The organism is Corynebacterium sp. MSK006 (genome assembly GCF_030232385.1).
In the GTDB taxonomy this organism is placed as follows: Bacteria; Actinomycetota; Actinomycetes; order Mycobacteriales; family Mycobacteriaceae; genus Corynebacterium; species Corynebacterium frankenforstense_A.
This window is the reverse complement of record NZ_JASPJZ010000011.1, coordinates 1-57671: the sequence shown is the minus strand read 5'-3', so window position 1 is coordinate 57671 and position 57671 is coordinate 1. Positions and strand designations below refer to the sequence as shown.

The window sequence follows — 57671 nt, the reverse complement described above, 5'->3', positions numbered from 1 at the left end:
TCGCAGTGCTTCGCGATCAGGTCGAGCACGGCCTGCTCCGCCTGCTCCATGGTCACCTCCGAGGCGCGGATCTCCTCGGTCAGGCCGTTGGTGGCGTGCATGTTCTGGACGAAGTCGTCCATCTCCGCCAGCTGCTCGTCGGTGGCGTGGACGACCAGGTCCACGCCCTCGCCGAGGATGTTGAGGTGGGCGTCGGTGACCAGCGCGGCGATCTCGACGATGGTGTGCCGGTGGGTGTCCAGGCCGGTCATCTCGAGGTCGATCCAGACCAGCCGGTCGTCCTTGGGGGCAACGGTGTGATTTTCGGTCGCTTGAGCGGACATGCCCCAACTGTAGAACAAGGCGACGGTGCGGTCGGCGCGACGTCGTCAAGCGGTGGTCCGGCAGTGGTCGAGCGGTGGTCACGCAGTGGTCCGGCAGCGGTCCAGCCCCATGGATGGGGTTGCACCCTGAAAGGGGGTACTACATGTTGTGTGTGACGTAAATCTGAGCGGCGAAAAGACGGATGCGGAGCCAGGGGTGGCGGTCGCCGATAGGCGCGACCTTTCACAGAAATGAAATGCTTCAAGATCATTCTTACGATGGAGTTCGCTGCTCAAGGTCACAACGACGTAATTACAGCGGTCAGAGCGAAAGGACGGTATCGGATCTCCATGACGAAGGCGACGGTCATCAAGCGGGACGGGCGACACGTGGCGTTCTTCCCCGCCAGGATCCTCAACGACCTGCGCTCCGCCGAGCGCGTCTACGGCGTGCGCCCCGCGCGCCCGGCCGGGGAGATCGTCGCCGAGGTCGCCGCCCGCGTCGAGGCCGCCGCCGCTGATGCTGCTGACGCAGACGCCGCCGGCGCCGACGCTTCCAGCGCCGACGCCGCCGTTACCACCGCCCGCATCCGCGAGTTCCTCGGAGAGGCCCTGGCGGACTCGCCGGAGGTCCGCGACGCGCTGCGCGAGCAGGGCGACCGCAAGGAGGCCCAACTGGCCACCGCCACGGACCTCACCTCCGCCATCGACCGGGTGGTCAGCAAGGACGCCAACGTCATGGCGGAGAACGGCAACAAGGACTCGCGCACCTTCACCACCCAGCGCGAGATCCTCGCCGGCGCCGTCACCCGCGCCGAGGGCCTGCGCATCTACCCGGAGGACATCCGGCGCGCCCACATCAAGGGCCTGATCCACCTGCACGACCTCGACCGCTCGCCCTTCGGTGCGCTGCCGAACTGCTCGCTGCCGGACTTCGGCTACCTGCTCTCCCACGGCTTCACGCTCGGCAACGCGCGCATCGAGCCGCCGCGCTCCATCGGCGTGGCCGCCACCCTGCTCGTCCAGCTGCTCGGCGCGATCTCCGGCGAGCAGTACGGCGGCATCTCCATCCACGAGATCGACCGCCTGCTCGAGCCCTACGCGGAGCTGACCCTGCAGAAGGACCGCGACCTCTACGCCGAGATCATCGAGGACGAAGACGAGGTCGAGCGCCTGGCGCGCAAGAAGGCGCGCAAGGACATCTACGACGCGATGCAGGCCTTCGAGTACCAGGTCAACACGCTGACCACCTCGGCGGCGCAGACCCCGTTCACCTCGGTCTCCTTCGGCATGGCCACCTCCTGGTGCGCCCGCGAGATCCAGAAGGCGATGCTCGCCGTGCGGGGGAAGGGCATGAGCGGGGAGACCGCGATCTTCCCGAAGCTGCTCTACTTCGTCGACGAGGGCGTCAACCACTCGCCGGGCGACCCGAACTACGACGTCAAGTGCGCCGCGATGCGCTGCTCGACCAAGCGCATCTACCCGGACCTGATCTCCGTGCCGCGCATCCGCGAGGAGAAGAACGGCCTGCTGGTCACCCCGATGGGCTGCCGCTCTTTCCTGCACTACTGGGAGGACGAGGACGGAAAGCCCCGCATCGTCGGGCGCAACAACCTCGGCGTGGTCTCGCTGAACCTGCCGCACCTGGCCATCCAGGCCGAGGGCGACCGCGACGTCTTCTTCGACTCCCTCGACGAGGCCGTGGACCTGGCCGTGCGCGCGCTGCGCCTGCGCGAGGAGATCGTGCTCGGCGCCGAGCTGGAGAACGCCCCGGTGATGTACACCCAGGGCGGGCTGGGCGATCCGACCGGGATCACCTCGGTGCGCGACTGGTACACGGGCCGCAACGAGAAGCGCTCGTCGATCTCGCTGGGCTACATCGGCATCCACAACGCGATGGTGGCGCTCACCGGCGAGGAGCACTGGCAGGAGGACACCGACCTGCGCGCGCTGGGCCTGCACATCATGGAGCACATCAACGCCCGCGTCGACGCCGTCCAGGACCTCTTCCACGCCAAGCTGACGGTCTACTCGACGCCCTCGGAGTCGCTGTGCGACCGCTTCGCCGCGATCGACCGCGACCGCTTCGGCGAGATCCCCGGGGTCAACGACCGCGAGTACTACGAGAACTCCTTTCATTTCCCGAGCTACCAGGACACCGACCCGGTCTCGAAGATCCACTTCGAGGCGCCCTACATGCACCTGACCCCGGGCGGGTTCATGTACTACGTCGAGGCGCCGAACCTGCAGTCCAACTCCGCGGCCTTCGAGGCGCTGTGGGACGAGGCCTTCGACAACGTCGGCTACTTCGGGGTCAACTCCCCGGTCGACTACTGCTTCCTGTGCGGTTTCGAGGGCGAGTTCCGCTGCGACGAGGAGGGCTACTACTGCCCGACCTGCGGCAACCGCGACGAGACCCAGGCCAGTGTGACCCGCCGGCTGTGCGGCTACCTGGGCTCGCCGATGAAGCGCCCCGTCGTCGCCGGCAAGCAGAACGAGATCAACTCCCGCGTCAAGCACATGTGAGTGAAGGAGGACCATGACCACCGGCGTGCGCACCACGATTGACGACGCCGCGCCTGCCGCCACCGGGCGCACCGACGCACCGTGCGCGGGTGCCGGGCGCGCCGGCGCAGCGGGCGCCGGCGCCGGGCTGGCCGGCTACTACGACGCGCCGCACACCTCCGCCGAGCGCCTCGAGCGCATCGCGCGGATGGACCGGCGCTCGCGCACCTGGGCCGACGCCCCGGTGCTCCGCGTCGCGGACTACAAGCCCTTCCAGGTCCTCGACGGCGAGGGGTTGCGCTGCTCGCTCTACGTCTCCTTCTGCGCGTTCAACTGCCTGGGCTGCTACAACAAGGCCGCCCAGAAGCGGAACTACGGCGTCGAGTACACCGCCGAGCTCGAGGAGCGCATCCTGCGGGATCTGGCGGGGCGCCACGTGGCGGGGCTGACCCTGTGCGGCGGGGAGCCGATGCTCAACGCGACGAACCTTTTGCCGCTGGTGCGGCGGGTGCGCGCGGAGCTGCCGGAGAAGACCGTGTGGTCCTACACCGGCTACCGGTGGGAGACCCTCGAGCTGATCGGCGGGGACCGCTGGGAGCTGGTCAAGAACCTCGACGTGCTCATCGAGGGCCAGTTCATCGCCGAGGAACGCGACGAGTCGAACCTCAAGCCCTTCTGCGGCAGCTCGAATCAGCGGCTGATCGACGTGCAGGCCTCGCTGGCCGCGGGCCGGGTCGTCGAGTACGAGGTCACCGCGCGCTTCTGAGTCGGGGCCGGTGCCGGGCCCTCGCGTGGTGCGCTGCGCCGCTCGCGCGCCGGGCCTGTGCGCCTAGCCGGCGAGGACGCTGAAGGTCCCGTCGGCGTGCTTGGCCACGGTGTCGCCGCCGCGGGCGATCGAGCCGTCGGGCAACTCGAGCTCGGTCAGGTCGAGGGTCTCGAACTCGGGGGCGACGAACTCGCCGCCGTCGAGCCAGGCCTGGAAGGCGCTGCGGGCGGTACCGGAGCCGCTGAAGATGTGCTGTTCCACGATGTCGGCGTCTCCTTCGTCCGCGCCGGTCTGGTCGTTGTCGGAGCTGCCCGTCTCCTTGCCGGAGGATGCGACGATGCCCCAGTTGAAGCCGGGGTCGACCGGGGCGGAGGAGAGGTCCGCGCTGGCGGAGAGCGGCGAGCCGCCCAGCAGCAGGGCGCTCAAAAACGTGGCGATCGAGGTGTCCATGGCGCCGAGGTTACGCGCCGGCGCGCGCCACGTGAACCGTTGCCAGGGGATTCCCCGGCACCTCCGCCGTCGCGCCCAGCAAGGCCCACCGCACCCAGCAAGGCCTCGTATAGCAAGGGCGCTTCTCGACCCAGCAAGGCGTGTCCCTGCTGTGCAGGAGCTTGCTGGGCCGACGCTCGGCGGGCGGCCCCGGCGCAGGACAACCCCCGCCCCGGTGACGGTGAGCACACTCGGTTGCCTTTTGCGTCGCGGCGTGGTCATGATGGAAGGCGTCATAGGATTGTGACCCCGGCACAGACTTCCGGGGGCAAGACCTGGCACGCAGATGACGTCTCGTCGTCTGCGGGCCAGGTCTTTTTTGTTGCCCGGACACCTCGGCGCCGGGCACGGAAACCGGGTGAACACCCGGGGAAAGGCAGAGACAATGGCAACGGCAACGGACTTCGCGCCCCTGGCCGGCGCGGTGGTCAAGGGCCTGGGCGGGCCGGACAACATCCGCTCGTTCACCCACTGCGCCACCCGGCTGCGTTTCAAGGTCAAGGACGCCTCCCTGGTCGACTCGGCCGCGGTCGAGGGCACCGAGGGCGTGCTCGCGCTCATGGCGGCCGGCGGCCAGCAGCAGGTCGTCATCGGCAACGACGTCCCCTTCGCCTACGCGGCGGTCCAGGACGTCGCCGGCATGCGTGCCAAGGGCACCAAGGACTCCGAGGACTCGGACGAGACCGACGCCGTCGACGACGACACCTCCGGCGAGAGCAAGAATCTCTTCAACCGCTTCATCGATCTGATCTCGGCGCTGTTCACCCCGATTGTGATGGTGCTGGCGGGCATCGCCATCGGCAAGGCCTTCCTCCAGATGGGCCTGCAGTTCGGCTGGCTCGCCGAGAACTCCGGCACCGCGGTCGTCTTCAACGCGACCTTCGACGGCGTCTTCTACTTCCTGCCGCTCTTCCTGGCGGTCACCGCGGCCAAGCGCTTCCGCATGAACACTTTCGTGGCGCTGGCCGTGGTCACCCCGTTGGTCCACCCGGGCATCGTCGAGCTGGCCGCCACCGAGGGCGCCACCGCCTTCGGGCTCAGCTTCCCGTCGATGAGCTACTCCTCGTCGGTCATCCCCGCCATCGTCGCGGTGTGGGTGGCCAGCTACGTCGAGCACTGGTTCAACAAGATCCTGCCGGGCGCCGTGCGCAGCTTCCTGACCCCGCTGCTCGTCGTGGTCGTCATGGTGCCGCTGACGCTGTTCACCATCGGCCCGGCGACCACCTGGATCTCCACCCAGATCGCCTCCGGTGTCACCTCTCTCTACAACGCCGTGCCCTGGCTGGCGGGCGCTATCCTGGGCGGCTTCTGGCAGGTCTTCGTCATGTTCGGCCTGCACTGGGGCTTTGTGCCGGTGTTCATCAACGACCTCGGCGTCAACGGCTACGAGCCGCTGCTCGCGCCCATCCTGGCCGCCGTCATGGCGCAGGCCGCCGCCACCGCGGCCGTCGCGATCTGGTCGCGCAGCGCCGCGCGCAAGAAGGTCGCCGGCCCGGCCGCCTTCTCCGGAATCGTCGCAGGTGTCACCGAGCCCGCCATCTACGGTGTGAACCTCCCGCTGAAGATGCCGTTCTACATGGGCATCGCCGGCGGCATCGTCGGCGGCCTGATCGCCGGCCTCTCCGACACCGCCGCGAACTCCTTCATCTTCCCGGCACTGCTGGCCCTGCCCGCCTACACCGAGGTCGGCAACTTCGTCCTGCTGCTCATCGGCACCGCCGTGGCCATGGTCATCGCCTTCGTCGGCACCGCGGTCACCCTGCGCCGCGCCGAGGCCGAGGTCGAGGTCCCCGCTGGTGCGCATCCCGAGATTGACGACGCCGCGCCCGCCCCCGTCGCCGCCGAAGGCGACGCCGGGCGTGCTACCCCGGTGTCTGTGCCGACGGCACAGGCCACGGACCACCCTGTGGTGGTCGCGCCGGTCAGCGGCACCGTGGTGCCCCTCGAGCAGGTCGACGACAAGGTCTTCGCCTCCGGATCCATGGGGGCGGGCACCGCGATCGAGCCGAGCGACGGGCGGATCGTCGCCCCGGTCTCCGGTGAGCTCATCGCCGTGCAGAAGTCCGGCCACGCCTACGGCCTGCGCAGCGACGACGGCGTCGAGGTGCTCGTGCACGTCGGCATCGACACGGTCATGATGAAGGGCGAGGGCTTCACCGTGGACGTCACCCGCGGCCAGCACGTCGCCGCCGGCGAGCAGCTGGGCACCGTCGACCTCGCCGAGGTCGCGGCCAACAACCACCCGGCCACCACGATCGTTGTGGTCACCAACTCCCGGAAGCTCGGCGCGGTGATCCCCACCGCCACGGGTGAAGTGGCCGCCGGCGCCGCTGTGCTGGACGTCGAGAAGTAACACACAACCCAACCACACGAGAGGAAAGAGACCATGAGCAACTTCCCCGAGGGCTTCCTGTGGGGCGGCGCGACCGCCGCCAACCAGATCGAGGGCGCGTACGACGAGGGCGGCAAGGGCCTGTCCATCCAGGACGTCATGCCGCACGGCGGCACCGCGCCGTCTACCGAGGGGCCGACCGAGGACAACCTGAAGCTTGAGGCCATCGACTTCTACCACCGCTACGCCGAGGACATCGCCCTGTTCGCGGAGATGGGCTTCAGCGTCTTCCGCTTTTCCATCGCCTGGTCGCGCATCTTCCCGCGCGGTGACGAGGAGGAGCCCAACGAGGAGGGCCTGAAGTTCTACGACCGCGTCATCGACGAGTGCGAGAAGCACGGCATCGAGCCGCTGATCACGCTCAGCCACTACGAGACCCCGCTCGCGCTCGCCCGGGAGTACGGCGGCTGGCGCAACCGCAAGCTCGTCGACTTCTTCGCCCGCTACGCGCACACCGTGCTCGAGCGCTACGGGGCCCGGGTGAAGTACTGGCTGACCTTCAACGAGATCAACGCCATCCTGCACCTGCCGTTCATGGCCGGCGGCATCGAGCTTGATCGCGAGAACCTGGCCGACCAGGAGCTCTACCAGGCCATCCACCACGAGCTGGTCGCCTCCGCGCTGGCCACCACGATCGCCCACGAGGTCAACCCGGAGATCAAGGTCGGCTGCATGGCCATCGCCGTGCCGCGCTACCCGCTGACCCCGGACCCGCGCGACGTGCGCCAGGCGCAGTGGGAGTCCCAGCAGGACATGCTCTTCGCCGACGTGCACTGCCGCGGCGAGTACCCGGCCTCGGCGAAGCGCTACTTCCGCGAGAACGGCATCGAGATCGAGTTCGCCGAGGGCGACGCCGAGCTGCTCAAGGAGCACACCGTCGACTTCGTCTCCTTCTCCTATTACATGTCCGCCTGCTCGACCGCCGACCCGGACAAGCAGGTCCGCGGCGAGGGCAACATCATGGGCGGCGTGCCCAACCCGACGCTTCAGGCCTCCGAGTGGGGCTGGCAGATCGACCCGGTGGGCCTGCGCGTGGTCATGAACGACTTCTGGGACCGCTGGAACAAGCCGCTCTTCGTCGTCGAGAACGGTCTGGGTGCGCGCGACGTGCTCATCGACGGGCCCGACGGCCCGACCGTCGAGGACGACTACCGCATCGAGTACATGAACGATCACCTCGTGCAGGTCGGCGAGGCCATCGCCGACGGCGTGGAGTGCTGGGGCTACACCTCCTGGGGCTGCATCGACCTGGTCAGCGCGTCCAAGGCGGAGCTGTCCAAGCGCTACGGCTTCATCTACGTCGACCGCAACGACGACGGCACCGGCACACTCGACCGCTACAGGAAGAAGTCCTTCGACTGGTACGCCGAGGTCATCCGCACCAACGGCGACAGCCTGAAGGCCTGACCGGCGGTACGGCCTCCCGGCACGGCGGCCAGCGGGCCGGCCGCCGGGAGGTCGCCGCGTACCGCGTGCCGGACGCGCGGCACAACGGCGATGACAGAGACGACGACCAAGACGATGACGAGGATGAAGGGAGGCCGGCGGTGAAGGTACTGCGCGTGCTCAACAACAACGTGGTGCTCGCCGCGCGTGCCGACGGCGGCCCGGTGGTGCTCACCGGCAAGGGGCTGGGCTTCAACACCCGCCCCGGAGACGAGGTCGACCCGCGGGCCGTGCGCCGCACCTTCGTCCCCGACGAGGGCCGCGACGCCGACAACGTCGCGCGCATGGTCGCCGACGTGCCCGCCGACTTCGTCGACCTGGCCGCCGACCTGCTCGCCGGGCACGACGTGCCCGCCTCGACCGTCATCGCGCTGGCCGACCACCTCAACGTCGCCGTGCGTCGCAACGCCGCCGACCCCTCGGCGGCCGCGCAGCCGAACCCCTTGGCCGCGGAGGTCTCCCACCTCTACCCGCAGGAGCTGGCCACCGCCCGCGAACTGCTGGCCCGGGCCAACGGGTGGATCACGCAGCGCGGCGAGCGCCCGTTGCCGGCGGCCGAGGAGACCGCGATCGCCCTGCACCTGGTCGGCACCGAATTCCAGGGCGGAAACCTCGCGGCGACCTACCAGATGACGGGCGTGTTCTCCCAGCTCTTCGACGTCATCGACGCCGCCTACGGCACCCGCATCGACCGCGACGGGCTGAGTGCGGCCCGCTTCATCACCCACATGCGCTACTTCTTCGTGCGCGTGGACAAGGGCGAGCAGCTCGACGAGGGCATGGGCGTGCTCGGCGACTCACTGGCCGAGACCCACCTGAAGGCGATCAGCTGCGCCGACCGCCTCGCCGCGGTGCTCGAGCTGCGCCTGAACACGCAACTGACCGCGGACGAGCGCGCCTACCTGGCACTGCACGTCGTGCGCCTGACCGCGAAGTAGCGGCAGGCGCGGCGTCGTAAATCTCAGCCCATCTTGGCGTAGAACCAGCCCATCACCGGCGAGAGCAGCCCGCTCGGCGCGTAGGCCGAGATGGCGTTCATCGCCTTCGACAGGGGGCCGGGCACCACGCGGCGACGGTTCTTGGCCAGCGCCTCGAGGGTCTCGTCGGCGCAGGACTCGTAGGTCGTCCACAAAAAGTCGGGCACGACCTTGTCCACGATGGACTGCTCGGACTCGGGGATCTCCGCCTCGCGCACCGGGCCCGGGGCCAGCAGTGTGCAGTGCACGCCGGTGCCCTTGAGCTCGTAGTGCAGCGCCTCGGTGAAGGCGTTGACGCCGGCCTTGGTGAACACGTAGGTCGCGTTGTTGGGGATCGGCACGTTGCCGGCCGCCGAGCCGACGTTGCAGATGGCGCCCTCGCCGCGGGCGACCATGCCCGGCAGCGCGGCGCGGGTGAGGCGGAAGACGGCGGTGGCGTTCAGGTTGAACTGGTTGGTCTCGTAGTCCCAGTCCTGGTCGAGGAAGGGCCCGAAGCTGGCGATGCCGGCCGAGTTGACCAGGATGTTGATCTCCCGGTTCTCGATCTCCTCGACAAGTTTCGTGACCTCCTCGGCCTTGGCGAGGTCGGCCGGGCGGACCTCGACGGTGACCCCGTGGGCCTCCTCGAGCTCCGCGGCGATCTTCTCGAGGACCTCGCGGCGGCGGGCGACGAGGATGAGGTTGTGGCCGTAGCGGGCCAGCTTGCGGGCGATCGCCTCGCCGATGCCCTGACTGGCACCGGTGACCAGCGCGGCGGCGGAGGTCGAGGGGTAGGGCAGGGTCATCGGGCACCGTTCCTTCATCGGGGATCGTGTCGAAATCGTGACACGGCGTGCGTGTTCAACGATGCTACCCGCGCGCGGCGCGGGGCTACACTGGCTGCCGCCAATAGCCCTCGACCCACAGAAAGCGGTATCCACCGATGACGAAGTCCGTGCGCACCCGTGTGCTCGCCGCGCTGCTGCCGGCTGCCCTGGCCACCGCCGTGCTTTCCGACGCCCCCGCGGGCGCCGACGAGCGCGCCGCGCTCGCCGCCCCCGGCGCCCCCATGCGCAGCGACGTGCAGCTGACCGACATACCCCTGCCGGAGTACCTGAACCGCCAGGTCTGTAGCCAGGGCGTCATCGGCACGGTGGTGCTGCCGGACGGCACGCAGCAGCGCGTGCTGGTCACCGCGGGGCACTGCCTGGCGCCGATGGAGGGCCAGCCGGAGTTCGGCGACCGGGTCTTCGCGCCGACGCGCAGCGGTGGCGACACCGTCATCGGCTACCGCGACCAGGCCCACGCCCCGGCGACCAACGAGGCGAACCTCGCGCAGGCCGAGGGGGACCTCGCCGAGACGCTGCGCCTGTCCGTCGACTCGCCCGACTGGGGCACCGCGGTGCTCAACGAGGGCGTGGTCGACAGCCGCATGGCCGACTCCGTGGACAAGGCGGGCACCGCGCACGGCACGCCGGTGCGCCTGACCGCGATCCGCGACTACCCGGACCTGGCCCCGGGCCAGTACGACTTCTCCGTGGCCGGCCAGCCGATCTGCAAGGACGGCACCACCACCGGCCGCAGCTGCGGCACCCTGCTGGTGCGCTCCCAGAACGGGCTGTGGGCCTGGGACCTGGGTTACGTGCAGGGCGACTCCGGCGGCGTGAACTTCGACCCGAACACCGGCGAGGTGCTCGGCGTGAGCTCCATGGTCTTCGGGCCGATCACCCGCGCCCAGCCGGCGGACGTGGCCGTCGAGCAGGCCTACGGCATCCCCGACGGCCAGGTCAACGAGCGCTTCTCGCTGACCGACTCGGAGGCCAAGCACTCCGACGACCTGCGCACCTTCGGCGAGGACGAGGCCGTCGCGCTCGACTGGGCCCAGGAGAACGGGGCCATGCCGGACTTCGTCGCCGAGCACCAGCGCAACGTCGCGGCCGCCGAGGCCGACGCCGCGGAGTACTCGCAGCGCATCGGGGCCGACGCCCAGGGTGCCGTCGACGCGCTGGGCGCGGGCCAGGACCCGGCGAGCGCCTTCGCCCCGCTGGGCCAGACCCTCGACGAGGCCGGGCAGTCGGCCTCCCACCACGCCGAGGTGCTGCCGGAGAGCGCCGTGCTCTCCATACTCTCCCAGTAGGGGAGAGGCAGGGGCCGGCCGATCCGGATCGGCCGATCGAGGCCGGCAGATCCGGGTCGGCCGCAGCGGGTCTGACCGGGGACGGTCAGACCCGCTGCTCGCGGGCCCAGTCGCCGATGACCCCGGGCACCGTCGGGGTCGGCTCGCCGAGGAGCTTGCGCCGGTTCTCGTCGAGCTCGACGGCGGTGGTGACCGCCTTGACCGACCTGGAGCTCCCGCCGGACTGACCGGCGCCGTTCGCCCCCATCATCGGCGCGACCGGCATCCCGCCGCGCATGCCGGTACCGGCCTGGCCGCCGCCCGTGCCCGCACCGGCGGCCGGGACGCCGGCGCCGGAGACACCGGGTGTTCCCGCCCCGGGCGCGCCGGGCATCACACCGCCGAAGCCAGCGCGCCCGCCGGGGGAGTGGGCCCCGGCAAGGCCCGCCGAGCCGCCGGCCGAACCACCGAAGGCCCCTGCCCCGCCGGCGCGGACCGCGCCGAGAGCCGGGGCTCCCTCGCCACCTGGCAGCCCGCCGCCGATGCCGCGCGGCATGTTCGCGGAACCACCCGGGCGCGGCGAGGTCGGGGTGGTCGTCCGCGCGGCCCCGGAGTTGCCGGGAGCCCCGAATGCCCCTGGGGCGAGCATCCCCGACTGGGAGGCGGCACCGGATGCCGGGGACACCGGGCCGAGAGCCCCCGCGCGACCGGCGCCGCCACCTGCTCCGACGCCGCCGTTGATTCCGTTGGCCCCACCCAGGGCCCCGCCCCTGCTGAGTACCGGGGCGGCGCTGGCACCGGACGTCCCGCCGAGGCCGGGGATCGGACCGTTGGCGCCGCCCAGGGTCGGGGCGGCAGCGGCGGGGGAGCCGAGCGGGTGGCTCGCCGGGGTCGTCAGCGCCGGCGGCCCGGCCATGCCGGAAGGCCCGGCGTAGTGGCTGGCCTGAGGGGCGCCCCCGCCGAGGACGGTGGCAGCCTGGGTGACCAGGTGGTTGCCCGCGCCACGCCAGGCGCCGGCGGCCTCATCGATGGGGGCGTTCGTCGTCGCGTACTGCGGGTTGTCGCTGACCTGGCCCCCGCCCTGGGCGGTGGCGGGGTCCATGAGCATGCTCACCGCCGGGATGGCCGGGGCCAGCGACGCCTGGAACTTCGGGACGAAGGTGGTCAGGAAGGCCTGCTCGGCGGCGATGCGCTCGGCCGGCGGCATAGCCGTGACCGCCGCCCGGGCCGCCTGGACCTCGGCGTTACCGGCGGCGTGGGCGGCGTGCAGGGCCTGGGTGTGCTGGGCCATGACCGTCGCGTTGGCGGAGAAGTGCCCGGCGCGGGCGGCCATCTCGGTGATGCGGCCGGCGGCGCTGTCGAAGACCGCGCCGGTGTTGGCCCCGGTGACGTCGGCGGCGACGCCGTTGAGCTCGTCGGCGACCGCCGCCAGCGCGCGTGCCATGGTGTTCCAGGAGTCGGTCGCCTGGACGGTCAGGTGCGTGCCGGTGGCGGCGAACTCCCCGGCGAGCTGGTCGAGGCTCAGCGTCGGGGCGACGACCGGGTGGGCGGGGTTGAGCGCGCCGTAGTTGGCTGCGGGCTCGTTCGGGAGCTGCGTCGGGCTCAGCGGCTCTTGGCCGGCCTCATAGAAGTTGTTGAGCAGGCCCATGGAGTTGGCGAGGTCGCGGTTGGTGAGGATGGTGTCGGTCCAGGCGAGGGCCTCCTGTGCCCAGTTGAGTTGCTCGGCGAATTGGTTCAGGACGGTGGCGGCGGATCCCGCGCCGCCGTAGAAGGCTGTGCCGTGGGCGGCACCGAGCTGGTCAAGCCCGGAGACCGCGGAATATGCGCCGCTGATGGTGGCTGCTTCCGCGGCGTAAATCGCTTTTGTCGCGTTGCTCAGAATGTCGGTGATCTGACCGATGCTCTTTTGAAGTGCTGCGTGGTCGAGGTGCAGTGTCATCAGTTCCCCCCGATGATCTTGGTGATGAGTTCCTGTTTCTCACGGGCCTGGGCGCACGTGACCGACGGATCGGTGTGCCTCGAATTCGGCCAGGCAGTGACGGTCCAGCGGCCCCGGTCGGTCATTACCCCACTGGCGCAGCCGCTGCTGACATCTTCAGTGCTGATGAGATGGACGTCGAAGCCGCCGTCGTGGGTGTCCTCGAGGACCACATGCCCACGTTCCGTCATCATCTCGGGCGTTGACCGCGAGCTGGTGATGAAGAAGTCGCGCGCGGCGGCAGGGTCTTTGTCCTCGTTGATCGGATCAGCCGAACAGCTCGCGACGTAGCCGGCGAGCCTGTCCATGTCGGGCTCGATCTTGAGCTCAATGCCTGCCTGCCGGTAGATCTCCGGGGAGATCTCCGTGCAGGGATTGAACTGCTCGTCCGGGTGCGTGGCCATGTCGATCTGCCCGGGCTCGAAAGGCAGCTTCGATGAGGGGACGCCGAACAACGTCGGCCCGTCGTGCGCGCTGTCGGCGGTTTCCGTCCCGGCGCTGCCCGCACCACCGCTGCCCTTGATCGCGGCGGCGGTGTCGAGCACCGGGCCCGCGGAACCCGCGCAGCCCACGGTGAGCAGACCCGCGACGGTGACTGTCGCGAGCGTCGTCAATCGTCGGGTCGGTGGTGGTCGCATCGGCATTGCCCCCTCGCTGTCGAAGCCTCTCAACCGGTCGTGATGCGGGGATCTCTCTTCCCCTCGTCCCCCTTAGACCGGTCCGGGGCGCCTCCGGTTCCCTTTCCGGGGCGACCCGTGGGGGCCATTGTGCGCGACGCGAAATCATCCCGCATCTCGGGCGGGGAAACTCCCCGCTCCGGGGCCGGCGGCCTGGGCCGGCGGCCGGGCCCACTCGCCCAGCAGGGGCAGTCCGTCCGGACGCCGGCCGAGATGCGGCCCTGCCGCGACAGGGGCATCAGCGAAGCGCGCGAAAAAGTGTGGGCAAAATGTGGGCACGACGTCGGCACGGCGCACCCCAGGCATGCAAAAAGCGCCGGCCGCGCACTCAAAAAGGTGTGTTGACCAGTGCTTTCAGTGGTGCCCCCAGCAGGACTCGAACCCGCGACCAGCCGGGTAGAAACCGGATGCTCTAATCCACTGAGCTATGGGGGCGCGGCGGGGACGGTGAGTCGGACGCAGCGCGTCGCAGCGCGGCGTCGGCAAGCGTCCCCACGTGCAGTGACTCTAGCGCACGGCCCCCTGCGCCCCAAGAGGTGGCCGGGCGGCGGGGAAGTAGGGTGGTGGCTATGTCTGACACGCTCGTTCGGGACGGTGAGGCCCCGGCCGGCCCGGCCTGGCGCCCCTCCGTCCGGTCGACCTGGCCGCTCTACCTCGCCTTCATCGTCTTCGCCGGCGTGGTCGGCGCGGCGATCTCCTGGGGGCTGCTCGCCGACTCCCTGGCGGCACTCGGCATCCCGGACCCCGGCCGGCTGACCACCGTCGGCCTGCCCTTCCTGCGCGCGGCCTCCTGGATCGTCTCCGCGCTCGCCGTCGGCTCGTACCTGGCCGCCGCCTTCCTGATCAACCCGGACGTGCCGGAGAACGACAACTCCCGCATTCTCGAGGCCCGCCTGACCGTCGACGGGCACATCGCCGCGCGCACCGGCGCGCTCTCCTCGCTGGCGCTGGGTGTGATCTCCCTGGTCATGGTGCCGCTGACGCTCTCCGACGTCTCCGGCACCCCGTTTTCCCAGGTCCTCCAGCCGGCCGCCTGGGCCACCGCGCTCGAGCAGGTCTCCGCCGCGCAGGCCTGGGCGTGGACCGCGGGGCTGGCCTTCCTCGTTGGTGTGCCCGCCCTCTTCGCCCGCCGCTGGTCCAGCCAGCCGCTCGCCCTGGTCTTCGCGGTGCTCGCCGTGGTGCCCAACGGGCTCGACGGCCACTCCGCGGCCGGCGGCAACCACGACTACGGCACCAACTCGTATCTGTGGCACCTGATCTTCCTGGTGCTCTGGATCGGCGGCCTGATGGCGCTGATCGCCCACTGCCGCCGCCTCGGCCCGGACACGGAGACCGCCGTGGCGCGCTACTCGAAGCTCGCGCTGTTCTCGATCATCGTCATGACCGTCTCGGGTATGGTCAACGCCGCGGTGCGCATCGACTTCTCCGACTGGCTGACCACCACCTACGGCCTGATCATCACCGCCAAGGCCGTCGGCGTGGTCGTACTCGCCTTCCTCGGCTTCGTCCACCGCCAGGTCACCATGCCCAAGCTCGCCGGACCTGACCCGGACCAGCGCGCCTTCCGCCGTGTGGCCGTCGTCGAGGTGGCCGTCATGGCCGCCGTGACCGGCGTGGCCATCTCCATGGGCCGCACCCCGCCGCCGCCCCCGCGCGACCCGAACCTCTCGCCGATGGCCGTCAAGATCGGCTTCGACCTGCACGAGGCGCCCACCTTCTGGAACGTGTGGACGATGTGGCGCTTCGACATGCTCTTCGGCACCATCGGCCTGGTGCTCGCCGCCGCCTACATCTACGGCGTGGTGCGCGTGCACCGCCGCGGCGGTGACTGGCCCGCCGTGCGCACCTTCTGGTTCCTGCTCGGCTGCCTCTCCCTGACCGTGATGATGAGCTCGGGCATGGGCATGAACATGATGGCGCTGTTCTCCGTGCACATGATCGTGCACATGGGCCTGGCTATGGTCGTGCCGGTCTTCCTGGTCCTCGGCGCGCCGTTCACCCTGGTCATGCAGGCTGCCGAGCCGGGCGCGCCGGGCCGGCCCGGACCGCGCGAATGGGCCTTCGCCCTGTGCCACAGCCGCACGCTGGGCTGGATCACCAACCCGGCGGTCAACACGCTGCAGTTCCTCTTCTTCTTCTACATCATCTACATCACCCCGCTCTTCGACGTGATGGTCGCCGAGCACGGCGGGCACGTGATCATGAACGTGCTCTTTTTGACCTCCGGCTTCCTCTACTTCTGGGAGATGATCGGCTCGGACCCGATCCCGAAGCGCGGCAGCGTGCTGCTGCGCCTGGGCTGGCTGATGCTCTCGATGCCGGTGCACCTCTACTTCGGCGTCTACCTCATGCAGCTCAACGAGGTGCTCGCCGAGGACTTCTACGCCGGCCTGCTGCTGCCCTGGGCGCCGGACCTGCTCGCCGACCAGAAGGTCGGCGGCGGCATCGCCTGGGCCTCGGGCTCCTTCCCGCTGGTCGTCGTCTTCGGCGCGCTGTTCTACCAGTGGCTGCGCGACGACAAGGCCGAGGAGAAGGCCTACGAGGCGCGCGCCGAGGCCACCGACGACGCCGAGCACTCCGCCTACAACCAGTGGCTGGCCAGCCTCAACGACGACACCGAGCCTGCGACAGAGATTGACGACGCCCCGTCCGCCCCCGCCGGCGGTACCCTTTCCGGAGCTGCGTCGGCGCCTGCGCCGCAGGCGCAGGACGGCGCAACCACGGACACGGCGGTGACGGAGACCGCGACGGCGGGCGACGGGACGTCGGCAAGCGAGGCCGACGACGCGGAGGCCGAGGACGCCCGCCCGCGCCGCCGCGACGCGCGCCCCGAGCACCCGGGCGTGCCCTGGCCGATGTCGGACTCCGCCTACTACACCGAGGAGTTCGGCGAGGCCCGCGAGCGCGGGGAGCGCAAGCGCAAGAGGCGCGGCGGGCGCAAGCGGCGCTGAGGCCGGCCTGTGGATGACGTCGGGTTGTCCACAGGCGCGCGCCGGGGCGCTGCGGGCGGTCGCGGTCACAGGGCAGCATCGGGGGCGAGCCCCCGGGGGGAGATTCCGCGGGAGTGTCCGGGGGCGCACCGATCACCCTCGCGCTCCCGCGGGAAAGGACCGTCATGGCCATCAACCACCCGGTCACCCTGACCGGCAACCTCACCCGTAAGCCCTGGCTGCGGCGCACCCAGACCGGCGCGCTCGTGGTCAAGATGCGCATCGCCGCCGACCGCTCCCTGCGTGACGAGAAGTCCAAGACCGGCTGGAGCAGCGTCGACGAGCTCTTCATCGACGTCGAGGCCTGGGGCGACCTGGCCTACAACTGCCGGGTGAGCCTGGACAAGGGCTCGCCGATCGTGGCCACCGGCTACCTCGTCACCGAGGAGTGGGAGGGCAAGCAGGGCGCCACCGAGGAGGATCGGCGCCGCTCGCGCGTGCTGCTGAAGGCCCGCGCCGTCGCCCACGACCTCAACCGCCACTTCGCGCGCGTCAACCGCTGCGTCAACGTGGTGGAGCGCTGGGCCAACGAGCGCGACCCGCAGAACCAGGCTCTGTTCGCCCAGAACGTCGACGAGGACCTCTACAAGCCCCAGAACGTCGAGTTCGGGCAGGCCCCGGACGGGGACTCCGAGCCGGCGACCTTCGACACCGCCCCGGGCGGGGAGGAGGTCCCCTTCGCCACCGCCGACGTCGCCTGAGCCCCGCTCGGTGCGGCCTGGCCCGGCGCCGCGCTGCTGGTAGGGTTACCCTCTAGTGTCTGACGCGAATAACCACGACAGAGGGGAAACATGGGCGAGTTCATCTACACGATGAAGAACGTGCGCAAGGCCATCGGTGACAAGGTCATTCTCGACGACGTCACCATGGCCTTCTACCCGGGCGCCAAGATCGGCGTCGTCGGCCCGAACGGCGCCGGCAAGTCCTCCATCCTGAAGATCATGGCCGGGCTCGACCAGCCCTCCAACGGCGAGGCCTTCCTGGACCCCGGCGCCACCGTCGGCATCCTGCTGCAGGAGCCGCCGCTGGACGACTCGAAGACCGTCCGCGAGAACGTCGAGGACGGCCTCGGCGACGTCTTCGAGAAGAAGCGCCGCTTCGAGGAGATCGCCGAGGAGATGGCGACCAACTACAGCGACGAGCTGATGGAGGAGATGGGCAAGCTCCAGGAGGCGCTCGACGCCGCCGACGCCTGGGAGGTCGACTCTAAGATCGAGCAGGCCATGGAGGCCCTGCGCTGCCCGCCGTCCGACGATCCGGTCACCCACCTCTCCGGTGGTGAGCGCCGCCGCGTGGCCCTGGCCAAGCTGCTGCTCTCCGAGCCGGACCTGCTGCTGCTCGACGAGCCGACCAACCACCTCGACGCCGAGAGCGTGCAGTGGCTGGAGAAGCACCTGCAGGACTACCCGGGCGCCGTGCTGGCCGTGACCCACGACCGCTACTTCCTCGACCACGTCGCGGAGTGGATCTGCGAGGTCGACCGCGGCAAGCTCTACCCCTACGAGGGCAACTACTCGACCTACCTGGACACCAAGCAGAAGCGCCTCGAGGTCGCCGGCAAGAAGGACGCCAAGCTGCGCAAGCGCCTCAAGGAGGAGCTGGCCTGGGTCCGCTCCGGCGCGAAGGCCCGGCAGGCCAAGAACAAGGCCCGCCTGGAACGCTACGAGGAGATGGCCGCCGAGGCCGAGAAGTACAAGAAGCTGGACTTCGAGGAGATCCAGATCCCGACCCCGCCGCGCCTGGGCAACAAGGTCGTCGAGGTCAAGAACATGTCGAAGGGCTTCGACGGGCGCACCCTGATCAAGGACCTCTCCTTCACGCTGCCGCGCAACGGCATCGTCGGCGTGATCGGCCCGAACGGCGTGGGCAAGACCACCCTGTTCAAGACGATCGTGGGCATCGAGGAGCCGGACGAGGGCTCCGTCGAGGTCGGCGACACCGTCAAGCTGAGCTACGTCGACCAGAACCGCGAGAACATCGACCCCGAGGCCACGGTCTGGGAGGTCGTCTCCGGCGGCCTGGACTACATCCACGTCGGCCAGAACGAGATGCCGTCCCGCGCCTACCTGTCGGCCTTCGGGTTCAAGGGCCCGGACCAGCAGAAGCCGTCGAAGGTGCTCTCCGGCGGTGAGCGCAACCGCCTGAACCTGGCGCTGACGCTCAAGGAGGGCGGCAACCTACTGCTGCTCGATGAGCCGACCAACGACCTGGACGTCGAGACCCTCGGCTCCCTGGAGAACGCCCTCGAGAAGTTCCCGGGCTGCGCCGTGGTCATCTCCCACGACCGCTGGTTCCTGGACCGCACCTGCACCCACATCCTCGCCTGGGAGGGCAACATCGAGGAGGGCAAGTGGTTCTGGTTCGAGGGTAACTTCGGCGACTACGAGAAGAACAAGGTCGAGCGCCTCGGCGAGGAGGCCGCCCGCCCGTCGCGCGTGACCCACCGCAAGCTGACGCGCTAGGCGTCGGCGGGTCTCTGCCCGCCCGGCCGGCCGGCCGGCACCGCACTTACGCAGGCACCGCATCACAAGGCACGAATCAGAGAGGGAAGCGAGAACAATGGCATCCATCCACGAGGGCTCCGTCCACCGGACCTACGTGCCGCTGCGGTGGAACGACTTCGACCGCTACGGGCACCTCAACAACGCCCAGTACATCGAGCTGGCCCAGGAGGCCAGGGTGAAGTTCGCGCTCACGGAGTTCCCGCGCGCCGGGCTGAAGACCCCGATGTTCTTCCTGCGCAACCTCGAGGTCGACTTCATGAAGCCGATCCTGCCGAACAAGGAGGACCGCGTCCTCATCGAGACCACGGTCGAGGCGATCGGCACGACCTCCATGACCACCCGCCAGGAGGTCAAGGACCCCGAGGGCCGCGTGGCCGCCGTGGTGCGCTGCGTGTCGGTGGCCATGGACCGCGAGTCCGTCCGCCCGCGCGCGATCAGCTCCGCGGAGATCGGCGTGCTGACCCAGTACGCGGAGTCCTCCGAGGACAGGGGCCCGGCCGGCGAACTCGAGGGCCCCGACCACGGTGACCGGGAGGACGGCGCCCGTTGACCGGTGCGAACGGCGGCTGGACCGAGGAGTTCCTCGAGATCTCCGACGGTGCGTCCGGCCTGCAGGCGCTCGTCTCCCGCGCTGTGGGACTCGACGCCACGGCGCTGGCGCGCCTGCAGCAGCGCGGTGAGTTCGTCGAGGTCTTCGTGACCACGCCCTTCGACGTGGTCGCCTCCCGCCGCGTGCGCGGCACCGCCTCGCGCGACGGGGCGGTCGTCTCCGCGCGCCGGCTGCTCGACGAGCTGGTCGTCTACAACTCCGCGGAGCCGAGCTCGCGCCACCTGGCGCTGGGCTCGCCGCGTGACCCCTCGTGGCCCGGGGCGCTGCCGCCGGCGCAGGGCTTCAGGGAGATCGACCGGGTGCCCGTCGACGTGGTGCGCACCCTGGCCGACAAGGGTCAGTCGCTGGCCCGGCAGTTCTCCGGCCCGCTGGGCCCGCCGCGCAGCCTGCTCGACCAGACGGTCCTGGAGGTCAGCTCGGACCCGGAGGGCCGCGAGTCCGCGACGGCCACCGGCGCCTCGGGGGCCGGGGGAGCGGGCACCGCGGCCGGTGACTCCGCCCCGGCCGAGGGCGTGGAGACGGTGGAGATCCCCATGCGGATGATCTTCACCTGCACCTCGCTGGGGCTGATCCCCGGCTTCGCCGCGAGCACGGATATCCCCCGCCACCTGCGGGTGGCCAAGCTGGGCCGGTGGGTGCGCCTGGACGCGCCCTTCGGCACCGTCTACCGCTCCACCAGGCTCTCGCTCTTCTGAGCCGCGGCGCGGCGGAACCGCACCAGCCGCGCACCCGCACACGGAAAACCGCCGCACCCGGAAGGGGTGCGGCGGTGTGGAACCGACGGGACGTCGGAAATAGACGGAGGTCTGAGGGGCCTAGGCCTCGTCCCCCTCCATCGAGGGGTGCTGGATGCCGATGCCGTGCGGGTAGGGCACCTCGATGCCCTCCTCGTGCATCCGCGCCAGGATGTGGCCTTGGACGTGACGCTGCACGTCCCACTGGTCGCCGGGCATCGTGGTCACGGAGATGCGGTAGGAGATGTGGTCGATCTCGAAGGCGGAGACACCCTGCATCTTCGGCTTGTCCAGGATCTTGGAGGCCACCTCCGGTGCCTCGCAGGCCTCCTCGGCCGCGGCGGTGATGACCTTGCGCGCCTCGTCCGGGTCGTTGGAGAGGCTGACCGGGATCTGCAGGCGGGCGATGGCGTACTCGTCGGCGAAGTTGCCCACGCGCAGGATCTCGCCGTTGCGCACGTACCACAGCGTGCCGTCCATGTCGCGGATCGTGGTCAGGCGCAGCGAGATGTCCTCGACGTCGCCGATGATGCCGTCGCCGACGTCGATGACGTCACCCACGCCGTACTGGTCCTCGAGCAACATGAAGATGCCTGCGAGGAAGTCCTTGACCACGGACTGCGCGCCGAAGCCGAGGGCGACGCCGGCGACACCGGCGGAGGCGATCAGCGGGGCGATGTTGACGCCCAGCTTGTCCAGGATCGCCAGCGCGGCCCACACCCAGATGATGATGCCGACCGCGGACTTGCCCACCTGGGCCAGCGTGCGGACGCGCGACTTGCGGCGCCGCTCCTTGGCCCGCTCGGCCAGCGTCTGCTCCTGCTGCTGCTCGGCGTCGCGCTGCCGGCCGATGGGCAGCAGGTGCGACTTCTTGCGCGGCTTGCGTTCGATGTTGCTTTCGGCCAGGCGGTCGATGAGGCGGCGCAGCGCCCAGTGCGCCACGATCGCGACGACGAGGGTGATGCCGAGGCTGATCGGCACGTCGATGAGCCACTGCTGGACGAGATCGTTCTCCCACCAGGAGGTCACGGTGGTGGCCGCGGAATCGGTCATCCCGGAGACACCTTCGGGTGAATTAGCTGCGAGTAATGCGAGGTCATCGGGGTTCATTGGCCCCAACGTAGTGGCGGAAACGGCCCGATGCGACCGCTGGGGCGGCGCTGGGGGTGGGCACGGCGCGCAGCCCCTGGGTGTGCGGGTCGGGGGGAGCAGGGGGAGTGGACCGGACCGTGTGACAAACCTGTACCGCTTGGTCTATTGTTGCGGGAAACCCCCGGACCGCCTTTCCCGACGCGAAGGAGAACCCCACGTGAGCGCCCCGTACCCCGGCTTCTTCACCGACGCGATCCACGCCGGTTACCACCCGGACTCGCACACCGGCGCGGTCAACGTGCCCGTCTACACCTCGACCACCTTCGCCCAGGACGACATCGCTACGCTTCGCGGCGGCTACGAGTACGGCCGCTGCGGCAACCCCACCACCGCAGCGCTGGAGAAGGTCGTGGCCACCCTCGAGGGCGGCGAAGAGGCCTCGGGGCGCGCCTTCGCCTCCGGCATGGCCGCCACCGACACCGTGCTGCGCGCGCTGACCCGTCCGGGCGCCCACATCATCCTCGGCGGTGACGTCTACGGCGGCACCTACCGTCTCATCGAGACCGTCTTCAAGCCCTGGGGCGTCAACTACTCCGTGGTCGACACCACCGACGCCGGCCAGGTCCGCGGCGCCCTGCGCGACGAGACCGCCGTGGTCTGGCTCGAGACGCCGACCAACCCGATGCTCGGGGTGACCGACATCGCCGCCGTCGCCGGGGTGCTCGACGGGCACCCCGCCCGCCTGGTGGTGGACAACACCTTCGCCACTCCCTACCTGCAGCGCCCGCTGAGCCTGGGTGCCGACGTGGTGGTCCACTCGACCACGAAGTACCTCGGCGGCCACTCCGACGTCATCGGCGGGCTCGTGGTCACCCCGCACCCCGAGATCGACGAGCTGGTGCTGAAGTTCCAGGGCGACATCGGTGCCATCCCCGGCCCCTTCGACTCCTACCTGGCCTACCGCGGCATCAAGACCCTCGGTGTGCGCATGGACCGCCACTGCGCCAACGCGCAGGCACTCGCCGAGTTCCTCCGGTCCCGCGACGAGGTCGCCGAGGTGCGCTACCCGGGCCTTCCCTCGCACCCGGGCCACGAGGTCGCCGCGCGCCAGATGTCCGGCTTCGGTGGCATGGTCTCGGTGCGCCTGGCCGGCGGCGAGGAGGCCGCCAAGCAGTTCTGCCGCAACACCGAGCTGATCTGTCTGGCCGAGTCCCTCGGCGGCGTGGAGAGCCTGCTCGAGCACCCCGCCACCATGACGCACCTCTCGGCCGAGGGGTCCGCGACCGCCCCGCCGCGCGACCTGGTGCGCATCTCCGTCGGTCTCGAGGACCGCGACCAGCTGCTCGCCGACGCCGCCCAGGCGCTCGACCGGCTCTAACCCCCCGCCCGCGCCCCGGGCCCCGCGCTACCCTGGCCGCATGAACACCACCGACACCACCGACACCACCGCGGACACCGCGAACCCCGCGGCCGCCACCACCGCCGCCGCAGATCCGGAGCGCCCCCGCAAGGTCGCCGTCGTCACCGGAGCGACCGGCGGGATGGGCGTCGAGATCGTCGCGGACCTCCTGCGCGACCACGACGTGTGGGCCATCGGCCGTGATGCGGCAGGCCTCGACCGCCTCGGCGCCCTGGCCCACGTCACGGCCGTGCAGGCCGACCTGGTCACCGAGCTGCTCGACGAGCCCACCGGCGCGCTCGACGAGGTGCTGGGCCTGGAGCGTGTCGACATCCTCGTCCACGCCGCGGCCGTCGCCCGGCGGCGCACCGTCGAGGCCGCCTCAGCGGAGGAGTGGCGCACGCATCTCGACCTCAACGTCGTCGTGCCCGCGCAGCTGACCCGCCGCCTGCTGCCGGCGCTGCGTCAGGCCGGCGGCGACGTCGTCTTTATCAACTCCGGGGCCGGCGACGGCGCCTTCCCCGGCAACATCGTCTACGCCGCCTCCAAGCACGCCCTGCGCGCGCTGGCCGACGGCCTGCGCAAGGAGGAGGCCCCGGCCGGGGTGCGCGTGAGCACCGTCGCCCCGGGCCCCACCGACACCCCGATGCTCGAGACGCTGGTCGCCCAGGAGGGCGGCACCTACACCGTCGAGCACTACATCGACCCCGACGAGGTCGCCCGCGCGGTGCGCACGGCCGTCGACGCCGGGCCGTCGACCCAGATCACAGAGATCGCGGTACGTCCACGAGTCGAGTTGACGGACCGCTGAGGAAGACCTCGACGGCGTGGCGCGCCGCCTTGTCGGTCTCCTGCAGCATCAGCGGGTCGGTGCCGGGCATCGGCGAGATCGTCGTGTCCGCCATCTGCCCGTAGGTCGGGATACCCAGCAGCATCAGCCGTGCGTCCGGCGTGCCGTCGGGGTGGACCAGCGCGCGAGTCTCCGGGTCGACCTCGGGCGAGCCGGTGGGCACGGCCTGCCCGTCGGAGGTGTGGTTGTCGAAGGCGCGCCAGCGGCCGGCCGCCTCGATCGAGCGCGACAGCTTGTCGGTCGCGCGCTGGATGACCGGCTTGTGCATCCAGGCGTCGACCAACGTCGTCGCGCGCACGGGCGTGCCCGTGGTGGGGGAGACCACGGTGAAGTGCGCGTCGCTTGACGACGCCGCGCCTGCCGCGGCGTGTGCGCCCTGACTCACCGTCACCGTCGGCTCGGCGCCGAGCAGGGTGACCAAGCCGGCGTCGATGAGGGCGAGCAGCTCGCGGGTGCGGAAGAGCGGCGGGCCGGAGCCGACCATCTGGCCGAGGGCCATGAACGCCGAGAGCGTGGTGCGCCGCGACTCGGCGGTGTAGACGCCCTGGTCGCCGAGGATGGCCGACGGCTTGCGCGAGGCGCTGATCGACCACAGGCCCGCCTTGAGCGGGGAGTCCCAGGCGTCGACGGCCTCAGCGATGTCGCGCGCGAGGAAGCCGGCGATGGTCTCGGTGACCTCCTCCGGGGTGCCGGAGACGCCGGCGAGCGGCTCGAACCAGGCGGAGAGCCGGAAGAGGTCTTTTTCTGCGACGTGGCCGGCCAGGGTGTCCTCGAGCCGGTCGACGGGGGTGGCGTCGATGAGCCCGATCAGCGAGTCGAGACCGGTGTCGATCGCCCCGGGGCGCGTGGCGGCCAGCGTGCGATAGTAGGCGGCGTGGGCGTCGCGCACGATCGCCGGCCACACCTCGGCGGTGAAGTCGACGCTGTCGCGGCCGCTCAGCTCGTTGATGACGGCGCGCAGCCGCTCCAGGGAGGCCTTCGGCGGCAGCGAGCCGTAGTCGGACTTGGGCACGTAGGGGTAGCCGCGCCGCGAGGAGACCCACAGGTGCGGCTCGCGCCCGGACGGCTCGTAGCGCAGCCCCGAGCGCGCCGAGTCGTCCTCGAGGAAGCGTCCGCCGCGGCCGATGGTCAGCAGCGCCATCGCGTCGAAGAAGCCCATGCCCAGCCCGCGCACGATCACGTCGCCGCACTCCGGCACCGCGTCGAGGTTCTGGTCGATGGGGTTGTCCGGGCGCACCCAGGTCAGCCCCGGGTGCTCGGCGACGGCCGCGGCCAGCGCCTCCTCCTCGGCGGTGGGGCCGGGCTGGACCCAGCCCGGGGCGATGACGGTGGCGTCGGCGCGGATGAGCTCGCCGTTGTCCAGGCGCAGCCAGTCGATGCCGTTGTCCTCGTCGGCGATGACCTCGACCACCCGGCCCGGGTGGCGCCAGACGGAGACCTCGGGCGGCAGCAGCATCTCGGCGACCTCGGCGAACCAGGTGATGTAGAGCCCGTAGAGCGCGCGGGTGGGGTGGGACTGCTCGACGGTCGCGTCGATCTCCTCGCGGAACTCCGCCAGCTGCGTCGGCCGCACGGGGTTGAGGCGGAAGAGCCGCTGCTTCTCGGCGGAGATGCCCTCGGTCTCGCCGCGGACCAGGCGGATCCACTCGAAGAGGGTGGGGCCCTCCTGGACGGGGTTGCCCACCGAGGAGCCGGGCTCGGTGAACAGCGTGACCGCCCCGGCCAGCGTGTTCATGCACAGCGTCTGGCCCTGGTCGGGGTTCCAGATCCGCCCGCCGTAGAAGACGACGTCGTCGATGAGGTGGATGAACGTGAAGTTCTTCGGCGGGTTCGCGGCGATGCGTTCGATGACGGAGATGCCGCGCGGACCGGCGCCGATGATGGCGATGCCGGGGGCGGCGGCGTCGTCGGCTGCGTGTTCCTTGGTCATGTCTTCAGACTCTAGTACACCTCCAGTAGACCGATTTGTATGCCCCTGACGAACTGATCTGTACGTAACAGTGATACGGTCGGCGTCGTGAAACTTGATACACCCCGCCCGACCCGCAGGAGGCGGCGCCCTGTGCGCGCCGCCGTGGCCGCCGTCCTGGTCGCCGTCACCGCCCTGAGCGCCTGCGCGCGCCCGGCGGGGCCGGCCGGCGCGGCGGAGAACTCCCTGACCTACCTCGAGCCGCAGTTCTTCAACACCCTCTACCCGCCGGCCGCCGGCTACTACGCCAACGGCGCGGTGGTCAACAACATCACCGACCGGCTGCTCTACCAGGACCCGGAGACCCTCGAGCTCTCCCCGTGGATCGCCACCGAGTTGCCCGAGGTCAACGCCGACGCCACCGAGTACACCTTCACCATCCGCACGGACGTGACCTACTCCGACGGCTCGCCGCTGACCGCCGAGAACGTGGTCAAGAACTTCGACCTCTACGCCCTCGGCGACAAGACGCGCTCGCTGACCAGCTCCGAGCAGATCTCCAACTACTCCCACGGCGAGGTGCTCGCCGAGGACCGCGTGCGCTTCCACTTCGACGCGCCCGCCCCCGGCTTCGCCCAGGCGACCAGCTCCTTCAACGCCGGGCTGCTCTCGGACGCCACCCTGGACAAGGGCAACGAGGGCTTCTCGCCCGGCTCGGCGACCGGCGTCTCCGGCTCCGGGCCCTTCGTGATCACCGCCGAGCAGCTCGGCACCGAGCTCGTGCTCACCGCCCGCGAGGACTACGACTGGGCCCCGCCGGCGCTCGAGCACCAGGGGCGCGCCGGGCTCGACGAGGTCCGCTACGTGCTCGCCGGCGAGGAGTCCGTGCGCGTCGGCGCGCTGACCGCCGGCCAGGCCGACCTGGTCCGCGAGGTCGCCGCCCCCGAGGAGCGACACCTCGAGGACCGCGGCATCGGCATCGTCTCCCACGGCACCAACGGGATGAACAACCAGCTGGCCTTCCGCTTCCGCCACCCGCTGCTGCAGGACAGGCGGGTGCGCCAGGCGATCATCGCCGGCATCGACCGCGAGGAGATCATGCGCACGCTCTTCTCCGCGTCCTACCCGATGGCCGACGCCCCGATGGCGCGCACCGCGCTCGGCCACAAGGCCCAGCCCGACGAGGCCTACGCCTTCGACCCGGAGCGCTCACGCGAGCTCTTCGCCGAGGCCGGCTGGACGCCGGGCGAGGACGGCATCCTGGTCAAGGACGGGAGGCGCATGGAGCTGACGGTCAACGAGGCGATCGCCCAGCCGCGCTCGCGCGAGGTGGTCACCAAGCTGCAGGAGCAGCTGCGCCGCGTCGGAATCAAGATCAACCTCAACCCCGGCGACAACGCCACCCAGAAGGCCGACCTGCTCGACCAGGACAAGATCCAGATCGCGCACACCATGGTCGGCCGCGCCGACTATGACGTCATCCGCTCGCTCTACCACTCCGAGACCCGCAACCAGATGCTCAACGGCGACTCCGCCGACGGCAGCGTAGGCGACGAGCACCTCGAGGAGCTGCTCGACGCCGTCGCCTCCGACCCGGACGCCGCCGACCGCGAGCGCCTGGCCGGCGAAGCGCAGGACTGGGTCACCGAGAACGCCTACGTGCTGCCGCTGTTCGAGGAGCCCGTCGTCTACGGCGTCCAGCCCTGGGTCAAGGGCTTCCAGCCAGAGTCCATCGGGCGCCCCAGCTTCTACACCGTCACCCTCGACACCGAGGCCCGGGAGGCAGACAAGTGACCGCCCGCTACATCGCACGCCGCATCGGCCAGGCCGTGCTCGTGCTCTTCATCACCTTCACCGTCGCCTTCTTCCTGCTCTCGGCGCTGCCCTCCGACGGCGTGCTCGCCCGCTACGCCGGCCCCGAGCTCGGCCTGTCGCTGCAGGAGATCGAGGCCATCCGCGACGAGCTCGGCGCCGACGACCCCCTGATCGTGCAGTACCTGCGCTCGCTCGGCGGCTTCCTCACCGGCAACTTCGGCTACTCGGTGCAGACCGGATCCTCGGTGGCCGGCATGATCGCCGAGGCCCTGCCCGGCACCCTGGCCCTGGCCGCGGCCGCCTTCGTGCTTGCCGTGGTCATCGCCCTGGTCATCGCGGCACTCGCCGCCATCGAGCGCGCCGAGTGGCTCACCGGTGCGGTGCGCGCGCTGCCGGCGCTGATGGTCTCCTTCCCGAGCTTCTGGATCGGCATCATCCTCATCCAGGTCATCTCCTTCCAGCTCGGCTGGGTGCCCGTCATCGGCGCCAGCAGCGTGCAGGATCTCATCCTGCCGGCGGTCACCCTGGCCGTCCCCGTGGCCGCCCCGCTGGCCCAGGTGCTCGTGCGCGCGGTCGACGAGGTCCGCGCCGAGCCCTTCGTCCAGGCCACCCGCGCCCGCGGCGCCTCGCCGTCCTGGCTGTTCTGGCGCACCGTCATGCGCGCGGCCCTGCTGCCCGCGGTGACGATGGCCGGCCTCGTCTTCGGCGAGCTCGTCGGCGGCGCCGTGGTCACCGAGGCCGTCTTCGGCCGCCACGGCCTGGGCCGGATGACCGTCGACGCCGTCGCCTACCGTGACACCCCCGTCCTCCTGGCCGTCGTGGTCATCTCCGCGGCCGCCTACGTGACCATCAACCTCCTCGTGGACCTGGCCTACCCGGTCCTCGACCCCCGCCTGCGCAGGAAGGCGAACTGACGTGACGCACCTGAACCTCACCAAACGCACCCGCCACGCCGACGCCGCAGGCGGCGGCGCAACCGCCGACCGGGACGCAACCGCCCGGCGCACCCGCTCGGCGTCGGCAAGCGTCTGGCGCCGCCCGGCCACGATCGCCGCACTGATCGTGCTGGCCGTCGCCGTCGTCGCCGCGCTCTTCCCGGCGCTGCTGGCCACCGACGACCCGGTCTCCGGCACCGCCACCCCGCTCGCGCCGCCCTCGGCCGAGAACTGGCTGGGCACTGACGCCGTGGGCCGCGACCTCTACTCGCGCATCGTCTTCGGCGCGCGCCACTCGCTGTCCGGCGCGGTGATCGCCGTGGCGCTCGGCCTGGTCGTCGGCACGCTTGTCGGCCTGCTGGCCGGCACCCGCGGCGGCTGGGTCGACGCGGTGCTCATGCGCGGCGTCGACGTGCTGCTGTCCGTGCCGTCGCTCCTGGTCAGCCTCTCGGTGATCATCATCCGGGGCTTCGGCACCGTCAACTCCGCCATCGCCGTCGGTGTCTCCTCGGTGGCCACCTTCGCCCGCCTGGCGCGCTCCCAGGTGCTCAAGGTCGCCGCCACCGACTACGTCGAGGCCGCATTCGGCTCCGGCGGCACCCGCACCCAGGTGCTCGTGCGCCACGTGCTGCCCAACTCGCTGGCCCCGGTCGTCGCGCTGGCCGCCGTGCAGTTCGGCTCGGCGATCCTGCAGCTGGCCACCCTCGGCTTCCTCGGCTACGGCGCCCCGCCGCCCACCCCGGAGTGGGGCCTGATCATCGCCGAGGCTCGCGACTACATCGCCACCTCCTGGTGGCTGACCCTGATGCCCGGACTGGCCATCGTCGCCGTCGTCCTGGCCGCCAACCAGCTCTCCCGCGCGCTGAGGAAGGTGCTCTGATGACCGGAACAGGAACCACCGGAACCACCGGAACCCCCGCCCCGGGAACGCCCGCCCCGGCCGCGGACACCCCGCTGCTCGAGGTCCGCGACCTCGCCGTCAGCTACGCCGGCACCCGCGGGCCCGTGCACGCCGTGCGCGGCGTCGACCTCGAGGTCCACCCCGGCGAGATCACCGCCATCGTCGGCGAGTCCGGCTCCGGCAAGTCCACCACCGCCGCCGCCGTGATGGGGCTCCTGCCGGACTCCGCCACCCTGGACACCGGCAGCGTCCGCATCGCCGGCCGCGAGGTCACCGGGCTGAAGGAACGCCAGTGGCGCAAGTTCCGCGGCACCACCGTCGGCCTGGTGCCCCAGGACCCGCAGAACTCGCTGAGCCCCGTGCAGACCATCGGCGCCTCCGTGGCCGAGGGCCTGGCCATCCACCGCCGCGGCACCCGCGCCACACGGAAGAAGAAGGCCCTCGAGCTGCTCGAGCGCGTCGGCATCGACGACCCGGCCCGCCGCTTCGACCAGTACCCCCACGAGCTGTCCGGCGGCATGAAGCAGCGCGCGCTCATCGCCGCCGCCGTGGCCCTCGAGCCGCGCCTGCTCGTCGCCGACGAGCCGACCAGTGCCCTCGACGTCACCGTGCAGAAGACTATCCTCGACCTGCTCGACGAGATGCGCCGCGAGCTCGGCCTCGGCGTTCTGCTGATCACCCACGACCTCGCGGTGGCCGGCGACCGCGCCGACCGCGTGGTCGTCATGCAGCACGGCGAGGTCCGCGAGTCCGGCCTGGCCGCCACCGTGCTGACCGACCCGCGCGACGGGTACTCGCGCCGCCTGCTGCGCGACGCACCCTCGCTGCACACCGCCGAGGCCTTCCGCACCCACACCCCGGACCCGCAGGCCGAGACGGTGCTCACCGTCGACGGGCTGGGCCAGGACTTCGACGGGGTCACCGCCGTCGACGACGTCTCCTTCAGCGTCGCCCGCGGCCACACCCACGCCATCGTCGGCGAGTCCGGCTCCGGCAAGACCACCACCGGCCGCGCCGTCGCCGGCTTCCGTACCCCCACCCGCGGCACCGTCGACCTCGACGGGATCGACGTCGGCGGCCTCGACGAGCGCGGCCGCCGGAAGCTGCGGAAGAAGGTCCAGCTGGTCTACCAGAACCCGTACTCCTCGCTGGACCCGCGCCAGCGCATCGGCTCCATCGTCGCCGAGCCGCTGCGAAACTACGGCCGCGACGCCTCCGAGAAGGTCGTCGCCGCCGCGCTCGAGCGCGTGGCCCTCGACCCGGCGCTGGCCGGGCGCCTGCCCGCGGAGCTCTCCGGCGGGCAGCTGCAGCGCGTGGCCATCGCGCGTGCGCTCGTCGTCGAGCCGGACGTCGTCGTCTTCGACGAGGCCGTCAGCGCCCTCGACGTCTCCGTGCAGGCCCAGATCCTGCGCCTGCTCGACCGCCTGCAGCAGGAACTCGACCTGACCTACGTGTTCATTTCGCACGACCTGGCCGTGGTACGCCAGATATCGGACACCGTCTCGGTGATGGCCGGCGGCCGCCAGGTCGAGTCCGGCCGCACCGAGGAGGTCTTCACCCACCCGCAGACGGACTACACCCGCGAACTCATCGACGCGATCCCCGGGTCGCGCTACCGCACAGGAGGACTGAACCTTGGGCTCTGAACTTTCCGCCGACATCATTGACGTGCTTGCCGACGTCCCGTCGGTCACCGACCTGCGCGCCGGGCGCGCCCAGGCGCGCGAGAACGCGCAGCGCGCCTTCGCCGCGCTGCTCGAGCCCGAAAAGCCGGGCACCTTCACCCAGGCCGAGCGCTACGCCGTGGCCGCCTTCACCGCCCTGCTCCACGACCAGCAGCGCGCCGTGATCTTCTACCTGGAGCTGCTCTCCGACGAGACCGACGAGATCCACGCCGGCATGGTGGCCAAGCTCGCCCGCGCCGCCGCAGGTACCGGCCCCTACGGCGTCTACCGGGAGACCGGGCTGGCCGGCGAGTCCGCGCCCGGCCCCTGGTTCGACGAGGAGGCCGCCGCCGCGAAGGTCGGCGGGCGCCTCGCCGCGGCCTTCGGGCTGGCCCACCTGTTGGTCTTCCACCCGCGCGACTCCCGCCCGGGGATCTGGGAGCCGCTGGCGAAGGCCGGCTGGACCACCGACGAGACGGTCAGCCTCGCCCAGCTCATCGCCTTCCTCGCCTTCCAGCTGCGCGTCGTCCGCGGGCTGTGGGTCCTCGGCGGCGCCGAAGGTGACGGTGACGGCGCCTGCGCCGTCACCCGGGACACGGACGCCGCGGCAGGCGCGGCGTCGGAAAGCGACGTCGAAGGCAGCGACGACCTGCCTCTGACCACCTACCCGGACATCCACGCGCCCAAGCGGTTCGTCTCGCACGCACTCGGCTGGCGCGCCTGGCTCGAGCCGGTCGCCGAGCGGAAGCTGACCGAGGTCCAGATCGACTCGCTGATCAAGCCCGAGCGCGCCAAGCAGCCCTACTTCCGGCTGCTCGCCCGCGACCCCGAGGCGCTGCGGGCGCGCACCCTGACCGACCTGGACATCTTCTACAACACCGACGGCGGGCTCGGCCGCGCCGAGCGCGAGTTCGCCGCCGCCGTGACCAGCCGCTTCAACGGCTGCGTCTACTGCGCTTCCGTGCACGCCGGGCGCACGCTCGCCGAGTCCACCGGACGCGAGGACGACGTCGAGCGCCTGCTCGACGAGGGCCCCGGCGCCGAGGCCGGCTCCGCGACCTGGAACGCCGTGCGCGACGCGGCGGTGGCGCTCTCGGCCACGCCCGCCCGCTTCGACGCCTCGCACGTGCGCGCCCTCGAGTCCGCCGGCCTGAACCGGGCCTCGGTGCTCGACGTGATCAACGCGGTGGCCTTCTTCAACTGGGCCAACCGGCTCATGCTCGGCCTCGGCGAGCCCGAGGTGCCCCGCCGCTTCCCCTGAGGCACGGGATCGGAGCCGCCCCGCGCGCCGGGTGAGGGTCATCTGAGCTGCGGAGCACGGGTGCCCGCCCGCTAACCTGGCAGCCATGACTGAAGTGGACCGGGAGCGCGCGGGCTACGCGGCGATGGCGCGACGCGCCGCCGCGGCCGTGCTCGCGTGCTACTCGACGAGCTTCGGGGCCGCCACCCGCCTGCTGCCCGCCCGCCAGCGCGCCGACATCCGCGCCCTCTACGCGGTGGTGCGCATCGCCGACGAGATCGTCGACTCCGCCGCGGGGCTCGCCGGCTTCGACGCCGCGGCCACCCTCGACGCCTACGAGGCCGCCGTGCGCACCGCGGCCGACAAACCCTTCCACACTGACCCGGTGCTGCACGCCTTCGCCGCGACCGCCCGGCGCTGCCGCTTCACCGGCGAGCAGCTCACCGCCTTCTTCGCCGCCATGCGCGCCGACCTGCCCGGCGCGGCGGGGGAGCCTGGCGCGGCCGGCGCCCCGGCGACCTACACGCGCGCCGGGCTGGCCCGCTACATCCACGGCTCGGCCGAGGTGGTCGGCGAGATGTGCGTGCACGTCTTCCTCGCCGGCCCGCCGACCGGCCCGCGCGCGCAGGAGACCCTCGCCGGGGCGCGGCGGCTCGGCGCGGCCTTCCAGAAGGTCAACTTCCTGCGCGACCTGCGCCACGACCGCCACGCACTCGGGCGCGACTACGTGCCCTGGGTGACCGACGGGGCGTCGAAAAGCGAGTTCGTCGCCGAGATCCGCGCCGACCTCGACGCCGCACGCGCGAGCCTTCCCGAGCTGCCCGCGCGCGCCCGCCTGGCTGTCAGCGCGGCGATCGGGCTCTACGGCGAGCTGACCGACCGGCTGGACGCGGCGACCTGGGACGAGGTCACCGGCGGGCGCATCCGCGTGCCCGGCCCGGTCAAGGCGCGCGTGCTCGCGCGCACCCTGACGAAAAGGAGCTGAACCATGACGCAGACGGCACCCCATGCGGTGGTCATCGGTGCGGGCGTGGCGGGGCTGGCCACCGCCGCCCTGCTGGGCAGGGAGGGCTGGCGGGTCACCGTCTGCGAGCGCACCGACGCCCCCGGCGGGCGCATGGGCGAGCTCTCCGTCGACGGCTTCCGCTTCGAGACCGGCCCGAGCTGGTACCTCATGCCCGAGGTCTTCGAGCGCTTCTTCGCCCACTTCGGCACCAGCCCGGACGCCGAGTACGGCCTCGAGCGCCTCGACCCGGCCTACCGCGTCTACTCCTCGAACGGGCGCAGCCTGGACGTGCGCACCGGCCATGCCGTCGAGCTCTTCGATTCCGTCGACCCCGGCTCCGGGGCCCGGCTGCGCGCCTACCTCGACCAGGCGGCCGAGATCTACCGGATCGCCGAGGAGAAGTTCCTCTACACCACCTTCGCCCGGCCCGCCGACCTGGTGGACGCCGAGGTGCTGCGCCGCCTGCCGGAGCTGGCCCGGCTGCTGACCGAACCGCTGGCCAGCAAGGCCGCGCGCGTCACGCGCGACCCGCTGCTGCGCCAGGTCCTCGAGTACCCGGCGGTCTTCCTGGCCTCCCGCCCCGAGCGCATCCCCTCGCTGTACCACCTGATGAGCCACGCGGACCTCACCGCCGGGGTCGTCTACCCGCGCGGCGGATTCGCGGCGCTGGGCCGGGCGATGGTGCGCGTCGCCGAGGCTCGGGGCGTGCGGATCCGCACCGGCTGCGAGGTCACCGCGATCACCTCGACCGCCGGGCGCGCCGACGGGGTGCGCCTGGCCGACGGCTCGCGGATCGCCGCCGACGCCGTGATCAGCTGCGCTGACCTGCACCACACGGAGAACTCCCTGCTCCCGCGCGGAAAGCGCAGCTACCCGGAGCGCAGGTGGGCACGGCGCGACCCGGGCCCCGGCGTGGTGCTCGTGCTACTCGGCGTGCGCGGCGAGCTTCCGGGCCTGCTGCACCACACCCTCTTCTTCGACGCTGACTGGCGCGCGGACTTCGACGCCGTCTTCTCCGGGCCCGACGGGCGCCGCGACCTGCCGGCGGCGCGCTCGATGTACGTCTGCCGGGCCAGCGCCTCCGACCCGACGCTCGCCCCGGCCGGCTGCGAGAACCTCTTCATGCTGGTGCCCACCCCGGCCGACCCGGCGATCGGCCACGGCGACGCCTACGGTGCGGCCGAGTCGCCCACGGTGCGTGCGATTGCCGACGCCGCAGTGGCCCGGCTCGGCGCCCGCCTCGGCGTGGGTGACCTGGCCGGACGGGTGGTGGTGCGCCGCACGATCGGGCCGGCCGACTTCGCCGGGCGGTACCATGCGTGGCGCGGCTCGGCGCTGGGCCTGGCCCACACGTTGGGGCAGTCGGCGTTCCTGCGGGGGAGGAACGTCTCGGACAAGCTCGACGAGCTCTACTACGCGGGCGCGACCACGCTGCCCGGCGTCGGGGTTCCGATGTGCCTGATCTCCGCGGAGAATGTGCTGACCCGCATGCGCGAGCGCGGGGAGCGGGGCTTCGGCGGTCGCCCGGAGTAGGGGGCCGGGGCGCCCGGGGTGGGCGTGCGCCCCGGGGGTGGGGCGCCGCGCCGGGCGCTCGTGGGCGGTGTCAACTGTGGTGCGCACGAGATAAATCAGGCCATACTGATTCTCTGTTAGTATCAAATTATGAGCCCGGCTAGACCCCGAAAACAGCCCGCCTACCTGTGCATCGCAGACGAGGTGAGGTCCTGGATCGAGTCCGGTCAGTACGCCCCGGGCGAGCGGCTGCCGCACGAGCGCGCCATGGTCGAGCAGTTCGGCGTCGCGCGCATGACTGTGCGCCACGCTCTCGAGATCCTGGAGAACGAGGGGCTGATCGACCGGCGCCGTGGCCGCACCGGCGGCACCTTCGTCGCCCTGCGGCGGGAGCCCTAGCCCCGGCGGCAGCCTCGGCCCTTCACCTGCGACAGCACCCTCGCCTCCCACCTGCGATGTCCCCTCGGGGCCTCGCGACCGCGCCTGCAGTTTCCGCTTGGAGTCTCGCCACCTCACCTGCAGTTTTTCCTCGCCGTCCGCAGCGTCCCCTCCGCACCCAGCAAGGCCCCGCATAGCAAGGGCTCTTTTTGACCCAGCAAGGCCTCTGCTTGCTGGGTAGGGCCTTGCTGGGTCGAACATAGCTTTCTCGGGGGAGCGCCGTCGCACCTGGCGCAGCGGGGCCTTCGTCGGGCGGAACGCGGTCCCGCAGGTCGCAGTGTGACCGCCGGGGGACAGGTCGCAGCGTGACCGCCGGGGAGTCGAATGGCCGGGTCCCGAGGTGGGGAAGACCACTCATTGCTAAAATCCGGCTTATGTCGAACGCCACCCGCACCTGGACGTCCCGCCGTACCGGCGAGACGTACCCGGTCATCGAGCAGTTCGACCGCCGGCACCTGTGCGTGATGGTCGTCGGGATCAGCCTGGCCGGCGTGCTCGTCGTCGCCGCGAAGCGCACCCGGGGGATGAAGGCGAACAAGATCGCCCGGCAGCTCACCGCGCTGGTGCTCGGGGTGCTCAGCGTGACCTACCTGGCCGTGATCCTGCGTCGCGAGAACTTCGTCGCCGACGAGCTGGCACCCTTCCACGTCTCCGACTGGCTGCGCCTGATCGCTCCGGTCGCCCTGGGCACCGGCCAGGAGCACCTGACCGCGATCACCTACTACTGGGGCTTCCTGCTCAACCCGATGGCGCTGCTGACCCCCGACGCCGCGTGGGTGATGGACCGGCGCATCCAGGAGAGCGCCTACTGGCTCTTCCACTGGGCCGCCCTGATCATCCCCGCCGTGCTCACCTTCGGCTACGGCTTCCGGCCCACCTGGTCCGGCTACCGCTTCACCATGGCGTTCAGCGTGGTCTGGATGGCCGTCGCCGGGGCCGCCAACGTGCGCACCGGCGGCAACTACGGCTTCCTCGCGCGCAAGCCGCGGGGCCGTTCCATCATCGACATCTTCGGTCCGTGGCCCTACTACATCGGCGTCGAGTTTCTGCTCGTCGCGGTCGCGTGGGCCGGCATGACCTGGATCTGGGAGCGGCGCCCGGCCGGCGGGCTCAGCCGCCGCGGTCTCATGCGGCGCGCCTGAGCGGCGCCGTTGTTTTGTCGCCGATCGTCCAGCTCTATGCCGCCCGGTTTCCGGGGAGCCGCCCGAGGGCGTCGCGGATGACGTCGATGGCCGGGTAGCTTCCGTCGGAGCGTGCTGCGAGGTGCTCCTTACAGATGCGGACCAGGGGGACGCCCGTGTTCCGGATGTCCTTCTCCCGTCGGAGTTCGTCGTGGATCGCCCGGGCGGTCGGAATGCCGTACGCGCCGTGGTACTTGTCGTCGCCGTCGTACTCGACCCCGAGGACACCTTGAAGGCGCAGGTCAAGGTAACGCGGACCCATCGCGGTCATGACCTTAGACTGCAGCTCTATCTCCTCGGGGGCGACCAGACCCGACTCGACGATGATCGCCCGCAGCCGGGATTCGGCCGGCGAACCTGCGCCTTCACGGGCGAGGTCCACCGCGCGGTGCACGATCGACTTGTTCGGGTACCGGGCTGAGGTGAGCACCGCTTCGTTGAGTCGCCGGCGCGACCAGCTGGGGTCGTTGAGCACGAAGTCCATGGCCACGACACCGGCTATGGCCCCGTGGTAGCGGGCGATGTCCCGCAGGGTGCGTCCGACCGTGGTGAGTCGGACGCCTTTGACCACCACGACCTCGTGGTCCTCGAGGTGCGCCTGCCGGACGATGAGGTTTCTGCCTCGGCGATGTGTCGTGCTCGGCGGATGCCGCTTGCCGTACGTGATCTCGTGGGCGAACCGGAGATCGAGCACCGGGATGCCCCAGAAGACGGCCGCGGAGTTTCCGCACAGGGCGGCGCGGTCGAGAGTCAGCCCGAGTGCAGTCGCGTCGAGCGCGTTCCTGGTCCAGCGAGGCGATGAACGGTAGTGCTCGGCGTCCACCGCGATCTCGGGGCGGAGGCGGATAAGAGATCCGTCCCTGAGTGCCGCCCGCAGCTCAGAGTCCGAGGCTCGTTGCCGGCGGAGGTCGATCATTCCTTTGGTAGTCGTCAGGTGTGGTTTCATACCTGGGACTCTGGCAGGCAGGCAGGGAGCCCGTCGGGTACGGGGAGAGCGCTGTGGATGACCGGGCCGCGAGGATATGCGGTGACCCCTACCTGTGGAAGAAGCCGGGTGAGGAGTCGGTGGGGACGCTAGGGTTGAGAGTTTGGCAGTTGAACGGATGCGGTCCGAGGCTGGTCCACCGCGGCTTCACTGCGGTGGATCTGGCGGATCGACTGGGTCGCGGCCACCCCGAGCAGCCGCGAATCCAGCAAGGCCCCGTATAGCAAGGAGCGGCCTTGCTGGGTTCAGCAGAGCGCTTGCTATACGGGGCCTTGCTAGGTAGGCGACGGGAGAAGACAGCGGTGGCCGGGGAGCGCGCCTGAGCGGGGCCGTTCAGCCTCCCCGGCCGACCCCGCGACCGGGGAGCGGGCCCCGAGCCCCGCCCCCGCGGACCTCCGCCGGTTACTCCCCGGCGGCCTCGGCGTCCACCTTGCGCAGGCGCAGCGTGCGCACCATGCGGTCGCGGTTCTCCGCCAGCAGGCGGTGCAGGCCGCCCGAGGTCTCGGCCAGCAGCGCGTCGGCGCGGCCCAGGTGCTCCTCGGTGACATCCCAGCGCGGGTAGAGCTCGAGGAGGGTGCGCTGGGCCATCTCGGGGGAGAACTCGTTCCAGATGCGCGGCGCGATCCGGAAGTACTCCTCGTTGAACTGCTGCAGCAGCTCACCGGGGTCGGCCCAGGTAAGCCCCTCGGTGGTGTGCCGGATGCCCAGGTTGGACAGCTCACCGGAGACGGCGGCGTCCCAGGCGGTGCGCTTGGCCTCGGCCGTGGGGATGGCGGCGCGGGCGCGCACCGCGGACATCGTGCCCGAGGCGGAGCGGTCCGCCGCGGCCAGCTCGGAGATCGCGGCCTCGGCGGACTCGGCGTCCTCGTACCGGCTGTGCGCGATCAGCGCGGTCAGCGCCAGCCAGCGCAGGTCCGCGTCAACGGTCAGGGCGCCGACGGTGGCACCCGGCTCGGCTGCCACAAGCTTGAGCAGGTAGGCCACCGCGGCGTCGGAGAGCGGCGCCCGGGTCAGCTCCTGGGCGAAGATGAGCGCGGCGTCAGGGTCCTCGCCGCGCGCGCCGGCGATGAGGGCGTCGCACAGCAGGTCGCGGCCCTCGGCCTCGGCCCAGGCGGGGTCGGCGTAGCGGTGCACGGCCGTGGTGGCCTGCGCGAGCACGCGCTCGACCACCGACAGCTGCGTCTCGGCGCCGACGGCCGAGGTGACCAGGCGGGCGAACTCGCGGGCCGGCATCTCGCCGGCGCGGGTCTCCTCCCAGGCGGCCGACCAGCACAGGGTGCGCGCCATCGGCGACTCGATGTCGCCGATGTGCTCGACGACGAAGGCACGCGAGGCCTCGTCGAGGCCCATCAGGCAGTAGGTCAGATCGTCGTCGTTGACCAGCACCAGGTCCGCGGCCTTCTCACCGACCAGCTCGGCCACCTCGGTGCGCTCGCCGGTGACGTCGACCTCGACGCGGCTGCGGCGGGTGACCTTGCCGTCCGCACCCAGGTCGTAGAGGCCCACGGCGATGCGGTGGGTGCGCAGCGTCTCGCCGGACTGGACCACCGCGAAGGCGGAGTAGGTGCCGTCGTCCGTCTCGAACTCGGGGGCCAGGCGGGAGATGCCGGTGGTCTTGAGCCACTGGCCGGCCCAGTCGGACAGGTCGCGCCCGGAGGCCTTCTCCAGCGAGTCGAGGAGATCCTCAAAGGTTGCGTTGTCCCACTGGTGGGCGGCGAAATGACGACGCACGCCCGCGAAGAAGTTCTCGCGACCCACGTAGGCCTGCAGCTGCTTGAGCACGCTGGCGCCCTTGGCGTAGGTGATGCCGTCGAAGTTCTGGTCGACGGTCTCGATGTCCGAGGCGTCCGTGGAGATCGGGTGCGTGGTCGGCAGCTGGTCCTGCTGGTAGGCCCAGGCCTTCTCGACGGCCGCGAAGGTCACCCACGCGGTGTCGTACTCCGTCTCCTCCGACTGCGACATCGCCGAGGACCAGGTGGCGAAGGACTCGTTGAGCCACAGGTCGTTCCACCAGCGCATGGTCACCAGGTCGCCGAACCACATGTGCGCCAGCTCGTGCAGGATCGTGTCCGCGCGGCGCTCGTAGCGGTAGTGGGTGGACTTCGAGGTGAACACGTACTCGTCGCGGATGGTCACACACCCGGCGTTCTCCATCGCGCCGGCGTTGAATTCGGGGACGAAGACCTGGTCGTACTTGCCGTAGGGGTAGGCGTAGCCGAAGTTGCGGTGGTAGTAGTCGAAGCCCTGCTTCGTCTCGCGGAAGAGCTTGTCCGCGTCGACGTGCGCGGCGATCGAGGCGCGCGCGTAGATGCCCAGCGGCACCACCAGCTCGGTGTCCTCGCCCGGCTGGCCCTCCGGGGTCTCCGGGTGGTGGGTCAGGTGTCCGCGCCACTCGTCGGTGACCGCGACGTAGGGGCCCGCGCACACGGCGATCAGGTAGCTCGACAGCGGGTAGTCCACCTTCGAGCGGTGCACGGCCACGCCGGTGTCCTCGCGGGCCTCGGTGACCTGCTTCGCGTTGGCGATCACGGTCCAGCCCAGCGGGGTGGAGATGGTGAAGTCCCAGGTGGCCTTGAGGTCGGGCTGGTCGAAGCAGGCCATCATCCGCTTCGCGTCGGCGGTCTCGAACTGGGTGTAGAGGTAGGTCTGCCCGTCGGCCGGGTCGGTGAAGCGGTGCAGGCCCTCGCCGGTGCGCGAGTAGAGGCAGCGCGCGGTGACCTTCAGGGTGTGCTCGCCGGCGCTCAGTCCCGTCAGGGCCAGGCCCTTCTCCTCGTCGTAGGCGCCGTCGCGGAAGGAGACCGCCTCGGCGGTGATCTCCGCGGCGTCGAGTAGCACCTCGTCGACGCGGGCGGCGCGCAGGTCGATGAACGTGTCGCCGGGCTCGTCGACGGTGAAGCGCACGGTCGTCGTCGAGCCGAACTCCGCGTCGCCCTCGGCGGCGCGGCGCAGGTCCAGATCGACGTCGTAGTGGTTGACGGTGAGCATCCGCGCGCGGGACTCGGCCTCGGCGCGGGTGAGGTTGGTGGAGGTCATGGCATACACGGTAGTCACCGGCGGGGGCGCGCACGGGCCGTGGGCGCGGGAGTGCGGTTAGGCTGGCCCGCGAAGTCACCCGACAGAGAGGAATCACCCCATGACCCAGTCCGTCACCTTCTGGTTCGACGTCTCCTGCCCGTTCGCGTGGCAGACCTCCCGCTGGATGAAGGAGGTGGAGAAGGTCCGCGACATCGAGATCACCTGGCAGCCGATGAGCCTGTCCGTGCTCAACGACGGCCGCGACCTCGACCCGGAGTACATGAAGATGATGGAGGCCAATTGGGGCCCGGCCCGCGTCTTCGCCGCGGTGGCCACCGAGCATCCCGAGAAGGTCGACGAGCTCTACACCACCATGGGCGAGCTGGTGCACCCCGGTGGCCAGGGCGGCAAGAAGGGTTATGGCGCCTACAACGAGGTCATCGCCGAGGCACTGGCCAAGGTGGGCCTGTCCTCCGACTACCAGAAGGTCGCCGACACCGAGGACTGGGACGACGAGCTGCGCAAGTTCCACAACGCCGGCATCGAGTCCGTCGGCGACGAGGTGGGCACCCCGGTGATCAAGCTGGGCGAAAACGCCTTCTTCGGCCCCGTGATCACGCGTGTGCCCACCGGCGAGGAGGCCGGTGAGATTTTCGACGCCGCGGTGCGCCTGGCCCAGTACCCCTACTTCTTCGAGCTCAAGCGCTCGCGCATGGAGAACCCGCAGGTCTAGGAGGAGCGGGTTTCCGACTTTCCCCTCTGCCTGACGGGCGGGGGCGGGGCGGTAAAATATTCAGCCGAACGATGACCCGTCTCCCGGAGGATCCGTGTTCAGCACCTTCACCGTCACCCTCGTCATCGCCGTGCTCGCCGGTGGCCTGGCGTACTACAGCTGGGGTCGCTCGGCGACGCTCTCCCTGGCCGCCGGTGCGGTGTGTGTGGGTGTCTCCCTGATCGCGCTGCTGATGGCCGTGTTCATCAGCCTGGCGTGGTTCATGAAGCTGGTGCCGCTGGTGCTCCTGGCCGGCGGGGTGTGGCTGGTCTGGCGGGTGCTGGGCCGGCGCCGCGACCGGGAGGGCGCGCTGCGCTAGGCGCGGCGGCGATGGCCGTCCGACGGGGCGGCCCTGGGCGACAGGCCAGAAGCAGCAGGGGTGGCCGCGGGGGCGGAAAACAACACGGAGTCCAAAGCCGGTGTCGGGGCGGCTAGACTGCAGTGCATGCGCGTTTACCTTGGAGCAGACCACGCCGGATTCGACCTGAAGAACGCCGTGGCTGAGCACCTGAAGGCCGCCGGTCACGAGGTCATCGACTGCGGCGCCCACACCCTCGACCCCGCCGACGACTACCCCGCCTACTGCATCGAGGCGGCCAGCCGCACGGTCAACGACCCGGGCTCCCTGGGCATCGTGCTCGGCGGCTCCGGCAACGGCGAGCAGATCGCCGCGAACAAGGTTGAGGGTGCCCGCTGCGCCCTGACCTGGTCCGTCGAGACCGCCCAGCTGGCCCGCCAGCACAACAACGCCCAGCTGATGGGCATCGGCGGGCGCATGCACTCCGTCGAGGAGGCCCTCGAGATCGTCGACGCCTTTATCGGCGCCGAGTGGTCGAAGGAGGAGCGCCACCAGCGCCGCATCGACATCCTCTCCGAGTACGAGCGCACCGGGGTGGCCCCGGCGCTGCCCGGGGAGGAGTAGCCCCCGGGCCTCTGATTGGAGGCCTCCCTCTTAAGGCTCCATCTTGTTCGGGTCGCGTCCGACGCGCCCCTCCAGGCCGCGGTCGAGTGCGTCGACCGCGGCCATTTCCTCGTCCGTCAGCTCGAAGCCGAAGACGTCGATGTTGGCGCGGATGCGCTCGGGGTTCGAGGACTTCGGGAAGAGGACCCGCCCGTGCTGCAGGTGCCAGCGGATGACCGCCTGGCCGGCGCCGACGCCGTGGGCCTCGGCGACCCGGGTCACGGTCGGGTCCTCGAGCAGCGGGTACTTGCCCTGGCCGAGCGGGCCCCAGGCCTCGACGGCGATCTCGTGGTCGCGGCAGAACGCGACGTCGTCGCGGCGCTGGTAGGCCGGGTGCAGCTCGAGCTGGTCGACCACCGGCGGCACGGGGGAGTGGCGCAGCAGGTTGTCCAGGTGCTCGGGCAGGAAGTTCGACACCCCGATCGAGCGCACCAGCCCGGTCTCGCGCGCGGCGATGAAGCGGTCCCAGACCTTCAGGTAGAGGTCCTGGGCGGGGCAGGGCCAGTGGATGAGGTAGAGGTCGACGTAGTCGAGGCCGAGCTTCTCCAGCGACTCGGCCAGCGCCGCGTCCGGGTCGCCGTGGCGGTCGTTCCACAGCTTGGTGGTCACGAAGATCTCCTCGCGCGGGATGCCGCTGGCCGCGATCGCGCGGCCCACGCCCTCCTCGTTGCCGTAGAACCCGGCGGTGTCGATGTGCCGGTAGCCGGCCTGCAGCGCGAGGCCGACGACCTCCTCCGCGGTGTCGTTGTCGACCTTGTACGAGCCGAAGCCCAGCTGCGGGATCTCGTGTCCGTCGTTGAGGGTGATCGTGGGGACGTTGTCGCTCATGGGCCCAGTGTGCCAGAGGCGCCGCCGCGCGCGTGGCCGGTCGATTGACGACGTCCCGCCGCTCCCCGTCGGCGCGTCCGCGGGCGTCAGCCGAAGATGCCCATCAGCTCGTGGATGCACAGCGCGGCGAAGGCGATCAGGATGACCGACATGACGGTGTTGAGGAACCAGCCGTTGCGCCAGCGCGCGGGCACCCGGTCGGAGTTGAGCAGGATGAGCAGCGTGAGTGCGAGGAACGGCATGAACAACGCGCCGAGTGCACCGTAGGCGATGATGATCGCGGTCGGCTTGCCCAGGATGAGCAGCAGCATCGGCGGGAAGGTCAGCCAGAACAGGTAGATCCGGTAGTATTTTCCGCCCGAGTGCGTGTCGGGGTGGCCCTCGGGCAGCCCGCGCAGGTGGCCGAGGTAGTCGGCGAACATCAGGGACACGCCGTTCCACACGCCGAGCACAGAGGAGAACGCGGCGGAGAGGAATCCGACCAGGTAGATCACCGACATCGCCTTGCCGTAGCGCTCCTCGAGCACCCCGGCCAGGTCGACCAGGCCCTGGTCGGAGTCGGAGACGGCGAGGTTGGCGCTGTAGAGCATGTCGGCGCCGATGAGCAGCATCGCGATGACGAAGATGCCGGTGACGATGTAGGAGACGGTGTTGTCGAGGCGCATCACGCGCATCCAGCCGGCGCCGCCCCAGCCCTTCTCGGAGAGCCAGTAGCCGTAGGCGGCCAGCGTGATCGTGCCGCCGATCCCGCCGGCCAGCGAGAGGACGTAGACGAAGGAGCCCTCGGGCACGGTGGGCACCAGGCCGGTGATGATCTCGGGCAGGTGACGGAACGTCAGCGTCGAGATACCCACGACGGTGACGAACATGACCCCGACGAGCACGGCGATGATCTTCTCGAAGAGCCGGTAGCGCCCGATCCACATCAGGGCGAAGCCGACCAGGCCGGAGATGATCGCCCACATGGTCAGCGAGGTGCCGGGGAAGAGCGCGCTGAGCGCCAGTCCGGTGCCGGACATGCCGGCGGCGCCGTAGACGAAGCCCCAGATGATGATGTACGGCGCGAAGTACCACGTGGTCCAGCGGCCGATGGAGTGCCAGCCGTGGAAGAGGGTGTGCCCGGTCGCCAGGGTCCAGCGTCCGACGCCCTCGACCAGCACGATCTTCATCACCGTGCCGACGATGCACGCCCACAGCAGGGCGTAGCCGAAGCGCTGGCCCGCGACGAGGGTGGCCACCAGGTCGCCGGCCCCGACCGCGGTCGCCGCGGCGACCAGGCCCGGGCCGACGACGGTCCAGCTGCGCAGCGGCTTGCCGGCGGAGTCGTCCCCGACGGCGGTGGGCTGCCCCGCGCCCGCGGTGTCTGCCGGGCCCGTCCCGGTCATCTCGGTTCTGTCGTTGCTCACGGTCCTGACCTCCCTGACGGTGTTGGTTGCGGTGCGAAACAAGGCCAGCTTAACGGGTGAGGTGAATCACTTTCTGGGTTTTCGGTTGCTGAACCGGTTTAGGTATCAGCGCATGCCGGGCGGGGTAATTGCCGACGTCCCGCCGCTCCCCGTCGGCGCGCCCCACCCCGTGCAGCACGAGACCCCCGGACTGACGTCCGGGGGTCGGTGGGGAAGTGGGAGATTAAGGAGGGGTGCAGGCTAGAAGTCGAAGCCGCCGAAGTCGAAGCCCCCGCCGTCGCCGCCGAAGTCGAACCCTCCGCCGTCACCGCCGAAGAAGCCGCCGCCGTCGCCGCCCGTGTCTCCACCCATGTCGCCGCCGTCGCCTATGTCCCCGGCGTCGCCCATGTCGCCGTCGGCGCCCTCCGCGCCGTCGGCCAGGCCGTCCTCGTAACCGGAGCCGTAGCCGTCCTCGAAGGCGTGGGCGGAGTAGCCCACGCCGGACATGCCGGAGAAGAGCGCGGAGAACATCATCACCGAGCCGGCGGTCCACAGGCCGGTGGCCATGGCCGGGGCCCACCACGGGGTCGAGTACCAGCCAGCCGGAACCGGGCGGCCCGCGACCTTGCCGCCGGGGTAGTAGTTTGGGGTGTCCGCGCTCGCCTCGGGCGAGGCCGTGATCTGCTGGCCGTCGTGCTCGATGGTGCGGCGCTCGGTGACCTTGCCGGCGGCGCGCTGGCCGGCCAGCGGCGGCAGCTCGGGGCCCGCGGGCAGGCCCATGATCTCGCGGGCCGCGTTGACGTAGTGCAGGCCCTCGAGCGCGGACTCGCGGGCGAGCTGCGCCTGCTTGACCGTCTCGGCCTGTCCGATGGCGGCCGAGGCGGCGTTGTAGCGCTCGGAGGCGTCGGCCAGTGCCTGGGTGGAGGCGGTGTCGTTGCCGGAGAGCGTCAGCACCTGCGAGCCGAGGCGCTCGATCCAGCGGCGGGCGTCGGCCTGCGCGTCGGCGAAGGAGGCACGCTCGCGGCCGATCTCCTTCTTCTTGTTCGACTGCGCCCAGATGGCGATCCCGGCGCCGATGACGATGAGGAGGAGCAGAAAGGACACTGAATGACCCACTTTCGTTGGCGGGGAAGGTTCTCGTCTGCTTCAACGCGCCAGGCCCGCGGAAAGTTCCGGCCGCGGCGCATGAATCGCCCCGGGAAGTGCACCCGGGCAGCATCGGCGACTGCGCGCGCACGAACGGGGCGTTTGTCCCGTCCGCGGCCTCTGCACTAGGCTGGCTGCCACTGGGAACGTCGTATAGTGGCTAATACCTCAGCCTTCCAAGCTGAAGACGCGGGTTCGATTCCCGTCGTTCCCTCCAGTTGACCGCCCCGCCGGCCGCCCTGAGCGTCGGCGGGGCGCAGTCGTCTCCTGGCCGTTTCCCGGCCCGCCCGCCCATGGCCCGCACCTCTCCGGTAGAGTGTCTCGCTTGTCAACGTCGCCCGCCCGGGCGGCGCCGCGTCCCCCGCGGCCTGGCCCCGGCGGGCGACCCCGGTGTGGGTCGCCCGCAGACCCCGCCGGTATGCTTGGCGAACGTCGCGGGGCGTGGCGCAGCTTGGTAGCGCACCTGCTTTGGGAGCAGGGGGTCGCAGGTTCAAATCCTGTCGCCCCGACGTAAGAAACATCGAGAAGAGACTTTCGCACCGATCCAGGAGAGTGACTCCGTGAAGAGTTCCGTCGAGAAGCTGAGCGACACCCGCGTCAAGCTCACCGTCAACGTTCCGTTCGATGAGCTGAAGGGTGAGTTCGACAAGGCCTACCAGGCCATCGCCCAGCAGGTGACCATCCCGGGCTTCCGTCGTGGCAAGGCCCCGCGCCAGCTGATCGACGCCCGCTTCGGCCGTGGCCCGGTCCTCGAACAGGTCGTCAACGACATGCTGCCGTCGCGCTACGAGCAGGCCGTCAAGGAGGCCGACGTCAAGCCGATCGGCCAGCCCGAGGTCGACATCACCGAGATCGAGGACGGCGACCACGTCGAGTTCACCGCCGAGGTCGACGTCCAGCCCGAGATCGAGGTCCCGGACTTCTCCGCCCTCGAGGTCACCGTCCCGGCCCTGGAGGTCTCCGACGAGGACGTCGACGAGGCCCTCGACGAGCTGCGCGGCCGCTTCTCTGAGCTGAAGAACACCAAGCGCAAGATGAAGACCGGCGACATCGCCGTCATCGACATCAAGGCCACCGTCGACGGCGAGGAGATCCCCGAGGCCGCCGCCGAGGGCATCAACTACGAGATCGGCAAGGGCGACCTCATCGACGGCCTGGACACCGCGCTGCGCGGCATGAAGACCGACGAGGACAACGAGTTCACCACCACCTTCAAGTCCGGCAAGTACGCCGACAAGGAGGCCACGGTCAACGTCCACGTCCAGCAGTCCAAGGAGCGCAAGCTGCCGAACCTGGACGAGGAGTTCGTCCAGATGGCCTCCGAGTTCGACACCGTCGACGAGCTGCGTGACGCCACCCGCAAGCAGGTCGAGGACTCCAAGAAGACCGGCCAGGCCGCCGCCATCCGCGACGAGACCCTGAAGAAGGTCCTCGCGGAGACCGAGTTTGAGCTGCCGCAGACCGTCGTCGACGCCCAGGTCGACGCCCAGCGTCACCAGCTGCTCGGCCAGCTGGCCCACGACGAGGCCGCCCTGAACTCCGTCCTCGAGGCGCAGGGCACCACCCGCGAGAAGTTCGACGCCGAGCAGCGCGAGAACGCCGAGGAGGCCGTGCGCACCCAGCTCTTCCTCGACGCCCTCGCCGAGCAGGAGCAGCCGGAGGTCTCCCAGCAGGAGCTCACCGAGCACATCATGTTCACGGCCCAGTCCTACGGCATGGACCCGAACGAGTTCGTCCAGCAGATCAGCCAGTCCGGCCAGATCGGCAACCTGTTCGCCGACGTCCGCCGCGGCAAGGCCCTGGCCGCCGCGATCTGCCGCGTGAAGGTGACCGACGACGCCGGCAACTCCGTCGACCCCGAGGAGTACTTCGGAGAGGAGGACGAGGCGCAGAACGACGCCAAGGCCGAGTCCACCGAGACCACCGAGGCCGAGGACAAGTAACCTCCGCCTGACACGCCGCGAAGAAGGGGCCCGGGACCGCCCGGGCCCCTTTTTCCGTCCCCGACGACGCTGTCAGCGAACACGGCGGCATCCCGGGGGAGTGCGGCGGTAGCCTGGGACCCTGAATAAACGGACGAAGAAAAAGGAGAGACTGACTCTCATGAGCGAACGGACCACCATGGGCCCCGAGAACGCGGGCGCGAACCTGGGTGACTCGGTCTACGAGCGCCTCCTGCGGGAGCGCATCATCTTCCTGGGCAGCGAGGTCAACGACGAGATCGCCAACAAGCTGTGCGCGCAGATCCTCCTGCTCTCCGCGGAGGACCCGAACCGCGACATCTCGCTCTACATCAACTCGCCCGGCGGCTCCGTGACCGCCGGCATGGCCATCTACGACACGATGAAGTACTCGCCGTGTGACGTGGCCACCTACGGCATGGGTCTGGCCGCCTCGATGGGCCAGTTCCTGCTGACCGCCGGCACCCCCGGCAAGCGCTTCGCGCTGCCGCACGCGCGCATCCTGATGCACCAGCCCTCGGCCGGTGTGGGCGGCACCGCCGCGGACATCGCCATCCAGGCCGAGCAGTTCGCGCTGACCAAGAAGGAGATGGCCGAGCTGATCGCGGAGCACTCCGGTCAGTCTTACGAGCAGATCGTCAAGGACTCCGACCGTGACCGCTGGTTCACCGCCCAGGAGGCCAAGGATTACGGCCTGGTCGACCACGTCATCGAGACCGTCCAGGGCTCCGTGAGCAACTGAGCGGGAAGCAGATAGGAGAGGTAGAGAGAATGTTCAACCCGATTTCCGCCGGTGGCCTGCAGCTTCCCCAGTCGGGCCCGACCCCGGGCATGCAGATGCCGCAGTCGCGCTACGTCCTGCCGAGCTTCATCGAGCAGTCCGCCTACGGCACCAAGGAGACCAACCCCTACGCCAAGCTCTTCGAGGAGCGCATCATCTTCCTCGGCGTGCAGGTCGACGACACCTCGGCCAACGACATCATGGCGCAGCTGCTGGTCCTCGAGGGCATGGACCCGGACCGCGACATCACCATGTACATCAACTCGCCCGGCGGCTCCTTCACCGCCATGACGGCGATCTACGACACGATGCAGTACGTACGCCCCGACGTGCGCACCGTCTGCCTGGGCCAGGCGGCCTCGGCGGCGGCCGTGCTGCTGGCCGCGGGCACCAAGGGCAAGCGCGCCGCGCTGCCCAACGCCCGCGTGCTCATCCACCAGCCGGCCACCCAGGGCACCCAGGGGCAGGTCTCCGACCTGGAGATCCAGGCCGCCGAGATCGAGCGCATGCGCCGCCAGATGGAGGAGACGCTGGCCCGCCACACTGGCCGGACCCCGGAGCAGGTGCGCATCGACACCGACCGCGACAAGATCCTCACCGCCGAGGACGCCGTGGAGTACGGCATCATCGATGAGGTCTTCGGCTACCGCAAGCTGCACGACTAGTCGTCCAGCTCAGGCGGCCCCGGGGTGGGCCACCGCAGGTGGAGCCGCGCAGCTTCGGCTGCGCGGCTTTTTCCGTGCGGATCAGACCGCGCGGCTCAGGCGTCGTGCCCGTTCCCGCGGGCGGGCAGGATCGCCTCGGGGGACTCCGGCAGGATCTGGCCGCCGTCGGCGACGATGACCTGGCCGGTGATGTAGCCGGCCTCGCGGCTGGCCAGGAAGCAGGCCACCGCGCCGATGTCGCGCGGGTCGCCCAGGCGCAGCACCGGCACCGCACGCGCCATCTGCGCGTTGTACTCCTCGCCCTGCGCCTTCAGTCCCTCCGTGGCGACGTTGCCCGGGGCCACCCCGTTGACGGTGATGCCGTCGCGGGCGACCTCGAGGGCCGCGCTGCGCATGAAGCCCTGCTGGGCGGCCTTGGTCGCCCCGTAGTGCGCCCAGCCGGGGTAGCCGGTGTGCGAGCCGGTGATCGAGGTCGTGATGACCACACGTCCGTAGCCGGCGGCGCGCATGTACGGCAGCACCTCCTGGACGGTGACGAAGGCGCCGCGGACGTTGACGTCGAAGATGTGGTTCCACTGCTCGTCGGTCATGGTCTCCAGGCTGGCCTGCGGGAAGATGCCCGCGTTCGAGCACAGGATCTGGATGCCGCCGAAGGTCTCGTTGACCTCGGCGAACAGCTCGTGGACCGCCTTTCGGTCGGTGACGTCGAGGCGGCGGGCGTGCGAGCCGGTCTCCTTCGCGGTGCGTTCGGCGGCCTCGAGGTCGAGGTCGGCGATGACGACGGTGGCCCCGGCCTCGCGCAGCATCTCCACGATCGCGCGGCCGATGCCGGCGGCACCTCCGGTGACGACGGCGGTCTGGTCGGTCAGGTCGAACATGGCGGGCTCCTCGCGGTCGCCGCGGTCGACCTCCCCGGGTGGCAGGCCCGTCCCGCGGAATGATCACTCAATATCCATGCTAGCCACGCGGCGGGCGCGGTCTCCGGGAGTTCACCGGGCGGCCGCTGCAGCGTCACCGCGCGGCCACCGCGGCTTCGCACGCCTCAGGGACCCTGGCAGTTGTCTGTCCGCCGACCAGGAAGAGCCTTGTGATGACCTCCCGCCCGTCCCTCCGCACCGCCCGCACCGGCGTCGCCCTGTGCACCTCCCTGGCCACCGGCATCGCCGGTCTGGCCACGGTGACCAACGCAGCGCCGGCGCATGCCGCGGTCGTCGCCAATCCCGTCACGCATTCCGCACCGGGCGCGGCCATCGGGCTCGAGCCCGTCGGCAGCCACGAGACCGGCGTCTTCGGTGAGTCCGCCGCCGAGATCGTCGCCCACCGCCCCGACAGCCAGCGCGTCATGGTGGTCAACGCGCAGTCCGGCAAGATCGACGTCCTCGACGTCTCCGAGCCCGCCGAGCCGAAGCTGCTGCACTCCGTCGACGGGGGCGCGGGCACCACCGTCAACTCCGTGGCCGTGCGCGCCGACGGCCTGGCCGCCGCCACCGTCGAGCCGGACGACAAGACCGAGCCGGGCTCGCTGATCTTCTTCGACGCCGCCGGCGACGGCGAGGAGCTCGGCCGGGTGGGCGTCGGGTCGCTCCCGGACATGGTCACCATCACCGCCGACGGCACCAGCGCCCTGGTCGCCAACGAGGGCGAGCCGGCGGAGGACTACTCCGTCGACCCGGAGGGCTCGGTCTCCGTCGTCGCGCTGCCCGAGGGCCTCGAGGCGCCCGCGCAGTCGGACGTGCGCACCGCGGGCTTCACCGCCTTCGAGGACTCGCTGCCCGAGGGCGTGCGCATCTTCGGGCCCGAGGAGGTCGACGGCGAGGAGTACACCACCACCGTCGCGCAGAACCTCGAGCCGGAGTACATCGCTACCGTCGACGGCACCGCGTACGTCACCCTCCAGGAGAACAACGCCGTGGCCGTCGTCGACATCGCCGCCGCGCAGGTCACCGACATCCTGCCGCTGGGCACCGTCGACCACTCCCAGCCGGGCAACGGGCTGGACGCCTCGGACCGCGACGAGAAGGTCAACATCGCCAACTGGCCGGTCAAGGGCCTGGTCCAGCCGGACTCCATCGGCGCCTACCAGGCCGGCGGCACCACCTACTTCGTCACCGCCAACGAGGGCGACGCCCGCGACTGGGACGCCTACTCCGAGGAGGCCCGCGTCAAGCACCTGGGCGACCCGGACGAGACCGACTACCTCGACCGCCCGCTGCCCGGCCTGTGCGAGGGCTTCGCCGGGCTCGACGCCGAGGGCATCGAGGACCTGCAGGAGGACGAGAACCTCGGCCGCCTCAACATCACGCTCGCCGACGGCCTGAGCGGGGACGGCTCCTGCTACGAGGAGCTCTACTCCTACGGCACCCGCGGCTTCTCCGTCTACTCCGCCGACGGCACCCGCGTCTTCGACTCGGGCGCCGAGTTCGAGGAGATTCTCGCCGACGTCGCGGAGCGCTCGCCGTTGGTGTTCAACTCCAACCACGAGGAGACCGCCTTCGACGACCGCTCCGACAACAAGGGCCCGGAGCCGGAGGGGCTCACCCTCGGCGAGATCAACGGGCGCACCTACGCCTTCATCGGGCTCGAGCGCGTCGGCGGCATCTTCGTCTACGACGTCACCGACCCGGCGGGCAGCCAGTTCGTCACCTACGTCAACAACCGCGACTTCTCGGTGGACCCGGACGAGACCGGCTCCGCCGAGGGCGCCGGTGACCTCGGCCCGGAGGGCCTGGCGTTCATCGCAGCCAAGGACTCGCCCAACGGCAAGCCCATGCTGGTGGTGGGCAACGAGGTCTCCGGGACCACCACGCTCTTCGAGATCACCGGTGAGGGCGTCGAGGACGGCGACGACTCCGACGACGCGGACGACGCGGACGGCGGCGACGGTGCCGACGGCTCCGCGGACAGCTCCTCGGAGGGCGACTTCATCGCGGGCTCGGCCCTCGGCTACTCAGCCGGCACCGTCTTCGGCGTGCTGGCCGGTGTGCTCGGGCTGCTCGGCGTGCTCGGCCTGTTCGGCCAGCCGCTGCTCAACGCCATGGGTGACCGTTTCCCGCAGCTGCGCGCCCAGATCGAGCAGGCGCTACGGTAGCTCCCGCTAACGCAGGGCCGCGTCCCGGCCGGCCGCCAGCAGCGCGGCGAACTCCTCCTCCGGGACCATCGACCCGCCCGTGGACCAGGCGATGTGGGTGGCCCGGTCGAGGCGTTCCCCGTCCAGGCCGCGGGCGCGCAGGAAGTCCGCGTCGGCCTGCACCCGCCACGGGCCGGTGAGCCCGGCGGTCGCCGAGGGTTCCAGGCGCCAGCCCTCGGCGTCGTGTACGCGGGCGACCAGGCCGGTCAGCTCGGCGTCGTAGTGCGTGGCGAAGCCGTCGATGCGGCCGCCGACGACGCCGCGGACCAGGCTCGACATCCGTCCGACGGCGAGCCCGTCGGCGTCGGTGCGCCCGTCCAGGCCGATCTCGGCGACGCTGATCTTCTCGCGCAGGCCCGAGCGCTCGCCGAGGAAGACCGCCGGTGCGGCCACCGGTTCGTGCAGGACGCAGCACACGTCCGCTCCGAAGGTGCGGTAGAGCCCGTAGGCGATCCCGCCCGGGGCCCCGCCGACCCCGCAGGGCAGGTGCACCACGAGCGGGTGCTCGCGGTCGACGGGGATCTCGAGTGCGCGCAGCTGGCCGGCCAGCCGCCCGGCGGCCACGGCGTAGCCGGCGAAGAGCGAGAGCGAGGCCTCGTCGTCGACGAAGTGGGTGTCTTGTTGGTCTGCTGCCTGCTGGCGCCCGGCGGCCACGGCCGCGGAGAAGTCGCCGGCGTGCTCGACGACCTCGGCGCCGCGCTCGCGCAACAGCTTTTTCTTCCACCCCTTCGCGTCGCGGGACATGTGCACCACCGCGCGCAGGCCGAGCGCGGCGCCGACCAGCCCGATGGACAGGCCCAGGTTGCCTGTCGAGCCGACGGCGATTGTGTGCCCGGCCAGCGCCTTCTTGCCCGCGGGCATGCCGGCGTCCGAGGCGTCCAGGCCCGCGGCCTGGAGCACCTCCTCGGCGTACTCGAGCACCTCGTGGATGCCGCCGCGAGACTTCACCGACCCGGAGACCGGCAGCAGGTCGTCGCGCTTGACCCAGAGCCGGCCGCGCAGCGGTGCACCCAGGTCGTCCTCGAGCGCGGCCTGCAGCGCGGGCGCGCACACCAGCGGCGACTCGAGGACGCCGCCGGTGGGCGCGGAGTCCGGGAAGGTCCGCGAGAACCAGCCGGCGAAGCGGGAGAAGCGGGCGCGCGCCCGGGCGATCCGGGCGTCGAGGGCGGCGTCGCCGGCCCAGCCCGGGGCCAGGGGCTGCGCGCGCAGCCAGGAGGTGGCCTCGGCGGCGGCGAGCCGGGCGATGACGGGGTCCATGCCCGCCATTGTGCCGGGATCAAGCCGGGTCCGGCGCACACCCGTCGTCTGAGACGAAGCATCAGCCCGCCGTGTCCGCTACACTGCGGTGACTCCCGTGTCCCGGATACCGCAGGCCTGCCGCCGAGGCCAGGAAGGACCATCTGATGCCGAGTTCGACGGCGCTGTTCGACCCCGGCCCGGGTGAGCCCCACCTCGGGCCCTTCACCCCGAGGCCGCTCGCCGACCTGCTGCCCGCAGGCCGGGGCCGCCGGGTCGTGCTGATCGACGGCCGCGGTGGCGCCGGGAAATCCACCCTGGCGGCAGCTCTCGCGGACGAGGCGACCCGCTCCGGCCGTCCGGCGGCGGTCGTGGCCACCGACGACCTCGCCTGGCATCACTCGCGCTTCGGGTGGCACGACCTGCTGGTCACGCACATCATCGAACCGTTGCTCGCCGGCGACGCGGTGAACTACCGGCCGCCCGGCTGGGTCGCCGAGGGGCGTGGGGGATCGGTGCAGGTGCCCGCGGGACCCCGGTTGCTCATCGTCGAGGGCACCGGTGCGCTGACGGACGCGATCGCGCCGCTGGCGGACTTCAGCGTCTGGGTCACCGGCGACGTCGAGGAGCAGCGTCGCCGCGGTATCGCCCGCGAGGTCGACGCGGGCGTACGCGATCAGGACGCGGCCACCCGCTTCTGGGACGACTGGCAGACCGAGGAGCGCCCGTTCCTCGCGTCCCGGTGCCCCTGGGATCTCGCCGACCTCGCGGTGCTCGGCACCGTGGGCGAGACCCGCCCGCCGGCGGGCGGGGTGCTCGCCGCGGACGGAACCCGCGGCCGGCCCCGCGGCTAGCCGGCTGGACGGCTAGACGCGCGCCCCCGCGTGCGCCCGCACCCGTCCGAGAAACTCCGCGTGCACGGTCTCGTCCCCGGTCAGCTCGGGGTGGAAGGACACCCCGGTCACCGCGCCCGGGCGCACGCCGACCACGCGCCGGCGCCCCTCGGCGTCGACAAGCACCGAGCAGGCCTCGACGCCGTCGCCGAGGCGGATGACCTCGGGCGCACGGATGAAGGCCGCGGTCACGCTCGCCGCGCCGCCGCCGGCCGGCGTCCAGGGCAGCTCCGCCTCGGCGGAGTCGACCTGGGGGCCGAAGGCGTTGCGGCGCACGGTGACGTCGAGGAGTCCCAGGACCTGTTGGCCAGCGGCCGGGTCCCCGACCTCGGCGGAGAGCAGGATCAGACCCGCGCAGGTGCCCAGCACCGGAAGTCCCTCGCGCACGGCGGCGATCAGCGGCTCGCGCAGCCCGAAGATGCGCGTCAGCCGGTCGATCGTGGTCGACTCCCCGCCGGGCAGCACCAGGCCGTCCAGCCCCTCGAGGTCACCGGGCCGGCGCACCAGGCGCACCGTGGCGCCCAGCTTCTCCAGGAGCTCGGCGTGCTCGGCGACGCCGCCCTGCAGGGCGAGCACACCGACGGTCGGCGCGGCCTCCGCGCGACTCACCAGCCGCGCTCTGCCAGGCGGTGCGGGGCGGGCAGGTCGGCGACGTTGATGCCGACCATGGCCTCGCCCAGGCCGCGGGAGACCTCGGCGATGACGTCCGGGTCTTCGTAGGCGGCGGTGGCCTTGACGATCGCGGCGGCGCGCTGGGCCGGGTTGCCGGACTTGAAGATGCCGGAGCCGACGAAGACGCCGTCGGCGCCGAGCTGCATCATCATCGCGGCGTCGGCCGGGGTGGCGATGCCGCCGGCGGTGAAGAGCACCACGGGCAGCTTGCCGGCCTGGGCGACCTCGCGGACCAGGTCGTAGGGGGCGGCCAGCTCCTTGGCGCGCACGTAGAGCTCGTCCTCGCTGGCGCCGGCCAGCTGCGCGATCTCCTTGTTGATGGTGCGGATGTGCTTGGTGGCCTCGGAGACGTCGCCGGTGCCGGCCTCACCCTTGGAGCGGATCATCGCGGCACCCTCGGCGATGCGGCGCAGCGCCTCACCGAGGTTCGTCGCGCCGCAGACGAAGGGCACGGTGAACTTCTGCTTGTCGATGTGGTTGACGTAGTCGGCGGGGGAGAGGACCTCGGACTCGTCGATGTAGTCCACCTTGAGCGACTGCAGGACCTGTGCCTCGACGAAGTGGCCGATGCGTGCCTTGGCCATCACGGGGATGGACACGGCGTCGATGATGCCGTCGATCAGGTCCGGGTCGGACATGCGGGCCACGCCGCCCTGGGCGCGGATGTCGGCGGGGACGCGCTCGAGGGCCATGACGGCTACGGCGCCGGCGTCCTCGGCGATCTTCGCCTGCTCCGGGGTGACCACGTCCATGATCACGCCGCCCTTGAGCATGTCGGCCAGGCCGCGCTTGACCAGCGGCGAGCCCTGGGTGGTGCCAGTTACATCGTTGTTATCAGACATGAGGACCATTCTGCGCCCGCGGGGTGGTCCACTGAGAAGTCCAAAAACAAACCAGAAAAATAGACCACACGCCGGGTTTAATTTCCGACGCCGCGTGGGTCGCCGTCGCGTGCGCCCGGTACCGTCGCAGGTATGTCGCTCTTCTACCCCGCATCCGCCCTGGAACGGGTGCCCCGCGACGTCCGGGACGACACGGCGCTGGCCCTGGCCGTCGACCGGGTGGTCCGGGAGCTGTGCGCGCTGGAGCCGTTCCTCCCCGAGCAGGTGCGCGTGCTCTTCATCCTCGGTGACAACACCCTGGCTGCGGCCGTGCGCGGCGAGGCGCGCCGGCTGGTCGAGGCGGGCATGCCCGTGGACGTCTGCGGCGCCGTGGCCGGTGAATGCCACGGTTTCCCGCCGGTCACCGCGGAGGGCTGGACCGAGGTCGGGGCGCGCGTGCTGGATTCCGAGCCCGTCGCGGTGGGCTACCGCCTGATCGTGGAGAACCTCGGACCCGGCCCGCTCAGCCCGGTGCAGGCCGACCTCTTCGACGACGCGCGCAGCCAGCGCACCCGGGTGCTCTCGGTGGGCACGCCCGCCGGCGTCGATCCGCACGAGGCTTCCGTGCCCGCGCCGGTGATGGTGCACAAGCGCGGTTTCGGCGAGCCGGATGAGGCTTCCGTGCCCGCGCCGGTGATGGTGCACAAGCGCGGTTTCGGCGAGCCGGATGAGCCGATGGCCCACGGCGTCCTGGACCGCCACGTCACGGCCACGGTCACGCTCGCGGCGGGCCTCCGCACCGCCGTGCACGTGCTCTCCCCGTACTGCGGCCAGGTGGTCGCGACCGCCGACTCCGGCCTCCCGCCCGGCCGGTGCCCCGGCGACACGGTGTTCCACTACCGGCGGGTGGCCGCCGGCGACGCCCAGCTGGAGCGCCCGCTCGACCTGCCGTCGGTGCCGCAGACCCTCGAGCGGCGGGCCGTGGTGGCCGTGGCCGACACCGGGGCGCCCGGCCGGCTGCGGGCGCGCGCCGCGCTGTCCGCGGGGGCGGCCCGGGTGCTCTGCCCCGAGGACGTCGAGGGCGCCGAGCCGCTGGGGCCGGCCCCGCAGGCCGCCCCGGTGACCGTGCGCGGCGACGAGATCCGTACGGCGCACGGCGGGATCCTGCTCGAGCACGGGGAGCCCTCGGTCCGCACCTTCCGGGACGCGCTCGAGCGTGCCGACGCCGAGGACGCGGTCGTCGTCGTGCCCGGCCGGCGCGCGATCGTCGCCCTGCCCGGCGGGCGCGGCTCGGTCATCGACGCCGGCGTGCCCTGGGGCGAGCTGCCCGGCGGGCGCGACGTGCTCGCCGGCCTCGTCGCCGCGCGCGTGGCCGCCCACGACCCCGGCTACGACGACTACCTGGACGCCTACCCGCGCCTGCGGGACCACCTGGGGCGGGCCGGCGAGCTGCGCGGGCCGTACGCCCGGCCGGTGCTGGAGGCCGTGGGCCTCTACCAGCTGGCGGCGGGCCTGGCCGCCGACGGGCTGCCCACCACCGCCGGCGCCGTCGTCGACCACGTGCGCGCCGCGTGGCGGATCGCACGGGCCGGCGCCGGAGACCGCGGGGCACGGTACTGAGATGACCGCCGATCCCGCGCTCCCGGCGGGCACGCTGCCGGGCCGCATCGTCGAGGAGGTCCGCGCCCGCATCGCCGCCGGCTCCCTGCGTCCGGGTGACCGCCTGGACTCCACCCGCGTGGCCGCCGCGCGCCACGGCGTCTCGCGCGGCACGGTCGTGGCCGCCTACGAGCAGCTCACCGGCGAGGGCTACCTGGTGACCTCGCGCTCGGGCACGCGCGTCAACCCGCGCTTGCCGGACCTCTCGCTCACCCCGGTCCCCGGCGCCGCGCCGCGGGACGCCGCCGCGGACCCGCAGCCCGTCGCGGACCCCGCGCACGACGGGGACGACTTCTCCGCGGGCGCCCCGCCGTCCGGTCGCCGCACCGGCGCCGCGGCGCCGCTGCTGCTGACCCC

48 protein-coding genes and 3 tRNA genes (1 of these 51 running past the window's edge) are annotated in these 57671 nt (G+C 71.1%); 34 read left to right on the top strand and 17 right to left on the bottom strand.

Translation table 11 applies throughout. The annotated features are described in order from the left end of the window. Positions 1-323, bottom strand: the start of a protein-coding gene (gene orn, locus QQA02_RS07715; RefSeq protein ID WP_284863968.1) for an oligoribonuclease. Its footprint begins 331 nt before the window's first position; 323 of the gene's 654 nt are visible here — the first part of the coding sequence; it begins with the start codon at positions 321-323; the stop codon falls past the left edge of the window. A gap of 330 nt (positions 324-653) precedes the next feature. On the opposite strand from orn, the gene nrdD reads away from it, so the two are divergent. Both nrdD and nrdG read left to right on the top strand, forming a co-directional pair. Beyond that, complete coding sequence (gene nrdD, locus QQA02_RS07710; protein ID WP_284863966.1) at positions 654-2828, top strand: anaerobic ribonucleoside-triphosphate reductase; 2175 nt, start codon at positions 654-656, stop codon at positions 2826-2828. Between the two features lie 13 nt (positions 2829-2841). Beyond that, a complete protein-coding gene (gene nrdG, locus QQA02_RS07705; protein ID WP_284863964.1) occupies positions 2842-3573 on the top strand; it encodes an anaerobic ribonucleoside-triphosphate reductase activating protein in 732 nt (243 codons plus the stop codon). A gap of 63 nt (positions 3574-3636) precedes the next feature. Here the strand turns inward: nrdG and QQA02_RS07700 are convergent, their stop codons facing one another. Continuing rightward, entirely contained in the window at positions 3637-4023 is a 387-nt protein-coding gene (locus QQA02_RS07700) for a hypothetical protein (protein WP_284775657.1), read from the bottom strand. A gap of 424 nt (positions 4024-4447) precedes the next feature. Between QQA02_RS07700 and QQA02_RS07695 the strand changes: the two genes are divergently transcribed. The 3 genes from QQA02_RS07695 (at position 4448) to QQA02_RS07685 (ending at position 8838) form a co-directional block, all read left to right on the top strand. After that, positions 4448-6415: a beta-glucoside-specific PTS transporter subunit IIABC gene (locus tag QQA02_RS07695; protein ID WP_284863961.1), complete on the top strand. Its 1968-nt coding sequence runs from the start codon at positions 4448-4450 to the stop codon at positions 6413-6415. Positions 6416-6448: 33 nt separating this feature from the next. Beyond that, the gene (ascB, locus tag QQA02_RS07690; protein WP_284863959.1) at positions 6449-7861 is read left to right on the top strand and encodes a 6-phospho-beta-glucosidase; all 1413 of its coding nucleotides are present in this window, start codon (positions 6449-6451) and stop codon (positions 7859-7861) included. A gap of 140 nt (positions 7862-8001) precedes the next feature. Continuing rightward, positions 8002-8838: a CAT RNA binding domain-containing protein gene (locus tag QQA02_RS07685; RefSeq protein WP_284863957.1), complete on the top strand. Its 837-nt coding sequence runs from the start codon at positions 8002-8004 to the stop codon at positions 8836-8838. A 23-nt stretch (positions 8839-8861) separates the two neighbouring features. Here QQA02_RS07685 and cmrA read toward each other — a convergent pair whose 3' ends face one another. Next, positions 8862-9662: a mycolate reductase gene (gene cmrA, locus QQA02_RS07680; RefSeq protein ID WP_284775651.1), complete on the bottom strand. Its 801-nt coding sequence runs from the start codon at positions 9660-9662 to the stop codon at positions 8862-8864. A 137-nt stretch (positions 9663-9799) separates the two neighbouring features. Between cmrA and QQA02_RS07675 the strand changes: the two genes are divergently transcribed. Beyond that, positions 9800-10993 carry a chymotrypsin family serine protease gene (locus QQA02_RS07675; protein WP_284863956.1) on the top strand — a complete coding sequence of 398 codons (1194 nt, stop codon included), beginning with the start codon at positions 9800-9802 and terminating at the stop codon, positions 10991-10993. Between the two features lie 85 nt (positions 10994-11078). Here the strand turns inward: QQA02_RS07675 and QQA02_RS07670 are convergent, their stop codons facing one another. From QQA02_RS07670 to QQA02_RS07660, 3 genes are all read right to left on the bottom strand, one after another. After that, on the bottom strand, positions 11079-12911 hold the full coding sequence (locus tag QQA02_RS07670) for a hypothetical protein (RefSeq protein ID WP_284863954.1): 1833 nt from the start codon (positions 12909-12911) through the stop codon (positions 11079-11081). Then, positions 12911-13564: a DUF3558 domain-containing protein gene (locus tag QQA02_RS07665; protein ID WP_284863952.1), complete on the bottom strand. Its 654-nt coding sequence runs from the start codon at positions 13562-13564 to the stop codon at positions 12911-12913. The genes QQA02_RS07670 and QQA02_RS07665 overlap by 1 nt, the downstream gene beginning before the upstream one ends. 421 nt (positions 13565-13985) lie before the next feature. Beyond that, a tRNA-Arg gene (locus QQA02_RS07660) sits at positions 13986-14062 on the bottom strand. Positions 14063-14196: 134 nt separating this feature from the next. On the opposite strand from QQA02_RS07660, the gene QQA02_RS07655 reads away from it, so the two are divergent. The 5 genes from QQA02_RS07655 to QQA02_RS07635 all read left to right on the top strand — a co-directional run bounded on the left by QQA02_RS07655 (position 14197) and on the right by QQA02_RS07635 (position 20426). Next, a complete protein-coding gene (locus tag QQA02_RS07655) occupies positions 14197-16578 on the top strand; it encodes a bifunctional copper resistance protein CopD/cytochrome c oxidase assembly protein (protein WP_284863950.1) in 2382 nt (793 codons plus the stop codon). A 164-nt stretch (positions 16579-16742) separates the two neighbouring features. Further along, positions 16743-17318: a single-stranded DNA-binding protein gene (locus QQA02_RS07650; protein ID WP_284775640.1), complete on the top strand. Its 576-nt coding sequence runs from the start codon at positions 16743-16745 to the stop codon at positions 17316-17318. Positions 17319-17408: 90 nt separating this feature from the next. Then, entirely contained in the window at positions 17409-19079 is a 1671-nt protein-coding gene (gene ettA, locus QQA02_RS07645; protein WP_284775639.1) for an energy-dependent translational throttle protein EttA, read from the top strand. Positions 19080-19176: 97 nt separating this feature from the next. Further along, positions 19177-19671, top strand: a complete 495-nt coding sequence (locus QQA02_RS07640; RefSeq protein ID WP_284863948.1) for an acyl-CoA thioesterase — start codon at positions 19177-19179, stop codon at positions 19669-19671. After that, positions 19668-20426, top strand: coding sequence for a DUF8185 domain-containing protein (locus QQA02_RS07635; protein ID WP_284775635.1), 759 nt, complete (start codon positions 19668-19670; stop codon positions 20424-20426). The genes QQA02_RS07640 and QQA02_RS07635 overlap by 4 nt, the downstream gene beginning before the upstream one ends. 120 nt (positions 20427-20546) lie before the next feature. On the opposite strand, the gene QQA02_RS07630 is transcribed toward QQA02_RS07635, so the two are convergent. Further along, positions 20547-21518, bottom strand: a complete 972-nt coding sequence (locus QQA02_RS07630; protein ID WP_284775633.1) for a mechanosensitive ion channel family protein — start codon at positions 21516-21518, stop codon at positions 20547-20549. A 256-nt stretch (positions 21519-21774) separates the two neighbouring features. Here QQA02_RS07630 and QQA02_RS07625 point away from each other — a divergent pair, with 256 nt between their 5' ends. Together QQA02_RS07625 and QQA02_RS07620 are read left to right on the top strand one after the other, a co-directional pair. After that, positions 21775-22935, top strand: a complete 1161-nt coding sequence (locus tag QQA02_RS07625; protein WP_284775632.1) for a cystathionine gamma-synthase — start codon at positions 21775-21777, stop codon at positions 22933-22935. Between the two features lie 163 nt (positions 22936-23098). After that, positions 23099-23767: an SDR family oxidoreductase gene (locus QQA02_RS07620; RefSeq protein WP_423777796.1), complete on the top strand. Its 669-nt coding sequence runs from the start codon at positions 23099-23101 to the stop codon at positions 23765-23767. Here QQA02_RS07620 and QQA02_RS07615 read toward each other — a convergent pair. After that, the gene (locus QQA02_RS07615; RefSeq protein ID WP_284775627.1) at positions 23721-25736 is read right to left on the bottom strand and encodes an FAD/NAD(P)-binding protein; all 2016 of its coding nucleotides are present in this window, start codon (positions 25734-25736) and stop codon (positions 23721-23723) included. The two genes, QQA02_RS07620 and QQA02_RS07615, sit on opposite strands and share 47 nt — an antisense overlap. 132 nt (positions 25737-25868) lie before the next feature. On the opposite strand from QQA02_RS07615, the gene QQA02_RS07610 reads away from it, so the two are divergent. The 9 genes from QQA02_RS07610 to QQA02_RS07570 all read left to right on the top strand — a co-directional run bounded on the left by QQA02_RS07610 (position 25869) and on the right by QQA02_RS07570 (position 36368). Continuing rightward, positions 25869-27509 carry a TIGR04028 family ABC transporter substrate-binding protein gene (locus tag QQA02_RS07610; RefSeq protein ID WP_284775625.1) on the top strand — a complete coding sequence of 547 codons (1641 nt, stop codon included), beginning with the start codon at positions 25869-25871 and terminating at the stop codon, positions 27507-27509. Then, the gene (locus QQA02_RS07605; protein WP_284775622.1) at positions 27506-28444 is read left to right on the top strand and encodes an ABC transporter permease; all 939 of its coding nucleotides are present in this window, start codon (positions 27506-27508) and stop codon (positions 28442-28444) included. The genes QQA02_RS07610 and QQA02_RS07605 overlap by 4 nt, the downstream gene beginning before the upstream one ends. Position 28445: 1 nt before the next feature. Further along, positions 28446-29345 carry an ABC transporter permease gene (locus QQA02_RS07600; RefSeq protein WP_502870984.1) on the top strand — a complete coding sequence of 300 codons (900 nt, stop codon included), beginning with the start codon at positions 28446-28448 and terminating at the stop codon, positions 29343-29345. Continuing rightward, positions 29345-31012, top strand: coding sequence for a dipeptide ABC transporter ATP-binding protein (locus QQA02_RS07595; protein WP_284775620.1), 1668 nt, complete (start codon positions 29345-29347; stop codon positions 31010-31012). The genes QQA02_RS07600 and QQA02_RS07595 overlap by 1 nt, the downstream gene beginning before the upstream one ends. After that, positions 31002-32291 carry an alkylhydroperoxidase domain protein gene (locus QQA02_RS07590; RefSeq protein WP_284863945.1) on the top strand — a complete coding sequence of 430 codons (1290 nt, stop codon included), beginning with the start codon at positions 31002-31004 and terminating at the stop codon, positions 32289-32291. Before QQA02_RS07595 ends, QQA02_RS07590 begins: the two co-directional genes overlap by 11 nt. Before the next feature lie 85 nt (positions 32292-32376). Further along, positions 32377-33255: a phytoene/squalene synthase family protein gene (locus QQA02_RS07585; protein ID WP_284773599.1), complete on the top strand. Its 879-nt coding sequence runs from the start codon at positions 32377-32379 to the stop codon at positions 33253-33255. Between the two features lie 3 nt (positions 33256-33258). Further along, positions 33259-34809: a phytoene desaturase family protein gene (gene crtI, locus QQA02_RS07580; protein ID WP_284773598.1), complete on the top strand. Its 1551-nt coding sequence runs from the start codon at positions 33259-33261 to the stop codon at positions 34807-34809. A gap of 129 nt (positions 34810-34938) precedes the next feature. After that, complete coding sequence (locus QQA02_RS07575) at positions 34939-35187, top strand: GntR family transcriptional regulator (protein ID WP_336620399.1); 249 nt, start codon at positions 34939-34941, stop codon at positions 35185-35187. A gap of 413 nt (positions 35188-35600) precedes the next feature. Continuing rightward, positions 35601-36368: a YwaF family protein gene (locus tag QQA02_RS07570; protein ID WP_284773597.1), complete on the top strand. Its 768-nt coding sequence runs from the start codon at positions 35601-35603 to the stop codon at positions 36366-36368. A gap of 34 nt (positions 36369-36402) precedes the next feature. Here QQA02_RS07570 and QQA02_RS07565 read toward each other — a convergent pair whose 3' ends face one another. Continuing rightward, positions 36403-37353 (bottom strand): hypothetical protein, encoded by a 951-nt coding sequence (locus tag QQA02_RS07565; RefSeq protein ID WP_284773596.1) that lies wholly within the window; start codon positions 37351-37353, stop codon positions 36403-36405. A gap of 441 nt (positions 37354-37794) precedes the next feature. Beyond that, positions 37795-40425, bottom strand: coding sequence for an aminopeptidase N (pepN, locus tag QQA02_RS07560; RefSeq protein ID WP_284863943.1), 2631 nt, complete (start codon positions 40423-40425; stop codon positions 37795-37797). Positions 40426-40525: 100 nt separating this feature from the next. On the opposite strand from pepN, the gene QQA02_RS07555 reads away from it, so the two are divergent. From QQA02_RS07555 to QQA02_RS07545, 3 genes are all read left to right on the top strand, one after another. Then, entirely contained in the window at positions 40526-41140 is a 615-nt protein-coding gene (locus QQA02_RS07555) for a mycothiol-dependent nitroreductase Rv2466c family protein (protein WP_284773594.1), read from the top strand. A 94-nt stretch (positions 41141-41234) separates the two neighbouring features. Continuing rightward, on the top strand, positions 41235-41498 hold the full coding sequence (locus QQA02_RS07550; protein ID WP_284773593.1) for a hypothetical protein: 264 nt from the start codon (positions 41235-41237) through the stop codon (positions 41496-41498). 126 nt (positions 41499-41624) lie between these two features. After that, on the top strand, positions 41625-42101 hold the full coding sequence (locus tag QQA02_RS07545) for a ribose-5-phosphate isomerase (protein WP_284863941.1): 477 nt from the start codon (positions 41625-41627) through the stop codon (positions 42099-42101). A 30-nt stretch (positions 42102-42131) separates the two neighbouring features. On the opposite strand, the gene QQA02_RS07540 is transcribed toward QQA02_RS07545, so the two are convergent. The 3 genes from QQA02_RS07540 to QQA02_RS07530 form a co-directional block, all read right to left on the bottom strand. Further along, entirely contained in the window at positions 42132-42968 is an 837-nt protein-coding gene (locus QQA02_RS07540; RefSeq protein ID WP_284863939.1) for an aldo/keto reductase, read from the bottom strand. Between the two features lie 86 nt (positions 42969-43054). Then, a complete protein-coding gene (locus tag QQA02_RS07535) occupies positions 43055-44374 on the bottom strand; it encodes an Nramp family divalent metal transporter (RefSeq protein WP_284863937.1) in 1320 nt (439 codons plus the stop codon). Between the two features lie 240 nt (positions 44375-44614). Then, a complete protein-coding gene (locus tag QQA02_RS07530) occupies positions 44615-45457 on the bottom strand; it encodes a DUF1542 domain-containing protein (protein ID WP_284863935.1) in 843 nt (280 codons plus the stop codon). A gap of 184 nt (positions 45458-45641) precedes the next feature. Here QQA02_RS07530 and QQA02_RS07525 point away from each other — a divergent pair. From QQA02_RS07525 to QQA02_RS07505, 5 genes are all read left to right on the top strand, one after another. Continuing rightward, positions 45642-45716 (top strand) — tRNA-Gly (locus tag QQA02_RS07525). A gap of 218 nt (positions 45717-45934) precedes the next feature. Next, positions 45935-46008, top strand: a tRNA-Pro gene (locus tag QQA02_RS07520). Between the two features lie 51 nt (positions 46009-46059). Continuing rightward, the gene (tig, locus tag QQA02_RS07515) at positions 46060-47442 is read left to right on the top strand and encodes a trigger factor (RefSeq protein ID WP_284863933.1); all 1383 of its coding nucleotides are present in this window, start codon (positions 46060-46062) and stop codon (positions 47440-47442) included. 121 nt (positions 47443-47563) lie between these two features. Next, a complete protein-coding gene (locus tag QQA02_RS07510) occupies positions 47564-48202 on the top strand; it encodes an ATP-dependent Clp protease proteolytic subunit (RefSeq protein WP_284863985.1) in 639 nt (212 codons plus the stop codon). A gap of 29 nt (positions 48203-48231) precedes the next feature. After that, positions 48232-48906, top strand: coding sequence for an ATP-dependent Clp protease proteolytic subunit (locus QQA02_RS07505; RefSeq protein WP_423777744.1), 675 nt, complete (start codon positions 48232-48234; stop codon positions 48904-48906). 95 nt (positions 48907-49001) lie between these two features. Here the strand turns inward: QQA02_RS07505 and fabG are convergent, their stop codons facing one another. Next, the gene (gene fabG, locus QQA02_RS07500) at positions 49002-49784 is read right to left on the bottom strand and encodes a 3-oxoacyl-ACP reductase FabG (protein ID WP_284863932.1); all 783 of its coding nucleotides are present in this window, start codon (positions 49782-49784) and stop codon (positions 49002-49004) included. Between the two features lie 212 nt (positions 49785-49996). Between fabG and QQA02_RS07495 the strand changes: the two genes are divergently transcribed. Beyond that, positions 49997-51994 (top strand): choice-of-anchor I family protein, encoded by a 1998-nt coding sequence (locus QQA02_RS07495; protein ID WP_284863930.1) that lies wholly within the window; start codon positions 49997-49999, stop codon positions 51992-51994. Between the two features lie 6 nt (positions 51995-52000). Here QQA02_RS07495 and dsdA read toward each other — a convergent pair whose 3' ends face one another. Then, positions 52001-53290, bottom strand: coding sequence for a D-serine ammonia-lyase (gene dsdA, locus QQA02_RS07490; protein ID WP_284773585.1), 1290 nt, complete (start codon positions 53288-53290; stop codon positions 52001-52003). Positions 53291-53436: 146 nt separating this feature from the next. On the opposite strand from dsdA, the gene QQA02_RS07485 reads away from it, so the two are divergent. Continuing rightward, positions 53437-54123, top strand: coding sequence for a uridine kinase family protein (locus tag QQA02_RS07485; protein ID WP_284863928.1), 687 nt, complete (start codon positions 53437-53439; stop codon positions 54121-54123). Between the two features lie 12 nt (positions 54124-54135). Here QQA02_RS07485 and pdxT read toward each other — a convergent pair whose 3' ends face one another. Then, positions 54136-54771, bottom strand: coding sequence for a pyridoxal 5'-phosphate synthase glutaminase subunit PdxT (gene pdxT, locus QQA02_RS07480; RefSeq protein WP_284773583.1), 636 nt, complete (start codon positions 54769-54771; stop codon positions 54136-54138). Then, positions 54768-55676 carry a pyridoxal 5'-phosphate synthase lyase subunit PdxS gene (gene pdxS / locus QQA02_RS07475; protein ID WP_284863926.1) on the bottom strand — a complete coding sequence of 303 codons (909 nt, stop codon included), beginning with the start codon at positions 55674-55676 and terminating at the stop codon, positions 54768-54770. Before pdxS ends, pdxT begins: the two co-directional genes overlap by 4 nt. 132 nt (positions 55677-55808) lie before the next feature. On the opposite strand from pdxS, the gene QQA02_RS07470 reads away from it, so the two are divergent. Both QQA02_RS07470 and QQA02_RS07465 read left to right on the top strand, forming a co-directional pair. Beyond that, a complete protein-coding gene (locus QQA02_RS07470) occupies positions 55809-57275 on the top strand; it encodes a hypothetical protein (protein ID WP_284863924.1) in 1467 nt (488 codons plus the stop codon). Between the two features lies 1 nt (position 57276). Beyond that, a partial coding sequence (locus QQA02_RS07465) for a GntR family transcriptional regulator (protein WP_284863922.1) occupies positions 57277-57671 on the top strand: 395 nt, incomplete at its 3' end.

Excerpts from the sequence above, each read along its gene's own strand:
- QQA02_RS07670 (WP_284863954.1), bottom strand. The coding sequence starts at position 12,911 with ATGACACTGCACCTCGACCACGCAGCACTTCAAAAGAGCATCGGTCAG.
- QQA02_RS07595 (WP_284775620.1), top strand. The coding sequence starts at position 29,345 with ATGACCGGAACAGGAACCACCGGAACCACCGGAACCCCCGCCCCGGGA.
- QQA02_RS07485 (WP_284863928.1), top strand. The coding sequence starts at position 53,437 with ATGCCGAGTTCGACGGCGCTGTTCGACCCCGGCCCGGGTGAGCCCCAC.
- QQA02_RS07545 (WP_284863941.1), top strand. The coding sequence starts at position 41,625 with ATGCGCGTTTACCTTGGAGCAGACCACGCCGGATTCGACCTGAAGAAC.
- QQA02_RS07655 (WP_284863950.1), top strand. The coding sequence starts at position 14,197 with ATGTCTGACACGCTCGTTCGGGACGGTGAGGCCCCGGCCGGCCCGGCC.
- QQA02_RS07540 (WP_284863939.1), bottom strand. The coding sequence starts at position 42,968 with ATGAGCGACAACGTCCCCACGATCACCCTCAACGACGGACACGAGATC.
- QQA02_RS07615 (WP_284775627.1), bottom strand. The coding sequence starts at position 25,736 with ATGACCAAGGAACACGCAGCCGACGACGCCGCCGCCCCCGGCATCGCC.
- QQA02_RS07555 (WP_284773594.1), top strand. The coding sequence starts at position 40,526 with ATGACCCAGTCCGTCACCTTCTGGTTCGACGTCTCCTGCCCGTTCGCG.
- cmrA (WP_284775651.1), bottom strand. The coding sequence starts at position 9,662 with ATGACCCTGCCCTACCCCTCGACCTCCGCCGCCGCGCTGGTCACCGGT.
- pepN (WP_284863943.1), bottom strand. The coding sequence starts at position 40,425 with ATGACCTCCACCAACCTCACCCGCGCCGAGGCCGAGTCCCGCGCGCGG.
- QQA02_RS07640 (WP_284863948.1), top strand. The coding sequence starts at position 19,177 with ATGGCATCCATCCACGAGGGCTCCGTCCACCGGACCTACGTGCCGCTG.
- QQA02_RS07575 (WP_336620399.1), top strand. The coding sequence starts at position 34,939 with ATGAGCCCGGCTAGACCCCGAAAACAGCCCGCCTACCTGTGCATCGCA.
- pdxS (WP_284863926.1), bottom strand. The coding sequence starts at position 55,676 with ATGTCTGATAACAACGATGTAACTGGCACCACCCAGGGCTCGCCGCTG.
- nrdG (WP_284863964.1), top strand. The coding sequence starts at position 2,842 with ATGACCACCGGCGTGCGCACCACGATTGACGACGCCGCGCCTGCCGCC.
- QQA02_RS07630 (WP_284775633.1), bottom strand. The coding sequence starts at position 21,518 with ATGACCGATTCCGCGGCCACCACCGTGACCTCCTGGTGGGAGAACGAT.
- nrdD (WP_284863966.1), top strand. The coding sequence starts at position 654 with ATGACGAAGGCGACGGTCATCAAGCGGGACGGGCGACACGTGGCGTTC.
- QQA02_RS07675 (WP_284863956.1), top strand. The coding sequence starts at position 9,800 with ATGACGAAGTCCGTGCGCACCCGTGTGCTCGCCGCGCTGCTGCCGGCT.
- QQA02_RS07585 (WP_284773599.1), top strand. The coding sequence starts at position 32,377 with ATGACTGAAGTGGACCGGGAGCGCGCGGGCTACGCGGCGATGGCGCGA.
- QQA02_RS07495 (WP_284863930.1), top strand. The coding sequence starts at position 49,997 with ATGACCTCCCGCCCGTCCCTCCGCACCGCCCGCACCGGCGTCGCCCTG.
- QQA02_RS07650 (WP_284775640.1), top strand. The coding sequence starts at position 16,743 with ATGGCCATCAACCACCCGGTCACCCTGACCGGCAACCTCACCCGTAAG.
- ascB (WP_284863959.1), top strand. The coding sequence starts at position 6,449 with ATGAGCAACTTCCCCGAGGGCTTCCTGTGGGGCGGCGCGACCGCCGCC.
- QQA02_RS07505 (WP_423777744.1), top strand. The coding sequence starts at position 48,232 with ATGTTCAACCCGATTTCCGCCGGTGGCCTGCAGCTTCCCCAGTCGGGC.
- crtI (WP_284773598.1), top strand. The coding sequence starts at position 33,259 with ATGACGCAGACGGCACCCCATGCGGTGGTCATCGGTGCGGGCGTGGCG.
- ettA (WP_284775639.1), top strand. The coding sequence starts at position 17,409 with ATGGGCGAGTTCATCTACACGATGAAGAACGTGCGCAAGGCCATCGGT.
- QQA02_RS07700 (WP_284775657.1), bottom strand. The coding sequence starts at position 4,023 with ATGGACACCTCGATCGCCACGTTTTTGAGCGCCCTGCTGCTGGGCGGC.
- QQA02_RS07570 (WP_284773597.1), top strand. The coding sequence starts at position 35,601 with ATGTCGAACGCCACCCGCACCTGGACGTCCCGCCGTACCGGCGAGACG.
- dsdA (WP_284773585.1), bottom strand. The coding sequence starts at position 53,290 with ATGGACCCCGTCATCGCCCGGCTCGCCGCCGCCGAGGCCACCTCCTGG.
- QQA02_RS07470 (WP_284863924.1), top strand. The coding sequence starts at position 55,809 with ATGTCGCTCTTCTACCCCGCATCCGCCCTGGAACGGGTGCCCCGCGAC.
- fabG (WP_284863932.1), bottom strand. The coding sequence starts at position 49,784 with ATGTTCGACCTGACCGACCAGACCGCCGTCGTCACCGGAGGTGCCGCC.
- QQA02_RS07565 (WP_284773596.1), bottom strand. The coding sequence starts at position 37,353 with ATGAAACCACACCTGACGACTACCAAAGGAATGATCGACCTCCGCCGG.
- QQA02_RS07620 (WP_423777796.1), top strand. The coding sequence starts at position 23,099 with ATGGGCGTCGAGATCGTCGCGGACCTCCTGCGCGACCACGACGTGTGG.
- QQA02_RS07695 (WP_284863961.1), top strand. The coding sequence starts at position 4,448 with ATGGCAACGGCAACGGACTTCGCGCCCCTGGCCGGCGCGGTGGTCAAG.